At 67.8% G+C, this 57,371-nt stretch carries 50 protein-coding genes and 1 tRNA gene (1 of these 51 running past the window's edge); 25 read left to right on the plus strand and 26 right to left on the minus strand.

The genetic code is table 11. The features are described 5' to 3' along the window. Positions 1-483: 483 nt before the first annotated feature. The 3 genes from U742_RS0109210 to U742_RS0109220 are packed head-to-tail and all read right to left on the minus strand — an operon-like array spanning position 484 to position 2,878. Positions 484-1,503, minus strand: a complete 1,020-nt coding sequence (locus U742_RS0109210; RefSeq protein WP_029352264.1) for an ELM1/GtrOC1 family putative glycosyltransferase — start codon at positions 1,501-1,503, stop codon at positions 484-486. Continuing rightward, on the minus strand, positions 1,500-2,405 hold the full coding sequence (locus U742_RS0109215) for a glycosyltransferase family 8 protein (protein ID WP_029352266.1): 906 nt from the start codon (positions 2,403-2,405) through the stop codon (positions 1,500-1,502). The genes U742_RS0109210 and U742_RS0109215 overlap by 4 nt, the downstream gene beginning before the upstream one ends. Beyond that, positions 2,402-2,878, minus strand: a complete 477-nt coding sequence (locus U742_RS0109220) for an Lrp/AsnC family transcriptional regulator (protein ID WP_029352268.1) — start codon at positions 2,876-2,878, stop codon at positions 2,402-2,404. Before U742_RS0109220 ends, U742_RS0109215 begins: the two co-directional genes overlap by 4 nt. A gap of 288 nt (positions 2,879-3,166) precedes the next feature. On the opposite strand from U742_RS0109220, the gene trxB reads away from it, so the two are divergent. Beyond that, entirely contained in the window at positions 3,167-4,159 is a 993-nt protein-coding gene (gene trxB / locus U742_RS0109225) for a thioredoxin-disulfide reductase (protein ID WP_051660997.1), read from the plus strand. 32 nt (positions 4,160-4,191) lie between these two features. After that, positions 4,192-5,085, plus strand: a complete 894-nt coding sequence (locus U742_RS0109230; protein WP_029352272.1) for a LysR family transcriptional regulator — start codon at positions 4,192-4,194, stop codon at positions 5,083-5,085. A 273-nt stretch (positions 5,086-5,358) separates the two neighbouring features. Here the strand turns inward: U742_RS0109230 and U742_RS0109235 are convergent, their stop codons facing one another. The 6 genes from U742_RS0109235 to U742_RS0109260 form a co-directional block, all read right to left on the minus strand. Then, positions 5,359-5,865 carry a DUF2380 domain-containing protein gene (locus U742_RS0109235; RefSeq protein ID WP_051660998.1) on the minus strand — a complete coding sequence of 169 codons (507 nt, stop codon included), beginning with the start codon at positions 5,863-5,865 and terminating at the stop codon, positions 5,359-5,361. A 404-nt stretch (positions 5,866-6,269) separates the two neighbouring features. Continuing rightward, positions 6,270-7,916, minus strand: coding sequence for a cation:proton antiporter domain-containing protein (ybaL, locus tag U742_RS0109240; RefSeq protein ID WP_029352275.1), 1,647 nt, complete (start codon positions 7,914-7,916; stop codon positions 6,270-6,272). A 215-nt stretch (positions 7,917-8,131) separates the two neighbouring features. Further along, entirely contained in the window at positions 8,132-9,115 is a 984-nt protein-coding gene (gene msrP, locus U742_RS0109245) for a protein-methionine-sulfoxide reductase catalytic subunit MsrP (RefSeq protein WP_029352277.1), read from the minus strand. A gap of 330 nt (positions 9,116-9,445) precedes the next feature. Then, positions 9,446-11,476, minus strand: coding sequence for an elongation factor G (locus tag U742_RS0109250; protein ID WP_029352278.1), 2,031 nt, complete (start codon positions 11,474-11,476; stop codon positions 9,446-9,448). 261 nt (positions 11,477-11,737) lie between these two features. Further along, positions 11,738-12,229, minus strand: a complete 492-nt coding sequence (locus U742_RS0109255; RefSeq protein WP_029352279.1) for a DUF992 domain-containing protein — start codon at positions 12,227-12,229, stop codon at positions 11,738-11,740. Between the two features lie 116 nt (positions 12,230-12,345). After that, the gene (locus U742_RS0109260) at positions 12,346-13,548 is read right to left on the minus strand and encodes a pyridoxal phosphate-dependent aminotransferase (protein ID WP_029352280.1); all 1,203 of its coding nucleotides are present in this window, start codon (positions 13,546-13,548) and stop codon (positions 12,346-12,348) included. A gap of 262 nt (positions 13,549-13,810) precedes the next feature. Between U742_RS0109260 and U742_RS0109265 the strand changes: the two genes are divergently transcribed. The 3 genes from U742_RS0109265 to U742_RS0109275 all read left to right on the plus strand — a co-directional run bounded on the left by U742_RS0109265 (position 13,811) and on the right by U742_RS0109275 (position 16,225). Continuing rightward, complete coding sequence (locus U742_RS0109265; protein WP_051661000.1) at positions 13,811-14,479, plus strand: glutathione S-transferase family protein; 669 nt, start codon at positions 13,811-13,813, stop codon at positions 14,477-14,479. A gap of 134 nt (positions 14,480-14,613) precedes the next feature. Further along, the gene (locus U742_RS0109270; protein WP_051661001.1) at positions 14,614-14,931 is read left to right on the plus strand and encodes a hypothetical protein; all 318 of its coding nucleotides are present in this window, start codon (positions 14,614-14,616) and stop codon (positions 14,929-14,931) included. Positions 14,932-15,073: 142 nt separating this feature from the next. Next, complete coding sequence (locus U742_RS0109275; protein WP_248310317.1) at positions 15,074-16,225, plus strand: PQQ-dependent sugar dehydrogenase; 1,152 nt, start codon at positions 15,074-15,076, stop codon at positions 16,223-16,225. Positions 16,226-16,237: 12 nt separating this feature from the next. On the opposite strand, the gene U742_RS0109280 is transcribed toward U742_RS0109275, so the two are convergent. From U742_RS0109280 to U742_RS0109295, 4 genes are all read right to left on the minus strand, one after another. Continuing rightward, complete coding sequence (locus U742_RS0109280) at positions 16,238-16,594, minus strand: DMT family protein (RefSeq protein WP_029352286.1); 357 nt, start codon at positions 16,592-16,594, stop codon at positions 16,238-16,240. A 22-nt stretch (positions 16,595-16,616) separates the two neighbouring features. Beyond that, complete coding sequence (locus tag U742_RS0109285) at positions 16,617-16,883, minus strand: SemiSWEET family sugar transporter (protein ID WP_029352287.1); 267 nt, start codon at positions 16,881-16,883, stop codon at positions 16,617-16,619. 79 nt (positions 16,884-16,962) lie between these two features. Further along, positions 16,963-17,646 (minus strand): Fe2+-dependent dioxygenase, encoded by a 684-nt coding sequence (locus U742_RS0109290; RefSeq protein ID WP_029352289.1) that lies wholly within the window; start codon positions 17,644-17,646, stop codon positions 16,963-16,965. A gap of 126 nt (positions 17,647-17,772) precedes the next feature. Next, positions 17,773-20,019: a TonB-dependent receptor gene (locus U742_RS0109295; RefSeq protein WP_248310318.1), complete on the minus strand. Its 2,247-nt coding sequence runs from the start codon at positions 20,017-20,019 to the stop codon at positions 17,773-17,775. A 279-nt stretch (positions 20,020-20,298) separates the two neighbouring features. On the opposite strand from U742_RS0109295, the gene U742_RS21980 reads away from it, so the two are divergent. Together U742_RS21980 and U742_RS23540 are read left to right on the plus strand one after the other, a co-directional pair. Further along, positions 20,299-21,270: a tetratricopeptide repeat protein gene (locus tag U742_RS21980; RefSeq protein ID WP_156034178.1), complete on the plus strand. Its 972-nt coding sequence runs from the start codon at positions 20,299-20,301 to the stop codon at positions 21,268-21,270. Between the two features lie 269 nt (positions 21,271-21,539). After that, on the plus strand, positions 21,540-22,796 hold the full coding sequence (locus U742_RS23540) for a hypothetical protein (RefSeq protein WP_051661002.1): 1,257 nt from the start codon (positions 21,540-21,542) through the stop codon (positions 22,794-22,796). Positions 22,797-22,838: 42 nt separating this feature from the next. Here the strand turns inward: U742_RS23540 and U742_RS0109310 are convergent, their stop codons facing one another. After that, positions 22,839-23,267 (minus strand): hypothetical protein, encoded by a 429-nt coding sequence (locus U742_RS0109310; protein ID WP_051661003.1) that lies wholly within the window; start codon positions 23,265-23,267, stop codon positions 22,839-22,841. Between the two features lie 248 nt (positions 23,268-23,515). On the opposite strand from U742_RS0109310, the gene U742_RS0109315 reads away from it, so the two are divergent. Next, positions 23,516-24,415, plus strand: a complete 900-nt coding sequence (locus U742_RS0109315) for a diacylglycerol/lipid kinase family protein (RefSeq protein ID WP_029352301.1) — start codon at positions 23,516-23,518, stop codon at positions 24,413-24,415. Between the two features lie 6 nt (positions 24,416-24,421). On the opposite strand, the gene U742_RS0109320 is transcribed toward U742_RS0109315, so the two are convergent. Beyond that, a complete protein-coding gene (locus tag U742_RS0109320) occupies positions 24,422-25,153 on the minus strand; it encodes an SIMPL domain-containing protein (RefSeq protein ID WP_029352304.1) in 732 nt (243 codons plus the stop codon). A 317-nt stretch (positions 25,154-25,470) separates the two neighbouring features. Here U742_RS0109320 and U742_RS0109325 point away from each other — a divergent pair. Next, a tRNA-Ile gene (locus tag U742_RS0109325) sits at positions 25,471-25,546 on the plus strand. Positions 25,547-25,637: 91 nt separating this feature from the next. Here the strand turns inward: U742_RS0109325 and U742_RS0109330 are convergent. Both U742_RS0109330 and U742_RS0109335 read right to left on the minus strand, forming a co-directional pair. Continuing rightward, on the minus strand, positions 25,638-25,856 hold the full coding sequence (locus tag U742_RS0109330; protein ID WP_156034179.1) for a hypothetical protein: 219 nt from the start codon (positions 25,854-25,856) through the stop codon (positions 25,638-25,640). Positions 25,857-25,860: 4 nt separating this feature from the next. Next, positions 25,861-26,580, minus strand: coding sequence for a hypothetical protein (locus tag U742_RS0109335; RefSeq protein WP_029352306.1), 720 nt, complete (start codon positions 26,578-26,580; stop codon positions 25,861-25,863). A 616-nt stretch (positions 26,581-27,196) separates the two neighbouring features. Here U742_RS0109335 and U742_RS0109340 point away from each other — a divergent pair. Then, complete coding sequence (locus U742_RS0109340; protein ID WP_156034180.1) at positions 27,197-27,805, plus strand: TetR/AcrR family transcriptional regulator; 609 nt, start codon at positions 27,197-27,199, stop codon at positions 27,803-27,805. Positions 27,806-28,407: 602 nt separating this feature from the next. Beyond that, entirely contained in the window at positions 28,408-28,722 is a 315-nt protein-coding gene (locus U742_RS23185) for a hypothetical protein (protein WP_156034181.1), read from the plus strand. A gap of 115 nt (positions 28,723-28,837) precedes the next feature. Here the strand turns inward: U742_RS23185 and U742_RS0109345 are convergent, their stop codons facing one another. From U742_RS0109345 to U742_RS0109375, 7 genes are all read right to left on the minus strand, one after another. Beyond that, positions 28,838-29,350, minus strand: coding sequence for a DUF995 domain-containing protein (locus U742_RS0109345; RefSeq protein ID WP_029352310.1), 513 nt, complete (start codon positions 29,348-29,350; stop codon positions 28,838-28,840). Between the two features lie 38 nt (positions 29,351-29,388). Beyond that, positions 29,389-30,327, minus strand: coding sequence for a glycoside hydrolase family 26 protein (locus U742_RS0109350; RefSeq protein ID WP_051661005.1), 939 nt, complete (start codon positions 30,325-30,327; stop codon positions 29,389-29,391). Continuing rightward, positions 30,324-31,739, minus strand: coding sequence for a UDP-glucose dehydrogenase family protein (locus tag U742_RS0109355; RefSeq protein ID WP_029352313.1), 1,416 nt, complete (start codon positions 31,737-31,739; stop codon positions 30,324-30,326). The genes U742_RS0109350 and U742_RS0109355 overlap by 4 nt, the downstream gene beginning before the upstream one ends. A 58-nt stretch (positions 31,740-31,797) precedes the next feature. Next, positions 31,798-33,627, minus strand: coding sequence for a glycosyltransferase (locus U742_RS0109360; protein WP_051661006.1), 1,830 nt, complete (start codon positions 33,625-33,627; stop codon positions 31,798-31,800). Continuing rightward, a complete protein-coding gene (gene galE, locus U742_RS0109365) occupies positions 33,624-34,610 on the minus strand; it encodes a UDP-glucose 4-epimerase GalE (RefSeq protein ID WP_029352326.1) in 987 nt (328 codons plus the stop codon). The genes U742_RS0109360 and galE overlap by 4 nt, the downstream gene beginning before the upstream one ends. After that, positions 34,607-35,617 (minus strand): UDP-glucuronic acid decarboxylase family protein, encoded by a 1,011-nt coding sequence (locus tag U742_RS0109370; RefSeq protein ID WP_051661007.1) that lies wholly within the window; start codon positions 35,615-35,617, stop codon positions 34,607-34,609. Before U742_RS0109370 ends, galE begins: the two co-directional genes overlap by 4 nt. 654 nt (positions 35,618-36,271) lie before the next feature. Then, positions 36,272-36,772 carry a flavin reductase family protein gene (locus U742_RS0109375; protein WP_029352328.1) on the minus strand — a complete coding sequence of 167 codons (501 nt, stop codon included), beginning with the start codon at positions 36,770-36,772 and terminating at the stop codon, positions 36,272-36,274. A 398-nt stretch (positions 36,773-37,170) separates the two neighbouring features. Between U742_RS0109375 and U742_RS0109380 the strand changes: the two genes are divergently transcribed. Next, complete coding sequence (locus U742_RS0109380) at positions 37,171-38,658, plus strand: aldehyde dehydrogenase family protein (protein ID WP_029352329.1); 1,488 nt, start codon at positions 37,171-37,173, stop codon at positions 38,656-38,658. Here U742_RS0109380 and U742_RS0109385 read toward each other — a convergent pair whose 3' ends face one another. Then, positions 38,659-39,858: an MFS transporter gene (locus tag U742_RS0109385; RefSeq protein WP_029352330.1), complete on the minus strand. Its 1,200-nt coding sequence runs from the start codon at positions 39,856-39,858 to the stop codon at positions 38,659-38,661. Positions 39,859-40,175: 317 nt separating this feature from the next. Between U742_RS0109385 and U742_RS0109390 the strand changes: the two genes are divergently transcribed. The 9 genes from U742_RS0109390 (at position 40,176) to U742_RS0109430 (ending at position 50,508) form a co-directional block, all read left to right on the plus strand. Then, complete coding sequence (locus U742_RS0109390) at positions 40,176-41,771, plus strand: GMC family oxidoreductase (protein ID WP_029352331.1); 1,596 nt, start codon at positions 40,176-40,178, stop codon at positions 41,769-41,771. Between the two features lie 211 nt (positions 41,772-41,982). Next, positions 41,983-43,152, plus strand: coding sequence for an ABC transporter substrate-binding protein (locus tag U742_RS0109395; RefSeq protein ID WP_029352333.1), 1,170 nt, complete (start codon positions 41,983-41,985; stop codon positions 43,150-43,152). A gap of 39 nt (positions 43,153-43,191) precedes the next feature. After that, complete coding sequence (locus U742_RS0109400) at positions 43,192-44,064, plus strand: ABC transporter permease (RefSeq protein WP_051661008.1); 873 nt, start codon at positions 43,192-43,194, stop codon at positions 44,062-44,064. A gap of 24 nt (positions 44,065-44,088) precedes the next feature. Beyond that, positions 44,089-44,883: an ABC transporter permease gene (locus U742_RS0109405; RefSeq protein WP_029352337.1), complete on the plus strand. Its 795-nt coding sequence runs from the start codon at positions 44,089-44,091 to the stop codon at positions 44,881-44,883. Further along, a complete protein-coding gene (locus U742_RS0109410) occupies positions 44,880-45,974 on the plus strand; it encodes an ABC transporter ATP-binding protein (RefSeq protein ID WP_029352339.1) in 1,095 nt (364 codons plus the stop codon). Before U742_RS0109405 ends, U742_RS0109410 begins: the two co-directional genes overlap by 4 nt. Before the next feature lie 262 nt (positions 45,975-46,236). Further along, positions 46,237-47,343: an LLM class flavin-dependent oxidoreductase gene (locus U742_RS0109415; protein ID WP_029352341.1), complete on the plus strand. Its 1,107-nt coding sequence runs from the start codon at positions 46,237-46,239 to the stop codon at positions 47,341-47,343. Positions 47,344-47,402: 59 nt separating this feature from the next. Further along, entirely contained in the window at positions 47,403-47,633 is a 231-nt protein-coding gene (locus U742_RS0109420; protein WP_156034182.1) for a hypothetical protein, read from the plus strand. Between the two features lie 10 nt (positions 47,634-47,643). After that, entirely contained in the window at positions 47,644-49,236 is a 1,593-nt protein-coding gene (locus U742_RS0109425) for a GMC family oxidoreductase (protein WP_029352346.1), read from the plus strand. A gap of 12 nt (positions 49,237-49,248) precedes the next feature. After that, positions 49,249-50,508, plus strand: coding sequence for an NAD(P)/FAD-dependent oxidoreductase (locus U742_RS0109430; RefSeq protein ID WP_029352348.1), 1,260 nt, complete (start codon positions 49,249-49,251; stop codon positions 50,506-50,508). 117 nt (positions 50,509-50,625) lie between these two features. On the opposite strand, the gene U742_RS0109435 is transcribed toward U742_RS0109430, so the two are convergent. Next, positions 50,626-52,548, minus strand: a complete 1,923-nt coding sequence (locus U742_RS0109435) for a sigma-54-dependent Fis family transcriptional regulator (RefSeq protein ID WP_197028223.1) — start codon at positions 52,546-52,548, stop codon at positions 50,626-50,628. Positions 52,549-53,028: 480 nt separating this feature from the next. On the opposite strand from U742_RS0109435, the gene U742_RS0109440 reads away from it, so the two are divergent. The 4 genes from U742_RS0109440 to U742_RS0109455 all read left to right on the plus strand — a co-directional run. Further along, positions 53,029-54,612, plus strand: coding sequence for a GMC family oxidoreductase (locus tag U742_RS0109440; RefSeq protein ID WP_029352351.1), 1,584 nt, complete (start codon positions 53,029-53,031; stop codon positions 54,610-54,612). 3 nt (positions 54,613-54,615) lie between these two features. Further along, complete coding sequence (locus U742_RS0109445) at positions 54,616-55,884, plus strand: NAD(P)/FAD-dependent oxidoreductase (RefSeq protein ID WP_029352352.1); 1,269 nt, start codon at positions 54,616-54,618, stop codon at positions 55,882-55,884. Positions 55,885-56,085: 201 nt separating this feature from the next. Continuing rightward, positions 56,086-57,192: an LLM class flavin-dependent oxidoreductase gene (locus tag U742_RS0109450; RefSeq protein ID WP_029352353.1), complete on the plus strand. Its 1,107-nt coding sequence runs from the start codon at positions 56,086-56,088 to the stop codon at positions 57,190-57,192. Between the two features lie 16 nt (positions 57,193-57,208). Further along, on the plus strand, positions 57,209-57,371 hold the 5' end (the start) of the coding sequence (locus U742_RS0109455) for a D-arabinono-1,4-lactone oxidase (RefSeq protein WP_029352354.1). It continues 1,106 nt past the right edge of the window; the window shows 163 of its 1,269 coding nt (coding positions 1-163); the start codon lies at positions 57,209-57,211; its stop codon lies beyond the right edge, outside the window.

The raw sequence follows: 57,371 nt of genomic DNA on the forward strand, positions 1-57,371 counted from the left end.
CACATAAAGATCAAGGAAAGAATTCCTATGATCGGAGTGCTCGTGGCACTGCGTGGATGCCCGGATCACGTCCGGGCATGACGGCGTGCGGGGTGATGAGCGCGTATGGAGAAGGACGGAATACCCCTGCCACTCCGCCCCTCGTCATCCTGAGGCGCTCGCGAAGCGAGCCTCGAAGGACGCAGACGGCCGATGCAGCCACGATGCCGGCGCAACGGTCGCTGGGTCGGGTAGCAACCCGCTGCGTGCTTCGAGGCCGGCCTGACGGCCGGCACCTCAGCATGACGGCGGTGACTTTGACGCCGCGCGCTCCGGGTCCACGCCTCGCTCTCCGCCGGCGCACGACATGGATGCCCGGCCGGGTCCCCGGATCAAGTTCGGGGGAGAGCATGACGGCGCGTCGGGAGGGACGGCATGTGCGGGAGGACGGAGCGGCGCGGATGAAGAGACGCCCTGCCGGGCCCATCGGGGCCGACCCGCCCCTCACCCCGCGGGCGGCGTCAGGCCCAGCACGGAGGCCACCGCCGCGGTCAGCCGGGCGCGGGGATCGCCCTCGGGGGGCACCAGCCGGGTGAGCGTGGCGGCGAACTGCTCGGCGGTGACGCTGGCGAGCGGCAGGATGGCGAGGCTCGGCCCGGACGCCATTCCGGCGATCGCCTCATTGGCGTAGGCGTCGTGCACCACCGCCGAGCGCAGCCCGATCACCGGCCGCCGCGCGGTGAGACCCTCGGCGAGCATGCTCATCGAATCCTCGGTCACCACCACCGCGTCGGCGCCGAACATGTCGCGCGCCGAGCCGGCGCCGGCGGCGCGGTAGTCGATGAATTCGGCGAGGTGGCCCTGCGCGTTCAGGCCGGCGAACATGTCGACCACCTCGTCCGGCGTGCGCCGCGAGGTGGAAACGCGCCATCTGACGCCGTAGCGCGCCGCCACCTCCGCGACCAGCCGCGCCAGCGCCTGCCATTCATTCGCCGGCCAGGTCTTGCGATAGGCGGTGCCGCCGATCATCAGCGCGATCTCGGCGCCGGCGAGGTCCGCCACGGTGGCGAGCCGCCGCGGCGGCGGATAGGCGTCGGGATCCACCGTCGAGGGGATCAGCGCATAGGCCGAGCGCGGATTGCCGCCCGAGCGCGGCGAGGCGACGACCTGCAGATCGACCTCGCGCGTGTCGTAGCCGCCGATCTGCCCGGAATAGAGGAACGGCACGCCGAAGACGCGCTTCAAAAGGATGCCGGCGGCGACCGTCGGCCGTCCCGAGCCGATCAGCACGTCCGGCCGTTCCAGCGCGGCCACGTCGATGTGGTACATCGCCTTCAGCCACCAGCCGGGATCGCGGCCCCATTTGCGCATGATGATCTTGCGGATGTCGTCATGCGCGAACCAGCTCGGCCGGATGTCGAGGCGCGCGATCTCGGCCGGCGCCAGGCGGGCGACGGCGAGCGCCACCCCTTCCGCCTGGTGGAAATGGCCGGGCTTCTTGTCGCGCAGAACCAGGAGCTTCACGCGCGCGCTCCGGGAACCGACGGCACCAGCCGGCCGAGGAACCTGCGCAGCTTGCCGAGCTTCTTCTTCCACTCGCGGCGCAGCGCGCTGTGGAGCGGCGCGTCCGCCCACGGGGTGAGCCGGCGATATTCGAAATAGATGTCGCGCGCCGGGTGGTTGCAGTCGCTGTGGTTCGGCTTCACCGGGCCCATATAGTGGACGATGCGCGCGCCCCGCCACGCCTCGGGCGGCTCGGCATAGTCGCCCTTCTTGCTGTAGCGGCAATGCATGTTCCAGCACTCGTCGAGCTTCAGCCAGTCGCCGCGCAGCGTGCCGTTGATGGCGTCCTGGTCCATCAGCGGCAGGTCGGGATGCTCGATGCTGAACTGCCGCGCCCGCCCGGTGATGTCGCGCCGGCGCCATTCGGCGACGTCGATCAGCAGCACCCCAGCGTTCAGATAGGGCGTGCCCTCCGGCGCGCCGATCGCCGCGTTGCGGTTGGCGTGGCTCTTCGGGCGGCGCTGCGCGTCGTCGCCGACCGCCGCCAGCACATGGCCCTCAAGCGGCAGGTCGCGCAGTGGCGAAAGCGGGCCGTGCACCACCGCGTCGCAGTCTATGTAGAGCAGCCGCCCGTCGGCGGGGTCCACCTTGTGCGGGATGAACAGCCGCGCATAAGTGATGCGCGACATGTACTGCTTCACCGGCATGCCGCAGAGGAAGGCGAGGTCGGCGTCCGTCACCTCGACAATCTCGATGTCGTCGCGCCCGTAGCTCCTGAGCAGCCTCGCCTTGTCGTCCGCGCTGATGCGGTCGACGAAGACCAGCACCTTCTCGTAGTCGCCATGCGCGTTGCGGGCGAGCGAGGCGAGCATGGCGCCCGTCAGCTCGGCATAGCCGCCGTCGGTGGCGGTGGCGACGATCACGTCGCGCCTCCCTCCATCGGGACGATGGCGGCGTCCTTGGTCTGGCGCAGCGTGATCGTCGTCTTGACGTTGCGCACGTTCGGCGCCCCGGTCAGTTCCAGCACGAAGTTCTGGAAGGTGCGCAGGTCCGGGGCGACGCAGAGCAGCAGGAAGTCGGTCTCGCCCGAGAGCATCCAGCAGGAGCGCACCAGCGGCCAGCGCTCCACCCGGTCGGCGAAGGCGGCGAGATCGGCCTCGGCCTGGCTGACCAGATGCACCATGGCGAAGGCCATCAGGTCGTAGCCGAGCGCCTTCTCGTCGAGCAGCGCGCGGTAGCCCCTGATGATGCCGTCCTCCTCGAGCGCGCGCACGCGCCGCAGGCAGGGCGGCGCCGAGATGCCGACCCGCTTCGACAGCTCCACATTGGTGATGCGGCCGTCGCCCTGGAGTTCACGCAAAATATTCGCATCGATCGCGTCGATCCGGCGCACCACGCGGCCTCTTTTCCGTTGGCGGGTATGGATAGGCCCCGCGGATCGCGGCGAACCCGATGGCGCGCCGCCGCCAGCGTAATAATATTTCGCGGAGGTCGCCGCAATCTTCTCTCTGGACAACTAATGGATTAAGGAACGCAGCCTTGCGGTACTGCGGGCGAGCTCCTACATTTTCGCATGGCTGCCGGCGCGTGATCCCGTCGCGGCTGCATGGAGTTCATAGCTCACGGTCTCTCCGCGCGAGAGACGGGTCGCAAGGGTATTCCAAAGGTCTTCCAAAGGTTCTCCATGTCGTCGGCTGCTGTCCCGGGTTCATCGACCCCATCGACCCACGTGAAGGTGCTGATCGTCGGCTCGGGCCCGGCGGGCTACACCGCCGCCATCTATGCCGCGCGCGCCATGTTGGAGCCGGTGCTGATCCAGGGCATCCAGCCGGGTGGCCAGCTCACCATCACCACCGACGTCGAGAACTATCCAGGGTTCAAAGACCCGATCCAGGGTCCGTGGCTGATGGAGCAGATGCAGGCGCAGGCCGAGCATGTCGGCACCCGCATCGTCACCGACATCGTCACCAAGGCCGACCTCTCCCGCCGTCCGTTCCGGCTGGAGACCGATTCCGGCACGGTCTGGCACGCCGACACGCTGGTCCTCGCCACCGGCGCGCAGGCGCGCTGGCTGGAGCTGCCCTCCGAGCAGGCCTATCGCGGCTTCGGCGTCTCCGCCTGCGCCACCTGCGACGGCTTCTTCTACCGCGGCAAGGAGGTCATCGTGATCGGCGGCGGCAACACCGCGGTCGAGGAGGCGCTGTTCCTCACCAACTTCGCCTCCAAGGTCACGCTGGTGCACCGCCGCGACGAATTGCGCGCCGAGCGCATCCTGCAGGACCGGCTGTTCAAGCACCCGAAGGTCGAGGTGGTGTGGAACGCCGCGCTGCACGAGGTGAAGGGCGAGAGCGAGCCCTCCCGCGTCACCGGCGCCGTTTTGAAGGACACCCGCACCGGCGCCCTCACCGAACTCGCCGCCGACGGCGTGTTCATTGCCATCGGCCACGCGCCAGCGACCGAGCTGGTGCAGGGCCAGCTCCGGCTGAAGCCGAGCGGCTATGTGTGGACCGCCCCCTATTCGACGGCCACCTCGGTGGAAGGCGTGTTCGCCGCGGGCGATGTCGCCGACGACGTGTTCCGCCAGGCGGTGACCGCCGCCGGCATGGGCTGCATGGCGGCGCTGGAGGCCGAGCGCTTCCTCGCCCACCAGCAGCCGCTGGCCAGCGCGGCCGAATGACGATGGACAGTTCGAACGCGCGGGCACGGGGCATGGACTGGGACAAGCTGAAGGTTTTCCACGTCGCGGCGGAGGCGGGATCCTTCACCCATGCCGGCGAGGCGCTGGGCTTGTCGCAATCGGCGGTGAGCCGGCAGGTCTCGGCGCTGGAGCAGGAGCTCAACATCCCGCTGTTCCATCGCCATGCGCGCGGGCTCATCCTGACCGAGCAGGGCGACCTGCTCTACCGCACCGCGCACGAAGTCTTCATGAAGCTGGAGGCTGCGCGCGCCAAGCTGACCGACTCGCGCGAGAAGCCGAACGGCGAGCTGCGCGTTACCACCACCATGGGCCTCGGCACCCACTGGCTGACCGCCCGCATCGGCGAGTTCCTCGAGCTCTATCCCGACATCCGCATCACGCTGATCCTCACCGACGAGGAGCTCGACCTCGCCATGCGCGAGGCCGACGTCGCCATCCGCCTGCGCCAGCCGGTGCAGCCGGACCTCATCCAGCGCAAGCTGTTCACCGTGCATTTCCACGCCTTCGCCTCGGCCGAGTACCTGAAGCGCAACGGCCATCCGCGCACGGTGGAGGAGCTCGACAAGCACCGCATCATCCTGCTCGGCGGCCCGATCCCGAGCTATTTCCAGGGTCTCAACTGGCTGGAGCGCGCCGGCCTGGAGGATGGCCAGGAGGGACGCGTGCCGGCGCTGTCGGTCAACAACGTGCTGGGGCTGAAGCGCGCCGTCGAGCGCGGGGTGGGCATAGGCACCGTGCCGGACTATCTGCTGGAGGATTCGGCGACGCTGGTGCAGCTCTTCCCCGAGCGGCCGACGCCGACGCTGGAGGCCTATTTCGTCTATCCGCAGGAAATGCGCTCGGTCGCTCGCATCCAGGTGTTCCGCGACTTCCTGGTGGCGAAGGCGCAGCGCTGGAGCTTCTGAGAAACCCGCCCCGAACGGCAGGGTGAATCGAGCCGCGCAGCCCCGCTGCGATGGCTTGGTTTCCTCAATAAATCGCCGAAGAGCCTTTGCTGGGTCCCGGATCGGCGCCGCGCGATGCGCGGCTTGTCCGGGACACGAGGTGCAACGCTGTGTTCCGGACAAGTGACGGCGAAGCCGGAACGAAGAGCCGGAACCCAGCGGAAACCCTTCGGCAATTCCCCCTACGAACCGGACCCATCCGGACAGGGCAGCTCTCGCCTGCCTACCCGCGCCTCAGGGCTGCACCCTGCCCTCCGGTGGCGCGCCCTCCTTGGCGAGCGCCTCGGCCACGTCCTTCGCGACGAAGGAGCCGGCGCGCCGCCAGCCCTCGTCATTGTCGCCGCGGAAGCTGAGCAGGCGCTGCAGCACCACCTTGCCGGTGGCGACGTCGATGACGCCGACCTTCATCGACAGCACCAGCGTGCTCATCTTGTGCACTCCGGCGACCAGCATCAGCGAGGCGCCCGCCTTCGCCGCCTCGCCGCGCAGCCGTTCGACGCCGGCCTCGTCGAGCGCGCAGGGCGGGCCGCCGCACGGGATCGCCAGGCTGGCGAGGCGCCCGTCGCGGCCGAGATCGCTCCGCAGCGCCTGCGCCAGCGCCGCCAGCCGGGCATGGTGGGCGGCGTCCTGATTGACCGGCTCGCCTGACGAATCGGTGAAGCCGACATCCGGCACGGCAACGGTCAGCGGAGCCGCCGCCCGGACCTCGCGCGACGTGAGGGGCGCGAAAAACAGCGGCATCGCGGCAACACCCACCAGAAAAGCGCGTGCGGCTGGAGCCCGGACATAACGTCGCAACAGTGTCATGGCGTGTCCCCGGCGTGTCCTCGATCCCGGCCTCTGACGGGCCATAACCCTTATCCTAACGCAATTCCGGCTTGTGTCCCGCTGCGGTGATTGCGCTAATCTGATCAAATCTGCAGCAATTTCCTGCCGATATTCGCCCAATCTGCAGTTATGCATGCCTGCCATGCAGGCAGCTCTCATTGAATTTTGCCTCTACGCTGGGCATATTCGGTTTGCGCTGTAAGCACTCTGTGCTCTCAGCTGTTCCCCTCTGGAAGGTTCGCCGCGCAAGCGGCGAGACTCATCGGGCTCCCGCAAGGGAGCCCTTTTTTTGTCCGCTCGCCGGAAACGCCTGCGCTTCAGCTTCCGAAGACGTGCTCGACCATGCGGTTGGCGATCTCGCGCTCGGCGTACACGACGAGGTCCGCTCCCTGCGCGCGCAGATGCTCGACGCCGTCCTCGCTGTGCGCGCGGGCGACGATGAAGATGTCGCGCCGCCGCTCGCGGGCGGCCTCGATGATGGCGCCGGCCTGCAATTCGTCGGGAACCGTGACCATGAGCATGCGCGCGCCCGGCAGCCCGGCATCGTCCAGCATGTCGTCCGGCGGCCCGACGGCGATGACCCCTCGCCCGCCGCCCTTGCGCCAGGCCTCGATCTTCAGGCGGTCCTGGTCGACCGCGACCACCGGCACCTTGGCCTCGGCGAGCTGGCGCGCCACCGACGAGCCGACCCGGCCGAGCCCCACCACCAGCACCGGCCCGTCGCCATGCGGCCGGTGCGGCCCGATCGCCGTGTCGGCCGCCGGCGCCTCTTCCTCCTCGTCGTCGAGGCCGAAGATCCGATCGGCGAGGACGAACATGAACGGGTTCAGCGCGATCGAGATCAGCGCGCCGGCCACCACCAGGTCGCGCGCCTCGCGCGGCACCATGTCGTTGTCGACGCCGAGGCCGACGAGGATGAAGGAGAACTCGCCGATCTGCGACAGGCTCGCCGCCACCATGGCGGCCATGTTGCGCGGGCGCCGGAGCAGCCGGACGATGGCGATCGCCGCCAGCGACTTGATGAACAGGATGATCAGCAGCGTCGCCGCGACGTCGAGCGGCCGGCGCAGCAATATGCTCGGGTCGAACAGCATGCCGACCGAGACGAAGAACAGCACGGCGAAGGCGTCGCGCAGCGGCAGCGAGCCCTCGGCGGCGCGATGGCTGAGATCGGACTCGGCCAGCACCAGCCCGGCGAAGAAGGCGCCGAGTGCGAAGGAGACGCCGAACAGCAGGGCCGAGCCATAGGCGATGCCGAGCGCGATGCCGAGCACCGAGAGCGTGAACAGCTCGCGCGAGCCGGTCTTCGCCACCTTGCCGAGCATCCACGGCACCATCCGCCGGCCGAACACCAGCATCAGCGCGACGAACAGCGCGACTGCGCCGAGCGTGGTGGCGATCTTGCCGGCGAGGTCGGCATAGTCGGCCTCGCGGCCGGCGGCGAGGCTGCCGAACAGCGGCAGCAGCACCAGCGCCAGCACCATGGCGAGGTCTTCGACGATCAGCCAGCCAACCGCCACATGGCCGTTCTCGGTCTCGATCGCGCGCCGCTCCTCCAGCGCCCGCAGCAGGACGACGGTGGAGGCGACCGACAGCGACAGGCCGAAGACGAGCCCGCCCGCCACGCTCCAGCCCCACCACATGGCGAGCCCGAGGCCGACCGCGGTGGCGACCGCGATCTGCCCGATGGCGCCGGGCACGGCGATGCTCCACACCCGCATCAGGTCGCGCGGGGTAAAGTGCAGGCCGACGCCGAACATCAGGAGGATGACGCCGAGCTCGGCAAGCTGCGGGGCGAGCGAGGTGTCGGCGATGAAGCCCGGCGTGTAGGGGCCGACCAGAAGGCCGGCGACCAGATAGCCGACGATGGGGGAGAGCCGCAGCCGCGTCGCCAGATAGCCGAAGATCGCCGCCAGCACGAAACCGATGCAGACGGTGGCGATCAACGGCACATGATGCGGCATTACGCGGTGTCCTCCTCGCGCCCCGATGGGTGATGTTGGTGGAAGGCCACGCGAACGAGTAGATCGGCGCCTCGAACGTAAAATGCAATCCGAGGCCGCCGAGCGCAAGAGCAGGCCAGTCGAAAAAATGCGCCGCATGGACGAAATATCGTCATGCGGCGCGGATCGACTGAATTATATTGCAGTGCGGTGACGCTATTGCGTTAACGAAGCCGTCACATGAACAGCTTCTCGGTCTTCTCCAGCCCGCTGTAGAGCGAGGCCACCTGCTCACCATAGCCATTATAGATCAGCGTCGGGCGGCGCTCGCCGGTGCCGATGTCGCGCTCGCTCGCCTGACTCCAGCGCCGGTGCGGCACCTGCGGGTTCACATTCGCCCAGAAGCCGTATTCCTGTCCCTGCACCTTTTCCCACAGCCCGACCGGGCGCTCGGCGACGAAGGAGAAGCGTACGATCGACTTCACCGATTTGAATCCGTACTTCCACGGCACCGCGAGCCGCAGCGGCGCGCCGTACTGGTTGGGCGCCGGCTTGCCGTAGATGCCGGTGACGAGGAAGGCGAGATCGTTCGTCGCCTCCGCCATGGTCAGCCCCTCGACATAGGGCCAGGGATAGATGAAGCGGTTCTGCGCCGGCGCCACCTTCGGGTTCACGAAGGTCTCCATCTGCACGTATTTGGCGCCCGACAGCGGCTTGGCGAAGGCGACGAAGTCCTTCATCGGGAAGCCGGTCCACGGCACCGTCATCGACCAGGCCTCGACGCAGCGGTGCCGATAGAGCCGCTCCTCCAGCTTCATGGCGCGGATGATGTCGTCGATGCCGACCTCGCGCGGCTGCTCGACCAGCCCGTCGATCTTCACCGTCCACGGCCGGCGCGGCATGCGCGCGGCGATGCGGGCGATCGAGTAGTTCATCTGGTCGGAGCCGAACTCGTAGAAATTGTTGTAATTGGCGGAAACATCCTCCGGCGTCAGCGGCGTCGACACCGTGAAGGCCGGATTGCGCGCGGCCGGATAAAGGTCGCGGGTCGGGTCGCCCGCCGGGTCGCCGGCGGCCTGCGCTTGCGCGAGGCCGGGGGCTCCGGCGAGGGCCACGAGCCCGGCTGCCCCGCCGAGCAAGGCGCGGCGTGACAGGAAGACGTGCTCGGGCGTGGCGGCGCTCTCCGGCAGTTCCCAGGAACGGCGGCGGCGGATCAGCATCGAAGCCTCCATGATCTCGATGCGGACAATACGTCGCCGCGCGGCGATTTGTTACCGCCGCCGCTTCAACTCGGCGTGCATGGCGTGGCGCCTACGGCGCAATCTCTCCTGGGTCCCGGCTCGGCGCTTCGGCTTCGCCTCCGCTGGGCCGGGACACGAACCCCTCATGCCTTGTCCCGGACAAGCTGCACGCAGTGCAGCGCCGATCCGGGACCCAGGAAAAACGCGCGCAACGCCTATGCCTCGGATCGAAGCGCCTGCGGCAACGTCTCCCCTGGGTCCCGGCTCGGCGCTCCGGCTTCGCCTCCGCTGGGCCGGGACACGAACCCCTCATGCCGCTCGCGTCGCGGCCACCACCGTCTCCGCCTGCCGGCCGGCGAGCTCGGCCATGTGGTCGAAGCGGCGGGTGAAGCAGCCGACGCCGGCGCTCGCCGAGCGCAGCTCGACGATGAGGTCGCCGATCTCCGCCTGCGGCACCAGCGCCCGCACCGTGTCCCAACCCGACCAGCCCTCGCGCGGCTCGAAGCCGAGGATCTGCGCCCGCCGCGCCGAGAGGATCGCGTTGACGCGCGCGGTCGCCTCGCCCGGCACCATCACGGTGACGTCGTCGATCGGCTCCAGCAGCACCGGCGTGCAGTTCGGCAGCGCCTCGGCGATGGCGAGCCGCGCCGCCGCGCGGAACGCCTGATCGGAGGAATCCACCGTGTGGTAGGAGCCGTCCGCCAGCGTCACCGTGAGGTCCACCACCGGGAAGCCGAGCGGCCCCTGTCTCAGGGCCTCCTTCACCCCCTCCTCCACCGAGGAGATGTACTGGCGCGGCACCGCCCCGCCGGTGATGGCATCGACGAAGCGGAAGCCCTCGCCGCGCTCCTGCGGCTTGACGTCGAGCAGAACGTCGCCGAACTGCCCATGGCCGCCGGACTGCTTCTTGTGGCGCCCGCGCTGCACGGTCGGCCGGCGGATCGTCTCGCGATAGCCGACGCGCGGTGGGCGGGTCACGGCCGGCACTCCGAAGCGCTCGGCGAGCCGTTCCAGCGCGACGCGCAGATGCATCTCCCCCTGCCCGCTCAACAGCACCTCGCCCTTCTCGGCGTCGTGGCGCACGATCAGCGAGGGGTCCTCCTCGGCGAGCTTGGTCAGTGCGAGGCCGAGCTTCACGTCGTCCTTGCGCTCGCGGGCGGAGATGGCGAGCGCCATCACCGGCTCGGGCAGCGGCGGCCCGGCCGCGCCCGCCGGGCGGGTCGAGACCAGATCGCCGCTCGCCGCATGTTCGAGCCGCGCGAGGCCGACCACGTCGCCCGTCCGCGCCGGGCCGCGCTTCTCCACCGACGCGCCCTGCACCGCCATCACGCCACCGACCCGGTCGGCGACGCCCTGCCCGCCGATCAGCGGCGCGCCCTCGGCGATCTCGCCGGCCAGCACGCGGGCGAGCGAGAGCTTGCCGCCATGGCCGGTGTGCAGCGTCTTCATCACATAGGCGACCGGCGCCGCGGAGCCGACGCCGAGCCGCGCGCGGGTCTCCGCCACGCCGGGCGCCTCGTGCCGCAGCGCCTTCAAAAGCCGCGTCACGCCGTTGCCGCGCAGCGCCGAGCCGATCAGCACCGGGCACACCTCGCCCTGCCTGAGCTCGCGGGCGAGGTCGTCGAAGACGAGGTCGCGCGGCGGCTCGATGTCCTCGAGGAGCTGCTCCATCAGCGCGTCGTCATGGTCGGCCAGCTTCTCCAGCATGGAGAAGCGGGCATCGCGCTCGCGCGGCAGTTCCTCGCCGTCGAGCGGCACGATCTCGGAGGGCGCGTGCTCGCGATAGACGAAGGCGCGTTCCAGCGCGAGATCGACGAAGCCGACCACGATTCCGTCGCGCCAGATCGGGATCTGCCGCATCAGCAGCGGCACGGAGGAAGCCGGCTGCAGGATCGCCAGCGCTTCCTGGAGATGCTTGTCGGCCTTATCGATCTTGTTGAGGAACAGGAAATGCGGGATGCGCGCCTCCTCGAGCTCGCGCAGGATGAGCTGGAGCTGCGGCACCTTGCGCTCGTCGGCCTCGCACACCACCACCGCGGCATCCACCGCCGGCAGCACGCCGCGCGTTTCCTGCAGAAACTCGACCGAGCCGGGGCAGTCGATGAAGGCGAACTCCTCGCCGAGATAGCGCACGGTCGCGACATTCGCCTCGACGCTCATGCGGTGCGCACGCGCCTGCGGCGAGGCGTCGGCGACGCTGGTGCCGGCATCGACCGAGCCGGCGCGCGCAATGGCGCCGGCATGGACCAGTATTTCCTCGAAAAGCGTGCTCTTGCCGCTCTGGAACGGGCCGACAAGCGCGATGGCGCGTGTGCCGTCGGCCCCGCTTCGGCTACGCACCGGACGGTCTCCGGCAGCGCGTGCTGGATCTTCCATGGGTCGCCTCCTCAAGCCGCACCATGTCCGTCGCCCTCGGGGGCGGCTGGTGCCGTCGGTTGCGGCCGGCGCGGGCAGTCGAAAGAGGCGTCGACCGGACCTCGATGGTCGACCCTTCGGCGCCCGCGCACAAGGAGGCTGTCTCGCGCTGCAGCGAAGCCGGAAACGGCGACGGCCCCCGCCGTTCCCGGCGGGGGCCGTCTCGTCAGAGCGAAGGTGGAAGGATCAGAGCGCGCGCAGGGTCAGGTCGCCGACGCCGACCGCGATGTTCACGCCGGTCTGGCCCTCGACGCTGAAGGGCTGCAGCGCGATCGTGTTGTTCGAGCCGCCGAGCAGGGCGTTGCCGGCGACGCCGAGGCCCACCGCGACGCTGCCGGACACGCCGACATAGGTGCCGCTGAGGTCCTTCTGCGCGATCCGACGGGTCGGCGCCAGCACCGTCCAGACGAGGACGTTGCGCCCGGTCACGCCGAGGTCGAGGCCGAAGCGGCGGATCGAACCCTCATAGGGGTAGCGCACGCCGCGCACCGAATTGAAGACGCAATCGAGCGTACGCCGCGAGCCGACGATGAAGCTTATCGACTTGCTGCCGCGGCATTCGAGCGTGCCGACCTCGACGCGGCGCTGCTGCGCCGCCGCCGGCGTGGCAAGCGCTCCGGCGGCGCCGGCGACAAGCGCGGCACCGAGAGCGGCGCGGACGATCACTTTACGGAACATGATTATTCTCCCTGGGAGCTATCTCCCGCGCCGGATCGAGCCACCAAACCGCGCGGCGTGCAATGGTAAAATCACGCACCGCGCGGGGAGCTGGCAGGGCCTTGCGTGAGCCCCGATCAGCGCAGCGAGCCGCAGAATCGCTGGATGCGCAGGCACGCCTCCTCGAGGTCCTTGGTGGCCGTCGCGTAGGAGATGCGGAAGGCCGGGCCGAGGCCGAACGCCGAGCCGTGCACCACCGCAACGCCCTCGGCTTCCAGAAGTTCGCTCGCGAAGGTCTCGTCGTCCGCGATCTCCTTGCCGGCCGGCGTCTTCTTGCCGATCAGCCCGGCGCAGGAGGGATAGACGTAGAACGCGCCTTCCGGCTTCGGGCACTTGAGGCCGTTCGCCTGGTTCAGCATCGACACCACGAGGTCGCGGCGTTCCTTGAACACCTTGTTGTTGGCCTCGATGAAGTCCTGCGGACCATTGAGCGCCTCGACCGCCGCCCACTGCGCGATCGAGTTCGGGTTGGAGGTCGACTGCGACTGCAGCGTGCCCATCGCCTTGATCAGCTCCTCCGGGCCGCCGGCATAGCCGATGCGCCAGCCGGTCATGCAATAGGCCTTGGAGACGCCGTTCATGGTCAGCGTGCGGTCGTAGAGCGAAGGCTCCACCTGCACCGGCGTCACGAACTCGAACCCGTCATAGACGAGGTGCTCATACATGTCGTCGGTGAGGATCCACACATGCGGGTGCTTCACCAGCACGTCGGTGAGCGCCTTCAGCTCGGCGCGCGAATAGGCGGCGCCCGTCGGGTTCGACGGCGAGTTGAAGATCAGCCACTTGGTCTTCGGCGTGATGGCGGCTTCGAGCGCGGCCGGCTGCAGCTTGAAATTGTCCTCGAGCTTCGTCTCGATCGCCACCGGAGTGCCGCCGGCGAACTGCACGATGTCGGGATAGCTGACCCAATAGGGCGCCGGGATGACCACCTCGTCGCCGGGATCGAGGGTAGCCACCAGCGCGTTGAACAGCACCTGCTTGCCGCCGGTGCCGACCGTGATTTGGCTCGGCTTGTAGGTGAGGCCGTTCTCGCGCTTGAACTTGGCGACGATCGCCGCCTTCAGCTCCGGGATGCCGTCGACCGCGGTGTAGCGGGTCTGGCCGTCGCGGATCGCCTTGATCGCGGCGTCCTTGATGTTGTCCGGCGTCTCGAAGTCCGGCTCTCCGGCGGCGAGCGCGATCACGTCCCGGCCAGCCGCTTTCAGTTCCCGCGCCTTGTTCGAGATGGCGATCGTCTGCGAGGGATTGATGCGCTTCAGGGCGGCGGATATGAGGCTCATGGCCGGGCTCCGTTGGTGTTTTGCGGGGCACAACTAGAGCATGGGCGAAAAAGTGGAAACCGGTTTTTCGCTTGATCCATGCTCTAGAATGCGTGAATCGATCACGCTTTCCGCATTCGGGCGCCGCCCGAACGCGGCGTGATCTAGTCGAGCCCTTGCGCGCGGGCAAGCGATTCCCCACCTGCGGCGGACCGCAAGGCTGCGGTAAGCTGACGCCTTGGGCTCTTTTACGCGGGGGGCCGCGCCGTTCGGGGATGATGACGTGCTCAAGCTCTATGCGATGCAGAGTTCAGGCAACTGCTACAAGGTGCGCCTCCTGCTCGCCAAGCTGGGCCTGCCCTTCACGCTGGTCGACGTCGACCTGCTGCGCGGCGAGAACCGCACGCCCGAATTCCTGATGAAGAATCCGGAAGGCCGGGTGCCGCTCCTGGAGCTGCCCGGCGGGCGCTTCCTCGCCGAATCGGGCGCCATCCTCGCCTATCTGGCCGAGGGCTCGCCCCTCCTGCCGGACGAGCGCTTCGCCCGCGCCGAGGTGCTGCGCTGGATGTTCTTCGAGCAGCACTCGCACGAACCGGCGATCGCCGCCGCGCGCTTCTGGCTGAAGTTGGTGCGCGGCGGGCGCGAGCTGCGCACTCACGACGTCGACCGCTGGCAGGAGGAAGGCTACGCCGCACTCGGCGTGATGGAGCGTCATCTGGCGCGCCGGCCCTTCTTCGTCGACGGGCGGCTGACCATCGCCGACATCGCTCTCTACGCGCACACCCATGTGGCAGAGGAAGGCGAGTTCGATCTCACCGGCTTCCCCGCGGTGCGCGGCTGGCTCGCCCGCGTCGCCGCGGCCCCCGGCCATGTCGGCATGGACTGGCGCCCCGATGCTTCGCTTGGCAGCGATACCGGCGCCGGCGACGCCACATTGGTTAACGCTTCCTAATAATTTATCGCGAAATTGCCGCGATTCCGCATGGCGGTGCCCCAATGCGGACCAAGCCGGGCCGCCTTCACCCGCGAAGGTACTCCCATCGGATCGATGCGATTCGCACCGCCCGCCGGCAAGAGGATTTCGTCATGGCCAACGTCGTCATCGCCCCCATCGAATCGCCCCGCGCGCGGCGCCGGCGCGCCCGCCGCGTCGCGATGCAGGCAGGCGTGGCGCTGACGCTGACCTTCGCCATCCTCGCCCTCATCTTCTCGCTCGGCATCGACCGCGCCGCGGCGGCGCAGATCGACGCCATCGGCCTCGTGGGCGAGGGCAGCCGCTTCACCGTCGGCGCCCTGCTGCTGACCATGTTCGCGGGCCTGTGCGCGCTCACCAGCCTGATGCTGCGCGACATGCTCGGCGAGCAGGACGACGTCTCGGACCGTCCCCGCAACCGCCAGGGCTGACCGCCCGTCCCCGCCCCGCCGGCACGCCGCCGGCGGGCATTCACGACGTTTTCAAGCCACGGTTGCTTGAGCCGGGTGCCGGCGCACGCTTCTTATGTGCGCCAGCGCCGGACAACTTGCGCATGCAACCGCGGACATCATCTTGAAGCTCGCTTTTCCGAACGTCGTCCTGCTCGGCGCCGCCCTCCTCCTCGCTGATGGCGCGCAGGCGCAGGATCGCACGGTCGATTCCTCGGCCGGCAAGCTGGCGGTCGAGCGGATCGCCACCGGTCTCGAGAATCCCTGGGGGCTCGCCTTCCTGCCCGACGGCCGCATGCTGGTCACCGAGCGCCCCGGCCGGCTGCGCATCGTCAGCCCGAACGGCACCGTCTCCGCTCCCGTCGCCGGCGTGCCGCCGGTCTACGCCATGGGACAGGGCGGCCTGCTCGACGTCGCGCTGGCGCCGGACTTCTCCGACAGCCGCATGGTCTATCTGAGCTATGCCGAGCCCCGCGAGGGGATTTCCGGCACCAGCGTCGCCCGCGGCCGCCTCGTCGAGGAGGCCGGCAATGCGCGGCTCGACGGGGTGGAGGTGATCTTCCGCCAGCAGCCCTCGGCCGGCGGGTCGAGCCATTACGGCTCCCGCCTCGTCTTCGGCCGCGACGGCCGGCTCTTCGTCACTCTCGGCGACCGCTATTCGCTGCGCGACAAGGCGCAGGACCTCTCCACCCATCTCGGCAAGATCGTGCGCATCGAGCGCGACGGCGGCGTGCCCTCCGACAATCCCTTCGCGCGCACCGCCAATGCCCGGCCGGAAATCTGGAGCTACGGCCACCGCAACGTGCAGGGCGCCGCGCTCGATCCGGCAACCGGCCGGCTCTGGACCATCGAGCACGGCGCGCGCGGCGGCGACGAGCTGAACCATCCCGAGGCCGGCAGGAACTATGGCTGGCCGGTGATCACCTATGGCCGCGACTATAGCGGGCTGCCCATCGGCGAGGGCACGCAGAAGCCCGGCATGGAGCAGCCGGTGAAATACTGGGACCCGTCATTCGCACCGTCCGGCCTCGCCTTCTACACCGGCAAGCTGATCCCGCAGTGGCAGGGTGACCTGTTCGCCGGCGGCCTCGCCGGCACCCGGCTGGTGCGGCTGCGGCTCGACGCGGCAAAGGAGAAGGTCGTCGAGGAGGAGGTGCTGCTGGAGGACCTCGGCGCGCGCATCCGCGACGTGCAGCAGGGGCCGGACGGCGCGCTCTGGCTGCTCACCGACGACCCCGGCGAGGGCGACGTGCTGCGTCTTTCCCCGGCGGGGTGAGGCCGAGCCGGCTCACGCCCATTTGTGGAAGATGAAATAGGCGCCGAGCGCGATGAAGGCGAAGCCCACGAGGTGGTTCCAGCCGATCGGCTCCTTCAGCCACAGCACCGAGAAGCCGGCGAAGACGAGGAGGGTGATCACCTCCTGCATCGTCTTGAGCTGGGCGGTCGAATAGATCTCCGAGCCGAACCGGTTGGCCGGCACGGCGAGGCAATATTCGAAGAAGGCGATACCCCAGCTCGCCGCGATGGCGATGAGCAGCGGCGACGATTTGTGCTTTAGGTGGCCGTACCAGGCGAACGTCATGAAGACGTTCGAGAGGAACAGCAGCACGATCGGCAACAGGGCCGGCGGAATCAGCGTCGTCATACGGCTTGTTTCCCAAACACGTTCAGCCAAATCGCAGCTTGAGCGAGACGATGCCGAGCACCAGCACGAGGGTGACGGCATTTGCCGCGACCACCGGCACGCTGCCGATCAGCAGGCCGTAGGCCAGCCACAGCGCGATGCCGAGCGCGAAGGCGCCATAGGTGGTCAGCGACAGGTCCCGCGTCTCGCGCGTGCGCAGAACCTTCACGGCCTGCGGCAGCCAGCACAGGGTCGTCAGAACGGCTGCGGTGCCGCCGATGAGTTCGACCGCGAGAGGCGAGAGTGGCATGGAGGGACGTCCGCGCGAGAGCGCGCAGGAGGTGTCATGCGTGCCGTCGGCTGTCAACGCGACCAGCGCGGCGCGTTCCTCACAGTTCGGCCCAGTGCCGCAACAGATTGTGATAGACGTTGGCCAGCGACAGCACGGCCGGGTCGTCGTCCGGCAGCCTGCCGCGCGTGGCGATGATCGCCATGTCGAGGTCGTAGAGCATGGCGCGCTTCTCCTGCTCGCGGATCATCGACTGCGACCAGAAGAACGAGGCCCAGCGCGAGCCGCGGGTGATCTCGGTCACGCTGTGCAGGCTGCTCGCCGGATAGACCACGGCATGGCCGGCCGGCAGCTTCACCTCGTGCAGGCCGTAGGTGTCCTCGATGACGAGCTCGCCGCCGTCATAATCCTCGGGATCGGTGAGGAAGACGGTGGTCGAGACGTCCGCGCGCATCCGCATGCCGGCGCCCGGGACGGCGCGGATCGAGCCGTCGACATGGGCGCCGAACTTCATGCCGACATCGTAGCGGTTGAACATCGGCGGCAGCACGCGCAGCGGCATCACCGCCGAGTTGAAGGTCGGGTTGCGCCCGAGCGCCGAAAGGACCAGGTCGCCGAGCTCGCGCGCCTCGGCCGAATCCACCGGGATCTGCAGGTTGAGCTTGGATTTCGCCGCCTGCTGGCCGGCGGTCACCCGCCCGTCGACCCATTGGGAAGCTTCCAGCACGCGCCGGCAATGGGCCACGTCCTGCGGGGTGAGGAGGTCGGGAATCTCAATCAGCATGGCACGTCCAAAACGCGAAAAGAGGGGAAAGCCGGCGCACCGGCCTTCCCCGAGGAACGGTCGTGAGAAGGTGGGCCCGGACGCGCCCCGTGGAACGCGCCCGGAAAGGCTGCCGCGCTCAGGCGGTCAGAACGTCACGCCCATGGTCAGCGTCACGGTGCGCCCCGGCGCCGGCGTGGCGCGGTTTCCCCAGCCCTGGCTGTAGTTCAGCTCGTCGGTGAGGTTCGTCGCATTGACCGCCACCCGGTACTTGTCCCAGTTGTAGGAGGTCATCGCGTCGAGCGAGAAGGTGGAGGGGACCTCCGCCGTGTTGGCGCTGTTGGTGTAGTAGCTGTCCGCATAGGTGATGCCGCCGCCGACCAGCCACTTTCCGCGCAGCGAGGGGAAGTGCTTGCTGACCTCGTAGGTGGTCCACAGCGTGAAGTTGTTCTTCGAGACGAACGGCACCTCGTTGCCGATATAGGCGGCGGTGGTCGAGGTCAGGATTTCGCTGTCGTAATAGGCGTAGCCGAGCTGCACCGTCCAGGCTTCGGTGATCTGGCCGGTGACGCCGAGCTCGACGCCCTGCACCCGCTGTTCCTCGCCGGTGTCGATGCTGTCGCCGGTCACCGGGTCGGTATAGGAGACGTTCGACTTGTCGACGCGGAACAGCGCGCCGGTGAGGCCGAGCCGTCCGTCGAGCAGCGAGATCTTGGCGCCCGCCTCCCAGGTCTCGTTGTCCTCGGGGTCGAGGTTCGGCTGCGACGGATTGACGACGGTGATGTCGTTGGTCGGGAAGGCGCCCTGCGGGGTGAAGGACTTCGCCCAGGAGACATAATAGGTCTGGAACTGGGTCGGCTCCCAGATGAAGCTGACCTTGGGGCTCCAGAACTGCGTGCTGCTGTCGGTGTTGACCCATCCGGCGGTGTTGCCAGACACCGACCAGTACTTGTAGTCCGCCGAATAGGTGTCCCAGCGGGTGCCGGCGAGCAGCGAGATCTGGTCGGTGAACCACACCCGGTCGCTGACGAACAGGCCGAGGTCGGTCGCCGTCGAGCGCCTGATGCCGTTGTTGCCGGTCGGGTTCTCGTAGAGCCAGTAGCCGGTGGTGTTGCCGTAGATCGGGTTCCAGATGGTCGAGGTGCCCTTCGAGCCGGCGACCGAGACCAGCGTGCGCTCGTCATTCACGAAATACATGTCGAGGCCGGTCACCAGCTCGTGGCGCAGCGCGCCGGTGTCGAACTTGGCGGTGACCGTCGTGATGTTCTGCCCGCTCCAGCTATCCTGGACGAAGCCGGGATTGCCGCCGCCGAAGCTGATGGCGGGATTGCCGCCGGCGAAGAACTGGCCCGTGCAGCTCGCCGCATAGGCGCTCGCCGTGGTGCCGGTGCCGCAGCCCGGCACGGTGGTGGCGAAATCGCGCTCATAGATGCCGATGCGGCTGTCATTGGTCACCGTCAGCCAGTCGTTCACCTCCTTCTTGTAGTTGGCGGTGAGCAAATGCGTGTCGGTGACGTCCTGATCGGTCGTCTTGCCGTAGAAGGTCGAACGCGGCACCCCGAACTCGGTCACCGGCTGGCCGAGCGAGCCGAACCGGGCGACGTCGCCGAAGCCGGGGGTCACGATCGGCACGCCGTAATCCGGCGTGCGGCTGCCATGCTGGTAGAGATAGTTGAGGTGCAGGGTCTGGTCGGTGCCGAGGCCAAAGCCGACATCCGCCATGAAGCCGTAGCGGTTCGATTCGACGTGGTCGCGGTCGACGAATTCCTGCTCGTTGACCATGCCGACGATGCGGATGGCGGTGGTGTCGCCGATCTGCTTGTTGATGTCGAACACCCCGCGATAGAGCGGGCCCATGCCGAGCTGGCCCTCGAAGTCGTATTTGTCACCGAGATGCGCCTTCTTCAGCGTGGTGTTGATGGCGCCGCCCGTGGTGCCGAGGCCGAAGCTCTCCGAGGACGGCCCCTTGAACACCTCGACCGATTCGTAGGCGAAGCTGTCGCGGACATAGACGCCGAAGTCGCGCAGCCCGTTGACGAAGATGTCGCCCTTGGCCTGGAAGCCGCGGATGCGGAACTGGTCGCCGTTCATGCCGCCGCCGCCTTCCCCGATGGCGACGGTGACGCCCGGCACATTGCGCAGCGCCTGGTCGAGCGTGGTGACGCCCTGCTGCTGCATCTGCTCCTGGGTGATGACGGTGATGGTCTGCGGCGTGTCCTGCACGGTGCCAGGCAGGCGCGAGAGGCCGGTGGTGGCCTCGAGCGTATTGGCAGGCGAGCCCTCGCCTTCGACGGTGACGGTCGGCAGCTCCTCGCCCGCCGCCGGCGCCGCTTGCTGAGCCGATGCGTCCATCATCGGAATGGCCGACATCGTCACCGCGAGTCCCGTGGTCAATGCAGCATTCGGCAGAGCCGGACGAAGCGTCTTCAGCTTATTCATTACCCCTAAACCCCGATTTGTCCTTATTTCTCCCTTCCTAATGGTGGTATTACAGAATTTCAAACACTATGTTTTTTATGTGTTCCAACAAAGGAAAGTATAATTCTTCAAAAGAAGGTTGTTTATAATTATTATAACCTAAATCAGCGAGGTGACAGCTTGTCGATATTGCCCGCTGGTCTTATGCCGTGCAGACACGAATACACGCCGCCAACCCGCAGACCGCCTGCAGCCATGCCCGACGAATGGATCTCCTATCCCGCGCTGAAGCGCATGGGAGCGGACGAACTCTCCCGCCGGATCGCCGAAGGACCGCGCGAGGCGGCGCGCTGGGTCGAGGCCGGCGCCCTGAACGGCCTCGTCAACGCGCAGATCGCCTGGGGCCAGATGCTCGCCGACGGCCATGGCGTGGCGCGCGACCGGGCGGCGGCTCTGCGCTGGTTCACGATTGCGTCAACCGCCGGGCACCTCGACGGGACCAACATGGTCGGCCGCTGCCACGAGCTCGGCTGGGGCACGCCGGTCGACAAGGCTGAGGCCGCCCGCCGCTACCGCGCGGCGGCGGAGAAGGGTCATGCCTGGGCGCAGTTCAACCTCGCCACGCTGCTGCTGCACGGCGAGGGCGTCGCGGCCGACCGTCGCGCCGCGCTCCTCTGGTATGCGCGGGCGGCGCGCGGCGGCAACGGCAAGGCGGCCACCATGATCGGCCGCTATCTGGAACAGGGCTGGGACCGCCCCGCCCGCCCCGCCGCGGCACTGCGCTGGTATCGGCGCGGCGCGGCGAGCGGCGACTATCGCGGCCAGTTCGACTATGGCCGCCTGCTCGCCGCCTTCGGCCGGGGCGAGGAGGCACTTGGCTGGCTGCACGATTCCATCGAGAACGGCGTGCCCGATTTCTGCCGGCAGGCGGCCGCCGGCCTGCGCGAGAGCGACGATGCGCGCATAAGGCGGCTGGCGTTGCGCGCGCTGGAGCGCGCCTGCCTGTCCGGCGCGGCATCCGACCTGCGCGCCCATGCGGCGGCGCTGGCGAAAGGGCTCGGCGTCCCGCCCGATCCCGCCGCCGCGGCCGAACGGTTCGCCGAAGCCCGCCGTGTCGAGACGCAGCCTCCCCCCTCCGAACCCGCCATCCGGAGACCCAAGCGGATCTCGCGCCTGCGCCGCCTGCTGGCCGGCATGAGGCCCCACCCCTCACCGGACGAGGCATGACAATAGAGAACAGAACGATTTGAATCGACATTTATTCGTATCTGAACAGTTGTTTCATGTAAATTTCGTCGAACCTCATTCATTTCGTTAATAATTGTTTAGCAAAATAAAACTTCCGTTTGAACTCAACCGCATCCCGCAACGTTCTCGCGTAAGCGGCGGACTCGATCTGTCGCAAGAACACAAGAGGAGACAAGCACATGCGGATGGGTTCTTTGTGCAGATCACACGGACTTCTGCTGAGCACCACGGTCCTCGCAGCATCGCTCATGGCGGCCGCGCCTATCGCGGAAGGATGGGCCGGCCCGGCCGGCGGAGGCGCGCGCGGCGGCGGCGGCGGCCGTCTCGGCGGCGCCCTCGGTGACGCGGTGGGAAGCGTCGGCGATACGGTGAGCCGCGTTGGCGATGCCGTGTCCAGCGTGGGCGACAGCGTGTCCAGCGTCGGCAAGACGGACGGGGCGGTGTCGAATGTCGGCGGCGCCGTCTCGAATGTCGGCGGCACCGTGTCGAGCGTCGGCAATGCGGTTTCCAGCGTCGGCGATTCGGTCTCCGGCACCAGCACGAGCACCACGGGCTCGGGCCTAGCCGGTGCACTGTCTGGGCTCGGCGGAGCGCTGTCCGGCCGCAACCGCGCGGTACAGGATGCCACCGCGGCTTCGGCCGCTCCGGCCTCCACGACCCCGGCCACCGACACCGCCGCCACCAGTAGCGCGACCACCACGAGCGCGGCCTCGCCGAACAAGCCGCTCGCGACCGTGTCGCTGTTCAATCTGCAGCTCGAACTCCTCAAGAAGCGCCAGTTGGCCAAGATCGGCCGCACCGCGCAGCCGACCTCCGCCACCGGCAAGGTGCTCGGCGTCGACGCCCTCGGGCGGCGCCCCAACGGCCTCGCTGCCACCGCGGACGTTACGCTCGGCAACGGCAAGCTGGCCGACGCGAAGGTCCGTGCCAAGGCGCTCGGCGCGCGCGGCGTGAATGCCAAGCTCGACGCGGTGGTGGGCGGCGGCCAGCTCGCCGACGCCCGGCTGCGTGCCGATGCCCTCGGCCCGCGCGGGCTGAGGACCCGGGCCAACGCCTCCGCGCTCAATGGCGAGCAGGTGGCGGATGTGAGCGCCCGGGCCACCCTCGGTGCCAATGACGCCGTGCGCGCCAGGGCCGACGTCGATATCGGCGGCCCGGACGTCGCCTCGATCGATGTCGGGATCGGCATTGGTGGGGGCGGCGATCCCGGCAATGGCGGCGGCAACGGCACCGGCGGCAATAATGGTGGCAATCCCGGCGCCAACAATGGCGGCAATGGCGGCGCCATCGGCAATAACGGCGGCGCCAATGGAGGCGGGAACGGCGGCGGCATCGGCGGCGGGAACGGCGGGGGCAATGGCGGTCTCGCCGGCGGCCGCCAGCGCGAACCCGGCTCCAGCATGTCGACCGCGGCCAAGAAGCAGCGCTGCCTCGGCGTGCTCTCCGAACCGCGCGCCTACGATCCCGGCATCGTCGCGCTGTGCCGCGACCTCGCCCGCCTCTGACCCTCTTCCCGCCCGGGTCACGGCCCGGGCGGCCTTCCGGATCTACGGCTCGTGCTGATGCGCCCAGTCGCGCAGCTCGTGCGTCAGCCGCCAGAAATCCCAGAACGCCGCGCCGAGCAGGAGCACCGGCAGCACGGCCAGCGCCAGCGCGCTGTTCACCGAGAAGTCGATCGGCCCACGCGCGAAATCGTAGGCGGTGTAGGCGGCGATCAGCGTCAGCACGCCGGCGATGATCACATAGGTGAGCCGGTCGAGGCGCGACAGCACGATGCCGAGCAGCACCGCCACCAGAAGGCCGATCAGCGCCGCCCAGCCGGCGCCGAGCGAGAACAGCGTCGCCGCCCAGCGGCCGACCATGCCGGACACGATGACCAGCGCCAGCAATACGAGGAAACCCGCGCGCAGCCTGAAGATCGACGGCCGCGCGGCCAGGCGGACGCGGCCTCCCTGCCCGTTGCTCCCCGTCGTCATTGCGCCGTGCTCCCCGCTTCGCCCATCAACTGCCTCATCCGCAGTCGCCGCGCAATCGCCGAAAGGCCTGAGCATAATCCGATCCGGTCGAAACGACCCGATCGACAGGATCCCGCGCAGGCTCTTGGATCGGGAGCCTGTCCCGATCGGGGTGATTCCGCCGCGTAGGGAAAGGCTTCCGGACGGCATCGCTTGACGTTGGGTCGGCCTGCCGGTCTCCTGACCGCCCTTCTGAACCCTGGATCGCGATGCGGCACGCCCTCGTTCTCGTCAATGCCGAAGCCGGCACGGTGCTCGATCTCGGCGGCGAGCAGGTGCGCGCCATGATCGAGCGCGATCTCGGGGCCGAGGCCCGTCGCATCGACATGCGGCTACTCAAGGGCGCCGAGCTCGGCCGCGCCATCGAGGAGGCCGGCCGCGGCCCGCACGATACCGTCGTCATCGGCGGGGGCGACGGCAGCGTCAGCCTCGCCGCCCGCACGCTCGCGCGTTCGGGCAAGACGCTCGGCATATTGCCGCTCGGCACTATCAACCTGCTGGCCCGCGACATCGGCATGCCGCTCGACCTCGACCGCGCGGTGGCGGCGCTCGCCGTCAGCGAGCCGCGCAAGGTGGACCTCGCGACCATCAATGGCCGGCGGTTCCACACCATCTCCGGCATGGGCTTCTTCAGCCAGATGGCCCGGGCCCGCGAGACCGCGCGGCGCTGGCGGCTCTGGCGCTTCCTCGCCGTCGCCATCGCTGCCGTGCTGGCGCTGCGCCGCACCGGCCGCGTCTCGCTCGACATCGACATCGACGGCGCGCGCCACAGCTTCGAGGCCTTCGCCGCACTCGTAACCGTCAACCGGTTCGACGGCCCCGGCTGGCGGCGCGCCCGGCTCGACGACGGCGTGCTCGAGATCCACATCGCCGAGGATCGCGGCGCCCTCGCCAAGCTGCGGGCGGGCGCCGACATGGTGACCGACAACTGGCGCGGCAATCCCGGCATCATCAGCCTGACCGGCCGTCGGATCATCCTGAACCGGCCGAGCCGCCGGCGCATCTGGATCTCGACCGACGGCGAGCTCTCGCGCGAGGACCTGCCGGTCAGCTACGCGGTCGAGCCCGGCGCGCTCAGCCTGCTGATGCCGCCGGCGGACTTCGCCTGAGCCGGCTCAGCGGGGCTCGATCTCGAAGGTGATGGTGACGCGGGCGCGCGCCTCGCTCTCGCCGGCCTCCACCGGCACCGCTTCCGCCGCCTTCATCATCATCGGCGCCGGCATGGCGCGCGGCATCGGCGGCGAGGCGCCGTCCTCGGCGATGGCGAGCACGCGGGTCAGCCGCACGCCGCCGGCCTCGGCCATCAGCTCGGCCTGGCGGCGCGCGTCGCGCACCGCCGCCACCCGTGCCTGCTCCTCGAGCTTGGCCGGCTCGGCGAGGCCGAAGCTGATGCCGCCGATCTGGTTGGCGCCGCGCGAGACCACCTCGTCGAGCAGGCCGGCCAGCTTGCCGAGCTCGCGCACCCGCACCGAGACGGTGTTGCGCACCTCATAGGCGACGATGCGGCTCTGGTCCTCGCCATCCTTGCGCTGCGCATAGACCGGGCGGACCGAGAAGTTCGAGGTCGCGATGTCCTTCGCCTCGATGCCGACCGCCTTGATCGCCGCGATCATGTCGGACACCGACTTGCTGTTGGCGTCGAGCGCCTCGCGGGCGGTCTTGGCGCTGGAGACGACGCCGGTCGAGAAGGTCGCCATGTCGGGCGTCGCGGTGACGATGCCCTCCCCGCTCGCGGTGAGCGTCGGGCGCCGTGCGGCGGAGAGGTCCTGCGCGACGGCGGGCGTCACGCTGAGGAGGATGGCGGCGAACGCGGCAAGACGCAGGCTGGAAGCGCGCGCAGTAGACATGGGCTCTATCCCTCGAACGGTGCCGCGGCGGATGACGAAGCGGCAGGGGCGCGCAGACGACTGTGCGATCGCGGCGGCAATGGGGCGGCGCGCCGGCGTCGAGGCGCCGGCCACCGGGGACGGGATGGTCCGCGGCGGCCCCAAGGAGCCGGCCGCTGTTGACCACCCGGCCGCGGATCGACCCCGCAGCCGCGGCGGCCCCTTGCGCAAAGGCGTGGACGATGAGCGGGGTCCGTTCCGGAAAGCCTTTCGCCATGGTTGGCGCCGGGGAAGCGGTTTGCTAGGTTCCGCCCGCGCCGGTCGCGCCTCCGGCGTCCGGGCCTGTAGCTCAATGGTTAGAGCCGGCCGCTCATAACGGTCTGGTTGCAGGTTCGAGTCCTGCCGGGCCCACCAATATTTCGACGTTCTGGCGAAGCGGCATCGGCCATCGCCGACGATATCGCCATAGAACTGCGTCGTCAGCGCTTGCAGGCGCGCCCGGCTGTCAGATCGTGCTGTGACCGAGCGCAGCCTCCGCCATCCATATGAACTCACGCCAGTTGGCTTCGGCGTACTGCTCCGGATCGACTTGATAGTAGTCGGAATCCTCAAAGTCGCCTGATGCTAGATATTCATTGTCTCGGGTCGCCTTGGCGAACGCTATGCGGCGTGAGGCGCGCTCCACTTCGCGTGCGGTTGGCGGGATTATCGGGCGGATTTGCATGGCGTCACACCGATGACCTTGCTGCGTCATTACAGGCGTTGTCGATCCTGATGGCCTGGTCTTCCGCACCGGACTCTCTCATGCGCGCAGACAGCCATTTGGCGGCGGAGGGATCGCCACCCTTGTACAAGTTGTGGGCGGAGCCCAGTGCGAACAGCATCATGTCGGCGCTGTTGCCAGCCTTCCGGGCGCACTCGAACATGATGTTGTAGCTGAAGTGCCTGTCTGCGCCGTCGCTGAGCGCTTCTTTGAAGAGGCGCGAGAAGAGCCTCTTGCGGTTAGCCCGATAGGCTCGAGACGACATGTAGAGTTTATAGGTCTGTGATCGCTTCTTGCGCTCCCGCATGAACTGGAACGCCGTGGTCGCGTCGAACGGAAGTGCCAGCATCGACTCGAACGCGCGCGTCTCCGATATGACCGAGACGGTGCTGTGCGACGTGCCGAACACCGGGATGCACTGCACCGCGTCGCCGATCGACTCCTTCAGCCGGTCGACATGCATCCGGTCGACGATCTCGTACGGGTCGTAGAACACCTGGATATCGCCGGCGATGTGCTCCGGCCGAATGCCCATGCCCGAGTGAAACTCGGGCTTGAAGAACGCTTCCGTCCGATAGCGGTCGAACGGCGCCTCGGACGGGTCCACCGAGAACTGCGGAGAGAACACGAAGCCTCGATGCAGGCCGATAAGAGCGGCATACCGCAGCACGGCGTAACCGCCCATGCTACCTCCGTACCCGATCAGAGTACCGGAGAGGTATGGTTTTGCTGACTGCGTCGCATTGTAAACCGACATTTCCGGGAAATAGTTCTTACCCTTCGGCACAAAGCCAATAGAACTGAGTCCAGATTTTTGGATAGGACTCCTCGCCCAGAAGTCTAGATTCCCGAGTGAGTCACCTAGAATCTGACTGAAAGTTATTATCGTGCTAGATGGATTCCCAGTCATAAAGTAGCACGATATAGACTCATCATCATATATCCGCGTTACGGCGGTCGGCATTCTAGACTCTCAATATTCTATCGAGAGTCTTATAATACCGTCACGTAAACTGCATGGCAAGTACGCATCATTGCGGAAATTCCGAGCGCCCTTGCGACCTTGCCGACCCGGGCCTCCCCGACCGATTGCAGAGCCTGAGCGGCCACGCCCGGTCGCTCGATCGCGTCGGATCGCCTGTACCTGCTCGCGCATCCCTCCCCCGAAAACGTCAGCCCCCCCCGCCCGCCACTCCGCCGACCCGGACAAAAACCGACCGGACGGCTTGTGAGGGAGCGGTCTTCCGTCTATTTCAGTGGGCGCCCCTCAAAGCGGGCTGCCAGCTTTGGCGAGATCGATCATGGACAATGTCTCCCGCTCCGAGCGGACGCGCGCCGCCGTCATCCAGGCCGCGCTGGCTATCATCTCCCGCAACGGTCCCGGCGCCCTCACGCTGGACGCCATCGCCCGCGAATGCGGGATCAGCAAGGGCGGGCTGATGCACCAGTTCCGCACCAAGCGGGAGGTGCTGAAGGCGCTGCTCGAACACCAGTGCGAGCATTTCGAGGATTTCTCGCGCCGCTATCTCGAAGAGCACGCGTCGGAAAGCGCGCAGCCGCACCTGGCGGCGGAGGTCGCCACGATGCGCGAGGCGCTGTCGGAATCGCATTCCCTCGCATATGCCATCCTCGGCGTCGTGGCGCAGGACCCGGGACTGCTGGGCACGACGCGCGAGGACGACGAGGCGAAGGTCCAGGCGATCAGGGCGGAGGCGTCCGATCCGGAGCTCGCCTTGCTGCGCTGGGTCGCCGCCCGCGGCCTGCTTTTCTCCGGCCTGCTGGGGCTCTGTCCGCTCACGCGGGCGGAGCGCGAAAGCCTGTTCGATCGGCTGCTCGACGATTCCCGCTGGTCCGCCACCCCAAATGAGACATCCCGACCGAGGAAGCGCACGGCCGCGCGCGCCGGGTGACGGCGGGATGAAGGCGCGGGACGCCGCATCTCGCCATCAAGCAGGGGAGCAAATGAGCATGCCATCAAAAACCGACCAGATGGTTTGTAATTTGCCTTCTCTTGGGTTAGGTTGATTTCGCATTCGGCCGAGCAGGCGGCCTGTGCTGGGAGGTTCGGGACGATCTGAAGCGGCTGCGGCAGCGAAGGGGAATGTGTCGGGCATGGAAACACCCAGAAACATCCGGCAATAAACAGAAATAAATCCGATATATATCGCCCTATTAAAGCAACGTTCTCGCGCTTTAATTGGATATCAAACGAACTGCTTTGCCTTCATGTCGCCATCAATGTCGTCGACGACCTTGCAATGCAATGAATTCGACATTGACCGACTGCCGCGTGCCTCACTTTCTGCAGATTGCGCGGCTAGTCAGCCCTTCTGACGACCGCGCGAAGAGCTCCGTCGCCATGATCCGCATCATTGGGGAACGGCGGAGACCGAGTTGCGGGCGGCGATCTATTCCGCCCCCCAGACGCCGCCCGCAACTCACCTCTCGCAACGCGGCAGACGAGTGGCAGACGACCGGGGGGGCACGCGGGGGGCGTAACCGGAGTCGCGTGATGTTCAGCCTGCAGATTACCGCCCTCCCCCTCGTCTACTGGAGCGCCAGGAATCTTCTGCTGTCGCTTGCCTCGAAACGCCCCTGCCCTTCCCCGTCACGGCGCGACGGCGCATCAGGTCGCCTGTCGGCACGCCCCGCCTACGGTCCCAACGACCAGTGGCGCGGCCATCGACGCCGCGCGGACCGGGCTGGCGCAGACGCCGCCCGCGACGTCCCGGTGAAGACGCTTCATCTCGACCCGATCGTGCCGCCGGCGTCGCTGGCGCGCCAGCCGCCGCTGTCGTCCCGCTGGGTCCCGCCCGCAGCACGCTAGCGTCGCGAAAGTCTCTCGACTTTCGCGGAACCTGCTCCAGGCCGCCGCCGGGCACGAGGAGCGCCGGGCCACCCGCCGCGGCACGCACGGCTTCCCTCGACGGAAGCCGCCTGCGTCACCCGCGTCCGCCGAGGGCCTTGAGCTCCGCCTTGACCCGCGTCACGCCGCCGCTGGCGAGGTCGCCGGGCTTCAGCTTGGCGTATTCGTCATCGCTCTTGGCGCTCGGGCTCTTGAACACGTACCAGACGCCGCCCGGCTCCTTCTGCTGGTAGATCGTGTTGTTCACCGTCCGGTGCCCGAAGCAGTTGGTCGCCTTGGCGTGGCCGCTCGCGCTGCTCCAGACGGCGAAGAAGCACACCCGCCCGGTGGGCGTCACCCGCCACTCGCCCTCGCCATAGTTGATGGCGTTGCCGGTCCCGGTCCAGGCGATGAACTTGCGGTCGGGGGCGAAATAGGCGGCGCCGTCCGACCAGATCCATGTCTTGCCGGAATAGAGCTTGTAGGCCTCGTGCGCGGTGATCACGCTCGAGGCCGGCGGCGCGGCTCCAGTGGTGCCAGCGGCGTCGGCCGCCAGCATGGAGCCAGCGACCAGGGCTGCCGATATCAATGCGACTGCTGACTTGTTCATGATGCTCTCCTCCGCGGGTCGGGCCCGCCAATGAGCGTTCAGTTCACGAGATTGTTCTGGAGCCGCCAGTCGGGCCGGCCATAGGGCTCGGGCCAGGGATAGGGCTCGACTTCGTTGAAGTAGACGACGGCCGTGAGCCCCGGGAATTCCGGGCCGACCGCCAGCATGTCGGCATGCCAGCGCGCCTCGAAGGCGGCGTCGCCCTCATAGCCGAGCTCGGCGACGACGATCGGCTTGCCGTAGGGGGTGACGCGGTCATAGGAGGGCCGCAGGTTCTCCGCCAGCGTCCGGGCGCGGCCGAAATGGTCGACGTCATACTGCTGGAGATCGAACACCGACAGTCCGATGACGTCGACATAATCGCTGCCGGGATAATAGGCCGCAAGGCTCGGCTCGCCGCGCGGCGACCACATGAAATGCGCGCTCGGCGCGTATTTCCGGCACAGCTTCACGAAGTGCCGATAGGCCTTCGCGTAGTCCGCCGGCGCCCAGTTCGACCACAGGTAGCGCCCGTTCGCGAGGTCCATCTCGTGGCCCCAGCGGATCGTCACGTCGCTGTCGAGACCGGCGCAGGCGGTGCAGACGTCGCGGATCGTGCCGTCATAGGCGCCCGCCAGTATCCCCGCGAGCAGCTTCTGGCTCGACGGATTGGTGCCGGGCACCCACGACCAGGGCTCGATGGTGATCAAAAGGTCGCGGTCGCGGGCCTGGGCATATTGGTCGGCCCGCTTGAGCGAGGTGAGATCGGCGTTGAGCCAGGGAATGTAGACGTGCTCCACCCGCACATTGGGATCGTCGCCCAGCGTGCCGTTCGGATCATAGGCGCCGAAGGCCGCGGCCTTGGGGCGCGCGTCGGTGGCGGCCGGAGCCGTCGTCGTCGGCTGGGCGAACACCGGGATCGCCACGGCCGCGATGAGCGCGATGGCAGCGACGCCACTCAGCGCCGCCACGCGCCTGTTGCGCAGTGACTTCGTCATTTGACCAACTCCTCATGCGATCCCCTGCCCCTCTCTCCGCTCGGCAGGGCGCGATACCTCAACAGCTCGAAGACATTCTCGTCGGCCGTGGCCGGCGCGTCGGTGCGGTGCGGCCGGCCAACCCCGACCAGCCGGAAGCCCGCCCGCGCCACCTGCTCGGGCGGATAGATGTTGCGCAGGTCGATCATCACCGGCGCGCGCATGGCTTTGCGCAGCCGGGTGAGGTCGAGCGCGGCGATGACGTCCCATTCGGTCATCAGCACCACCGCGTCGGCTCCGGCCGCCGCCTCGTAGGGTCCGGCGCAGAAGGTCACGTCGGACAATTGGTCGGCGGCCTGCCGGTGGCCCTGCGGGTCGAACACCGCGATCGACGCGCCGGCGCGCTGCAGATGGCGGATCAGCGGCACGGCGGGGGATTCCCGCATGTCGTCGGTGTTCGGCTTGAAGGTGAGCCCGAGCACCGCGATCTTCAGCCCGTCGACCGAGCCGCCCGTCGCCTCGATGACCTTGAGCGCCATGCGGTGCTTGCGGGCGTTGTTCGCGGCAACCGTGCTCTCGACGATGCGCAGCGGCACGCCATATTCCTGCGCGGTATGCAGCAGCGCGCAGGTGTCCTTCGGGAAGCACGAGCCGCCATAGCCGGGTCCGGCTTTGAGGAAGGCGGCGCCGATCCGCGCGTCGAGGCCGATGGCCGACGCCAGCTCGGTGACGTCGGCGTCGACCTTCTCGCAGAGATCGGCCATCTCGTTGATGAAGCCGATCTTGGTCGCGAGGAACGCGTTCGACGCATGCTTGATGAGCTCGGAGGTGCGCCGCCGCGTGACGATCAGCGGCACGCCGTCCTCGGTGAGCGGCGCGTAGAGCCCGCGCAGCGCCTGCTCGGCCTGCGCGTCCTCGACGCCGATCACGATGCGGTCGGGATGCTGGAAGTCGTCGATCGCCGACCCCTCGCGCAGGAATTCCGGGTTGGAGGCGACCGAGACGGCGACGTCGCGGCGGGTCCGGCAGATGATCTGCTCCACCGCGTCGCCGGTGCCGACCGGAACCGTCGACTTCACCACCACGGTCAGCCTTCCGGTCATGCCGTGGGCGATGTCCTTGGCCACCGCATAGATGAGCGAGAGATCGGGTTCGCCGTCGCGGTCGCGGGGCGGCGTGCCGACGCAGATGAAGGCGACATCGGCGCCGGCGAGCGCATCCTGCGCCTGCAGCGTGAAGGACAGGCGCTTGCGCACGAGATTGCGCGCGATCAGCTTCTCGATGCCGGGTTCGAAGATCGGGCTCTCGCCTCGTCGCAACTTGTCGACCGTCGCGGCATTCTTGTCGACGCAGGTCACCTGATGACCCATTTCGGCGAAGCACGCGCCCGCCACGAGGCCGACATAGCCCGTTCCGATGACGGCGACTTTCATCTTCCTGCCTCCCAGTTCCGGCCCAGGCCGCTCCCGCTCACGCGGGAACCGGCCGGGCTTATTGCGCCTTCGGCGCCGCCCAGGGCGGCGTGAAGACGAGCTTGTAGTGTCCGCGCCCCATGCCTGCGCCGGAGGCGGAGAACACGACCTGCGCCACCGAAGGCGGTGCGAGGCCCCATGCCAGCGCACCGAGCCCCTCGGGCCCGCGCTCGGCGGCGGCCGCCACCGGCAGCCCGAACAGGGCGACGACCAGCGTCGCCTGCGCCAGTCCGCGCAGGCCGAGCACGTGCTGGCGCCCGCCATTCTCGGCGGCGTGCCGCGCCAGGATGACGAGGACGAGCAGCGCGTAGAGCGCCGCATTGACGATCGCGAAGATGTAGAAGCCGCTCGCCGAGCCGGCGTCGCCGAACATCAGCACCGCACCGGCCGAGAACGCCGAGATCGCGATATAGGGCGCCAGGACGCGCAGCGGCACGGCGTCGACCGCACCCCCGCCCTTCGGCGTGACGCGGAAATCGACAAAGGAGCCGGTGAAGTAGTCGCGCAGCGCCACGATCGAGCCGATCAGCGACCACGGCCATTTGGCGAGCACGAAGAGGATCTCCTCCCAGCTCAGCAGGCGGGAGTTGACCGGCCGCAGCCACCCGCTCGCCCGCCACCGGTACATCATGAAGAGCAGGACGACCGACATCGGCACGTAGTGAATGACGAAGTCGGCATAGGTGACGTTGGCGAAATGCGTCCCGCCCGCCAGCGCGATCAGCGGCATTAGGAACAGCAGCAGCCACATGCTCGAATAGAGCGGATACCAGAACTGGCAGAACAGGAACTGGAAGCGCAGCCGGGCCGGCAGGCGTGGCACCAGCGCCGGCGAATAGCGCAGCAGGATGGTCACCAGGCTGCGCGACCACTGGAATTCCTGCGTCGCGAGGTCTGCGAAGGTGCGCGGCCCGTCGCCATGGGCGATGGCGTCCATGGCGTGGACGCCCCGCCAGCCATGGGCGTTCATCATCAGCGTGGTCGAATGGTCCTCGGCGAGTTCGGGGCCAAGCCCGCCGATCGCCTTCAGCGCCGCCGTGCGCACCGCGTAATGGGAACCGATGCACAGGGGCGCCCAGCCGCCGGTGTAGCCGGCCTGCAGCGGGCCGTGCATCGAGGCCTCGGCGAAGAGGCGCGCCCGCGCCGCCCAGCTCTCGCCGGCATTCTTGTCGCAGATGCTGGGCGCCGAGACGTAGCCGACGGCCGGATCGCGGAACGGCGCCAGCATGCGTTCGAGATAGTCCGGCGCCGGCACGTGGTCGGCATCCATCTGCGCGACGAAGTCGTACAGCTCGTAGCCGTAATGGTCGTAGAAGAATGCGAGATTGCCTTCCTTGCAGCGCATCCGCCGCGGCCAGTCGGCCCGCTGATAGGCGTCGACGCCCTTGCGGGTCGAGACGCGCACGCCGCGCGCCGCGCACCAGGCGAGCGTCTGCGGCGCCGGGTCCTCGTCGGCAAGCCAGGTGTCGTGCGGCCAGGTCTGGGCGAGCATCGCTTCGAGCGTCTGCGCCACCACCTCGAAGGGCTCCGAGGGCGCCTTGGTGACCACCATCGCGACCCGGCTCCCCTGCGGCAGCAGCACCGCGCCGACAGGCTTCCGGCTGCCGTAGAAGACGGTGAAGAAATAGACCGGCATCAGCGTGAGCCAGGCGAAGGGCAGGCTCGCCAGCACGAAGCGTCCGACGCCGTCGACGTGCTCGGGCCGCAGCCACCATCCCCAGAAGGTGACGAAGGCGACCGCCCAGGCACCTACAGCGAGCGTGAGCTCGACGCGCTGCGCCAGCGTCAGCAGCGGTACCAGATCGGACGCCGGCGCATCGGTTCCGGCTCGCCGCACCCCGTCCGTCATGACGCGGCCTCCAGGGCATGGAACCGCGCCGCCGTGGCGACGATGGTCTCGATGTCGGAGAGCTCCGGCACGAAGCCGATGCTTGCGCGCGCCTGCGCGATGTCGGCATAGAGCGCCGGCGGATCGCCGGGGCGACGGGGATGGATCTCGACCGGCACCGGGCGGTTGAGCACCCGGCGGATGGTCGACATCACGTCCAGGATCGAGGCGCCGTGCCCGGAGCCGAGATTGAGCGCCAGGCTGCCGCCGCCGTCGAGCAGATGCCGCAGCGCCAGCACATGCGCGCGGGCGAGATCGCTCACATGGATGTAGTCCCGCACGCAGGTGCCGTCCGCCGTATCGTAATCGTCGCCGAACACGGTCAGCGTCCTGTTGAAGCCCATGGCGGCGAGGATCGCCAGCGGCACCAGATGGGTCTCGGGATCGTGCCGCTCGCCGAGCTCGCGGTCCGGATCGGCGCCGGCGGCGTTGAAATAGCGCAGCGCGACGTAGCGGAGGCCATAGGCCGCCGCCTCGTCCGCCAGCATCGCCTCGGCGAACAGCTTGGTGCGCCCATAGGGGCTGATCGGACGCTGCGCCGTCGTCTCGGCGATCGGCAGGGTGTCGGGGATGCCGTAGGTCGCGCAGGAGCTGGAGAACACGATGCGGCGCATATTGGTCTGCCGGCAGGCGTCCAGCAGCGAGAGCGTGCCGGCGACATTGGTGCGGTAGTAGTTCGCGGGTTCAGCGACGGATTCACCGACATAGGCGCGTGCCGCGAAATGGATGACCGCCTCGACGCCGTGCGCGGTCAGGGCCGCGGCCACCGCCCGGCTGTCGAGGATGTCGCCATGGACGAACGGCCCCCAGCGCACCGCGTCGCGATGGCCGGTGGACAGGTTGTCGAAGGTAACGGGCTCGAAGCCGCCGGCCGCCAGCGCCTTGCAGGTGTGGCTGCCGATATAGCCGGCCCCGCCGGTGACGAGGATCCTCGGCGCGCTCATGCCACCGCCTCGCGCACCGAGGGTTCGCGGACGATCTCCTCCCGGAAGTAGTCGATCATCCGGGCCAGCCCCTCCTCGAGCGGGACGGTCGGCTCCCACCCCAGAAGCTGCCGAGCCAGCGCGATGTCGGGGCGGCGGCGGCGCGGATCGTCCACCGGGAGCGGACGGTGGACGATGTCCGACCGCGAGCCGGTCAGCGCGCGCACCACCAGGGCGAAGTCGCCAATCGTGCGCTCGTCGGGATTGCCGATATTCACCGGCCCCTCGATGCCGTCCGGCGTCGCCATGAGCCGGATCAGCCCCTCGACGGTGTCGTCGACGTAGCAAAAGGAGCGCGTCTGCGTGCCGTCGCCATAGACCGTCATGTCGGCGCCCCGCAGCGCCTCGATGATCAGATTGGAGGTGACGCGCCCGTCGTCGCCGCGCATGCGCGGGCCATAGGTGTTGAAGATGCGCGCGACCTTGATGCGCGTGCCGTGGCGCCGCGCGAAGTCGAAGAACAGCGCCTCGGCGCAGCGCTTGCCCTCGTCGTAGCAGGCACGCGGCCCGGTGGGATCGACATGGCCCCAATAGCTTTCCGGCTGCGGATTGACGAGCGGGTCGCCATAGATCTCCGAGGTCGAGGCCTGGAGTATCTTGCAGTTCCGATCGGTCGCCAGTTGAAGAAGGTTGAGCGCGCCGAGCACGCTGGTCTTCGTCGTGTGGATCGGGTCCGCGGCATAGGCTGTCGGCGAAGCCGGGCAGGCAAGATTGTAGATTTCATCGACATCGACCAGCAGTGGATCGACGACATCGTGATTGACCAGCGAGAAGTTCGGCCGGCCGATCAGATGTTCGACGTTTCGGTGGCGTCCGGTCGAGAAATTGTCGAGGCATATGACTTGCTGTCCGCTTTCGACCAGTCGGTCGCAGAGATGCGACCCGAGAAAGCCGGCACCGCCTGTCACAAGCGCGCGATGCGTCCGATGGTATGATTTTACGGAATAAGGTGCGAACACATGCGTCATTGCTTTTTGCATGATGCAACTACCTCAACCTCGGGATGATGTATTGATTTGCGCGCGCGGGTCGTGTCGCACGTCAGCAAGGGAAAGGATCAGCGGTCCCGATTTCAAGTATTCGGGGAACCGACGCAGCTTCCTATTCCCGCCCGGACCGGGCATATCTTACTCGGCGAGACCCGTTCAGAGACCTGCCACAAACTCCAACTGAGCCGATGGGCTCCACCCAACAAGCGCCCTAGAGTTAGGTTTAGTTTTTAATTTGAAATTGTCAAGAAATTAAAAGCAATCAGTATGTATTGTTTACCTTATTTAGTTTCAAAACGCTCGTATTGGGATCATACATGCGGCATGCCAGGTCCGAAGACTCGCTCCGAAGGGGTATGCGCTGCTGAAATTATGCATTTATTTTCAATATCTTATCATAGATCAAAGTAACTGCGGCGCGCTGGCGCAGCCGCCAGCCTGCTTGGTCGCGCAAAAACTACCCTAGCCCATATACCCGAGGCGGCGCATGGTGAGATCGGGCAGCCGACATCGGCCATTTTTCCACAGACATTAGCCGAATACCGGCGAACGCCCGCCTCTCGGCGCTCTTGACCGGGCTTTACGCACACATCCGGGTGATGTGCTGCCGGACGGGGCGCGAAGGCCGAACCGTCAGAGCGCGCGGCTGCGCGAGCCCAGCGTGTCGAACTGGCCGCCCGCATAGATCAGCGGATGCAGCGGCCCTTCCGACAGCACGAGGTCGATCACCTTGCCGAGGAAGATGCTGTGGGTGTGCACGCTCACCTTCTCGGTCAGCTCGCAGTCGAAGCTCGCCAGCGCGCCGACCAGCGCCGGCGCGCCCGTGGCGAGCGGGCGCCATTCATGGGTGCTGAACCGCAGATGCCGGTTCTCTGTCGAGCTGAAGGCCCGCGCGAGCTCGACCTCCGGCTCGGCCAGCAGGTTGACGCAGAAGGAGCGCGTCCTGTCGATGAGGTCGTGGCACGACACGTTGCGGTTCACGCAGACGAGCAGCGTCGGCGTCGGATCGGCCGCGACCGACGTCACCGAGGTGGCGACGAAGCCGTGCGGCTGCTCGCCGTCGATGGTGGTGATGACGGACACGCCGGCGGCGAGCCGCCGCATGCCCTGCTTGAACTGAACCGGATCGACCATGCCAGACCTCATATCGCGGCCTTTGCCGGCCGCGTGAAGGGCCGGTGCGCAAGTCACGTGCCAAGCGGCGCCGGCGATGGACAGGCTTGGAATTCAGCGGTTTTTCGCCCTCCCCGTCTCGGCCCGGCATGCGACAAGTGTCGCTGATCTGAGACGGATTCCGGCCGTAAGCGCCGCCGGTGCGGCAGCCCCGAGGCACACCCCGGCACGCGCAAAGCAAGGCGCTGCGCGGCGTTCGGTACGGATGCGGACGCGCCGGCGCGCGCGGGGGCGCACCCATGGCATGGCTCTTGCCGAACATATGTCATCACGTCGGGCGACGCTGTCCGCCGCGCGCCGACAGTCCTTCGACCCGACAGTCCTACGACCATCGCAAGTCCTGCATCGAAAGTCCTGCCATGACCATCAACATGAACGTCCATGCCGAGATCGTCCGTGGGCTCCCCAAGCAGATCCTGATCGACGGCAAGTTCGTCCCCGCCCTTTCGGGCCGGACCTTCCAGACCTTCAACCCGGCGACCGGCGAGGCGATCGCCGACATCGCGGAAGGCGACGCCGCCGACATCGATCTGGCGGTCGCCGCTGCCCGCCGCGCCTTCACCGGGCCGTGGAGCCGCTTCACCCCGTTCCAGCGCCAGCAGTGCCTGCTGCGCTTCGCCGACCTGATCGAGACGCATTTCGACGAGCTGTGCGTGATCGATGTGCTCGACATGGGCGTGCCGATCTCGATGATGCGCGCCCGCAAGCAGCGCGCCCTCGGCCTCGCCCGTTTCTATGCCGGCCTCGTCACCACCATCCATGGCGGCACGCTGCCGAACTCTTTCCCCGGCGAGGTGTTCAGCTACACGCTGAAGGAGCCGGTCGGCGTGGTCGGCGCCATCACCCCGTGGAATGCGCCGCTCACCTCGACCATCTGGAAGATGGCGCCGGTCATCGCCACCGGATGCACCATGGTGCTGAAGCCGGCCGAGGACGCCCCGCTGACCGCGCTCCGGCTTGGCGAATTGCTGCTCGAGGCCGGCGTGCCGGAAGGCGTCGTCAACATCGTGCCGGGCTTCGGCCATACCGCGGGCGCGGCGCTGGCCTCGCACATGGATGTCGACAAGGTGGCGTTCACCGGTTCCGACTTCACCGGCCGCAAGATCATCGAAGCCTCGAAGGGCAACATCAAGCGCGTGACGCTGGAGCTCGGCGGCAAGTCGCCGGACGTGATCTTCGCCGATTGCGACATGGACGCCGCGGTGGCAGGCGCCGGCATGGGCGTGTTCGCCAATTCCGGCCAGATCTGCTGCGCCGGCACCCGGCTGCTGGTGCAGCGGCCGATCTATGACGAGTTCATCGAGCGCGTCTCCGCTTATGCGAAATCGCTGAAGGTCGGCAACGGCCTCGATCCCGAGACGCAGATCGGCCCGGTGGTGAACGCCAAGCAGCTCGACCGCGTCGCCGGCTATATCGATGTCGGGCTCGGCGAGGGGGCGCAGGCCACCGTCGGCGGCAAGCGCCTGACCGAGGGCGCGCTCAAGAACGGCTATTTCTTCGAGCCGACCGTGCTGAGCTGCGTCACCAACGACATGCGCGTCGCCCAGGAGGAGATCTTCGGCCCGGTCGCCGCGGCCATCCCCTTCGACACGCTGGAGGAGGCCGCCGCCATCGCCAACGACACGGTGTTCGGCCTCGGCGGCGGCGTGTGGACGACCAACGTCTCCACCGCCCACCGCATGGCGAAGGCGATCCGCGCCGGCACGGTGTGGGTCAACACCTATGGCGGCCTCGACCCGGTGGTGCCGTTCGGCGGCTACAAGACCAGCGGCTACGGGCGCGAGTCCGGCGTCGAGCACATCGAGGCCTATCTCGAGACCAAGTCGGTCATCATGAAGCTGGGCTGATCATGTCCCGGCGGCGCGGCGCTGACGTCGCGCCGCATGGGGGATGATCGCGCCAACCATCGCCGCGATGATCAGCACCGCGGCGGCGATCAGCAGGAAAGCCGCGCGCATGCCGTGCGCATGCGCGACGAAGCCGATGAGCGGCGGGCCGAACAAGCCGCCGCCATAGGCCATGGTGACGGCCATGGCGATGCCGGCCGCCGGCAGGATTCCCGGCACCCGCCCGCTCACCGAGAACAGCACCGGCACCAGATTTGAGATGCCGAGCCCGGCGATCGCGAAGCCGGGCAGCGCCAGCAGCAGCGTCGGCGCCAGAGCGACCAGGACGACGCCGACGCCGGCGCACAGGGCAGAAAGGCGGACCGTCGGCACGTCGCCGAGCCATTGCACGATCCGGTCCCCTGAAAACCGGCCGACCGTCATCGCCAGCGAGAAGGCCGCGAGCCCGTAGGCGGCGTTCGCCGGGCTCGCCGACACCGCCTGCACCAGGAACAGCGCACCCCAGTCGAGCACGCCCAGCTCGACCACGAAGGCGAGGACGGTCATCGCGCCGATGCCCAGCATGGTGCGGTTCGGAAGCTGGAACACCGAGGTGCCGGTCGCCTCGCGCACATGCGCCTCGGGCAGCCACAGCCAGGGCGCGGCCAGCGCGGCGATCACGATCAGCACGAGGCTGGCGATCGCCAGCCCGTGGACGATGTCGAGGCCGGCGCCGATCAGCGCGCCGGCGATGAGCGCGCCGGCGACATTGCCCATGCTGAAGAAGCCGTGGATCGACGACAATATGGGGCGGCCGAACTCCCGCTCGACCGCCGTCGCGTGCGAATTCAGGCAGACATCGAAGAAGCCGAAGCTCACCCCGATCGCGAACGCCGCCACCGCCAGCGTCGGCATCGACCAGCCCAGGGCGGGCGTGAACACCACCGCCGCGAAAACGATGCCGGCAATGGCACTGGCCCGCACCGGGCCGAGCCGGGGACGCAGCAGGCCGGCGGTCGGCATGCCGCACAGGCAGCCGATGGACACGCAGAGCAGGACGAGGCCCATCTGGGCGTCGTCGAGGGTGGCCCGTGCCTTGAGGAGGGGAATATAGGTCGCCCATACCGTCAGTCCGGCGCCGCCGGCGAAGAAGATGATGCTGACGGCGACACGCGAGGCGGCCAGCGCGCGCTGCTCGCGCGCGGCGGTAAGTTCAGTCATGCAACTGTCCCAACAACTCGGTTCCGGCGGCCCGGAGATCGGATCTCCCGGCATGATGCATGCCATCCGACGCGCACGGCGCCCCAATGGACCGTGAGGTGCTGCAACGCAAGCGCCGATGCGCGTTCCCCCGTCCACCTCCCAAGCGCACGAGTGCTCGCCGCGCGAGCGGCCCGTCTCGCCGCTGAGATGCGATCGCCCGAATCTCAGCCCGACCGTTGAGAAGGTGGCACTAAACGAGGCCGGAGCGCCGTTTCGAAGGGCGGACCGGAACTTGCTCACCCGTCCGCGCAGCAGTGCCTTGCGAGGAGATGAGGATGTACGACTACGTCATCGTCGGCGGTGGCTCCGCCGGCTGCGTGCTGGCCGCCCGACTGTCGGAAGACCCAGACATTTCGGTGCTGCTTCTAGAGGAAGGGCCGCGCGATCTCTCGCCCTACATCCACCTCCCCGCGATGGTCTACAAGACGGCGACCGGCAATCTCCTGCAGCGCATCGCCTGGGAGCCGGCGAACGGCGCGAGCGGCGGCGTCGAGGCGCCCACCATGGTGCAGGCTCGCGTGCTCGGCGGCGGCAGCTCGGTCAACGGCATGGTCTATGTGCGCGGGATTCCGAGCGATTTCGACGGCTGGGCAGCGCAGGGCGCCGAGGGTTGGGACTATGAGGGTGTGCTGCCCTATTTCCGGCGCGCCGAGAGCAACGACACCTTCTCCGGCGCCGCGCACGGCACCGACGGCCCGCTCTGGGTGTCGAGCCAGCCCTCCCCGCATCCGCTGACCAAGGCATGGCTGAGGGCCTGCCAGGAATACGGCATCCCGCCGACGAGCGACTTCAACGCCGGGGTCCAGACCGGATGCGGCCTCTACCAGATCACCGCGCGCGACGGCCGCCGCGCCTCGACCGCCGTCACCTATCTGCGGCCGGCGCGCCGGCGCCGCAACCTGACGGTCCGGACCGGCTGCCGCGCCACACGGGTCCTCGTCGAGCAGGGCCGCGCGGTCGGCGTCGGCTATGTCGGGCGCGGCGGAAGAGAGACGATCGAGCGCGCCGCCCGCGAGGTGATCCTCTCGGCCGGCGCCATCCAGTCGCCGCGCCTGCTGCTGCAGTCCGGCATTGGTCCAGGCGAGCATCTGCGCCGCGTCGGCGTGCCGGTGGTGCACGACGTGCCCGGCGTCGGGCGCGGCCTCCAGGACCATATGGACGTTTATCTGGTGCATGAGCTCGACGGCGCCGAGAGCTACGACGTCTACCGGCGCTTCCATCGCAAGCTCGGCGCCGGGCTGGACTGGCTGCTGTTCCGGCGCGGGCCGCTCTGCTCCAACCTGATCGAGGGCGGCGCCTTCTGGTGGGGCGACGGCGAGAGCGCCGAGCCCAACATCCAGTACCACTTCCTGCCCGGCACCGGCGTCGAGGAAGGCGTGGCCCCGGCGGCGGGCAGCGGCTGCACATTGAACGTGTGCCTCACCCGCCCGCGCTCGCGCGGCGTGGTCGAGCTCACCTCGGCCGAGCCCGGTGCGCGCCTGCGCGTCGCCCCGAACTATTTCGGCGAAGCCTACGACCTCGACTGCATGGCCGAGGGCGTGCGCATCGGCCAGGAGATTCTGGCGCAACCCTCCATGGCGCGGCTTCTCGGCCGCAAGGTGATCCCGACGCAGCGGCTTGGCACCCCGGACGAGCTGCGCGCCTATGTGAAGGCGCGCGCGCAGGGCGCGCTCCACCCGGTCGGCACCTGCCGGATCGGCAGGGACGCGGACGCGGTGGTCGATCCGGCGCTGCGGGTGCACGGCATCGCCGGGCTGCGCGTGGCCGACGCCTCGGTGATGCCGTCAACCCCTTCGGGCAACACCAATGCCTGCGCCATCATGATCGGCGAGAAGGCCGCCGACCTGATCCGGCACGGCAATGGGAGGTGAGGATGAGACCGGTCGCGCACGCGTCCGCGACGCGTGTAGCCGGTTTGAGACTCCTGCGACGGCAATCTCAATTCCACGCGCGTCACCTTCAACAATCCGTTGATTTATTTTAGTATTTTTTGGTACGAAGGTGGTGGCATGCCTCTTGCTGTCCCCTTCTCCCGGATGTCGCGGCTTTCATCGGCACGTCTCAAAAAACGAGGGGAACAGCATGGCCGACACGCCTAACGGGCGCCCGTTCGGGAGCGCCAACATTTTCCGCAACGACGTACTGTCCCGTCGCAATTTCCTCGGGACGAGCCTTGCGCTCGGCGCGGGCGCGACGCTGGGCAGTTGGCCGGGCTCCATGCCGGCGCAGGCCGCCACGGGCGGCGACCTGATGACGCTCGCCTGGGAGGGCTTCACGCTCGAGAACGAGCTGAAGGACTGGCTGGCGACGAACAAGGTGAAGCTCAACGCCTCGATCATCAGCACCCAGGACGACGTGCACGGCAAGCTGATCGGCAGCAATCCGGTCCGGCTCGACGTGACCGAATATTCGCAGGGCTTCGAGCGCTTCTACGTCGACGAGCTGAAGATCGTGAAGCCGCTCGACATCGCCAAGGTGCCGAACTTCACGGCGGCGAATATCCAGCCGCAGTTCTACCAGGCGCCGACCTGGTACTGGGACAACACCTACTACGCCATTCCGTGGGTGTGGGGCCTCAACGCGCTGGTCTACAACCCGGCGATGACCAAGCCGATCAAGTCCTATAAGGACCTGCTGGCGCCGGAGATGAAGGGCAAGCTCACCTTCTGCGACGACACCATCGCCACCTGGCCGATGATCGCCCGCCTCGCCGGCTACGGTCCGAAATTCCCCAACCTCACCAAGGAGGAATTCAAGACCGCCTTCAACGGCCTGGCGCCCTATCGCGACCAGTGCCGCGTGTTCGCCTCCTCGAACGGCGACACCATCTCGCTGTTCGCCTCCGGCGAGATCGCGGCCTGCTTCTCGGTGTGGAGCGGCACGCCGGTCGAGACCGCCAAGCGCGGCGTCAAGACCGTCTACACCGTGCCGGAGGAAGGCGCGGTGATGTGGTGCGACGCCTGGTTCATGCCGATCAGCGCGGTGAACATCGACACCGCCTATGCCTTCATGAACGAGGCGGTTTCTGCGAAGGCGCAGGCCGAGGTCTGCAAGGCGGTCAATGGCGGCGCGGTCAACAAGCACGCGCCGGCGCTGATGGACAAGGACACGCTGGCGCTGTTCGACTACAGCAACCTTGCGGAGGTCTTCAAGAAGTCGCCTCTGCAGGGTCAGCCGCCGCGGGTCTCGGACAAATACGCGACCTATGACGAGTGGACCCAGGCCTGGACCGACTTCAAGTCCTCGTTCTGATCGACGACCAACGACAACCCAACGGAGAGCCTGCCGGGCATGATGAACGGTAATCGGCGTGAGGCAACGGGGCTGGCGCTCGTCGCTCCTTCCTTCCTGTTCCTCCTGGTGTTCTTCATCATCCCGGCGGTGCTTCTGTTCGTCTGCAGTTTCTGGCTGGCTCAGGCCTTCCGCCTGATCCCGACCTTCACCTTCGACAATTACAGCCGCGCGCTCTCTGCGGGCGGCTTCTACCTGCTCACCCTGAATGCGCTGAAGAACGGCCTGTGGACCGCCGTCATCTCGGTGCTGCTCAGCTTTCCGGCGGCCTATTTCATCGTCTACCGCACCCGCGGGAACCTGCTCTTCTACCTGATCCTGGTGTCGTGGTTCGCGAGCTATCTGGTGCGCATCTATGCGTGGCGCACCATCCTCGGCTCGAACGGCCTCATCAACACCACGCTGATGCAGCTCGGCCTGATCGACCAGCCGCTCGAGGTGCTGCTCTTCAGCCCCTTCGCGACCATCCTCACCCTCGTCCACATCATGGTGCCCTTCGCGCTTCTGCTGCTCGTCTCGGCGCTGCGCGACGTCCGGAAGGAATATATCGAGGCCGCCCGCGACCTCGGCGCCGGCGGCTTCGAGGTACTGACGCGGGTCATCCTGCCGATGAGCTACAAGGGCGTGGTCGGCGCCTTCATGTTCACCTTCGTCATCTCCGCCGGCGACTTCGTGACCCCGCAACTGCTCGGCGGGCGCGACGGCATGACCACCGGCATCCTCATCGCCAACCAGTTCCGCACCGCCGGCAACTGGCCGTTCGGCGCCGCCATGGCCTTCATTTTGCTGGCCACCTTCCTGATGACCTATTTCATGTTCGTCCGGCTGCTGGACGTCCTGCGGCTGGCGCCGGGCCGCCGCTTCCATGACTGATCACGAGCCACGCACGGAGGTCTCATGCTGAGAATCTATGTCTGGCTCTTCGTGGCGTTCCTCTATGCCCCGATCGCCATCATCACGCTGTTCAGCTTCCACGCCTCGCCGAGCCTGACCTTCCCGTTCGAGGGCTTCAGCCTGCGCTGGTACAGCCAGATCTTCGCCAATCCGACCTTCGTGGATTCGCTGCGCAACAGCCTCATCGTTGGCGCCAGCACGGCGGTGATAACGACCATCCTCGGCTCGCTGACCGCGCTCGGCCTCGCCCGGCTGAAGGGGCGCGTGCAGACGATGTTCGGCCTGCTCGCTTTCGGTCCGGTGGCGCTGCCGGGCCTGTTCCTCGGCATCGCCCTCGTCATGCTGTTCGCGCAGATCAGCCTGCAGCGCTCGCTGGTGACGGTGACCATCGCGCATGTGCTCTTCACCCTGCCCTTCTTCATCGAGGCGGTGCGCTCGCGCATCGAATATTTCGACCTCTCGCTGGAGGAGGCGGCGCGCGATCTCGGGGCGACGCCGCTGCAGACCTTCCGCCTCGTCACGCTGCCGATCATCGGCCCGACCATCGGCGGCGCCGCCATCCTGTCCTTCGCGCTCTCCTTCGACGAGTTCATCATCACCGTCTTCGTCAGCGGCAACGACACCACCCTGCCGCTGATGATCTGGTCGATGATGCGCCGCGCCGTGAGCCCGGACATCAACGCGGCGTCCGTCCTCTCCCTCGCCATGTCGATCGGGCTGATCCTGATCGGCGGTCTTCTCGTCTGGTACCAGCGCAGGCTGGCCCTGAGCGCGCGCGCAAAGGACACGGAAGCATGAGCACGTCGAAAATCGTCGAACTGTACGGGGTGAGCAAGGCGTTCGGTGCGCTCACCGTGCTGCACGACATCGACCTCGCCATCCAGGAAGGCGAGATCCTGACGCTGCTCGGCCCCAGCGGATGCGGCAAGACCACGCTGATGCGCATCATCGCCGGCTTCGAGGCGACCACCCACGGGCGCGTCATCATCAAGGGCGCCAACGTGTCGAACCTGCCGCCCGACCGGCGGCCGGTGAACATGGTGTTCCAGCGCTACGCGCTGTTCCCGCATCTCGACGTGTTCGACAACGTCGCCTTCGGCCTCAGGCTGAAGAAATGGCCGAAGGCGAAGATCCAGGAGGCGGTGCAGCACATGCTGCATCTCGTGCAGCTCGGCGACTACGGCAACCGCTGGATCCACGAGCTCTCCGGCGGCCAGGCCCAGCGCGTGGCGCTGGCCCGCGCGCTGGTGAACTCGCCCTCGGTACTGCTGCTCGACGAGCCGCTCGCCGCGCTCGACCTGAAGATCCGCCACCACATGCTGGCGGAGCTGAAGCGCATCCACCGCGAGACCGGCACCACCTTCATCTACGTCACCCATGATCAGGACGAGGCGACCATCCTGTCGGACCGCATCGTGCTGATGAACCGGGGACGGATCGAGCAGATCGGCACGCCCGAGGACATGTACGCCAAGCCGCGCTCGCTGTTCTGCGCGCGCTTCCTCGGCGAGACGAACATCCTCAGCGGTTCGGTGCGCTCCTCCGAGAGCGGCGTCACCTATGTCGATGTCGGCCCCGGCACGATGAAGGTGATGACCAACGGCACGGCGCTCTCAGCCGGCCAGAACGTCTCGCTCGCCATCCGCCCCGAGGCGCTGCGGGTGGCGCGCAAGGCCGAATTTCCCGGTGGCGCCGACGACCACAACGCGCTCGAGGGAACCGTCGAGGAGGTCGTCTTCATGGGCAGCCGGGTCGTCTATTCGATCCGTACCCCCATCGAGACCATCAAATACCAGGAAACCTCCACCATGGGCCACGCCATGCTCACGCAGGGCGACGAGGTCCGCGCCACCTGGCGCCCCGAGGCCGCGGTGCTGCTGACGCACTGAGCGCCGCCGCGACAGCCCGCTTTCGCCGCGACGGTCTCATCCGCGTGACACGTCTCACCGCCCGGATGTCTCACCGGCCCGCGCCCGGCACAAACAAAAGATCGTTGATTCCAAACAGCTTTTTTCTCTGGCACGGCGATTGCGCAAGGACAGGTCAGGCCCCCAGGGGCTTTGGGAGGGCCGCCGCGAGCGGCCATGGGTGAAACAGGAGCGCGGTGCCGCGGAGATTTCCCGCAAGGCGCCGCGCCAGGGAGAGAGATAGATGGATCTCGGGCTTTTCATGCAGCCGCTTCACAACCCGGAGCGCAGCATCACCGAAATGCTGGATGAAGACCGCGAGGCGGCGATCCTCGCCGACAAGCTCGGCTTCAACGAGTTGTGGGTGGGCGAGCACTATTCGTCCTGCATCGAGCCGATCGTCAATCCGCTCCAGTTCTTCGCCTCGCTGATCGACCGTACCTCGAACATCAAGTTCGCCACCGGCGTGCTCGCTTTGCCGCAGCACCATCCCGCTAAGATCGCCGGCGACGCGGCCCAGTTCGACCACCTGAGCAAGGGCCGCTTTATCATGGGCATCGGCCCGGGCGGCCTCGCCACCGACTTCGAACTCTTCGACGTGATGGAAAAGAACCGCGGCGAGATGCTCGCCGAATGCCTCGACACTATCCACGCCATCTGGTCGTCGGACCCGCCCTACAACATCAAGGGCAAATACTGGACGGTGAAGATCGAGGACACGATCCTCCCGAAGCTCGGCTTCGGGCCGATGCCCAAGCCCTATCAGAAACCCTTCCCCGAAGTCGCCATCTCGGCGATGTCGCCCAATTCCGGCAGCGCCCGGCAGGCCGGCGCGCGCGGCTGGGGCATGGCGTCGGCGAACTTCATCCAGGCCTGCTGGGTCAAGTCGCACTGGGAGCAATATGCCATCGGCGCCGAGAAAGCGGGTGTCCGCCCCGACCGCAGCAAGTGGCGCATCGCCCGCTCGATCCTCGTCACCGACACCGACGCCGAGGCGGCCGACTACCTCGCCGATCACAAGAGCGCCTATGGCTGGTACTACGACTTCGTGATCGACGACATGCGCACCTACAACATCATGCCGGTACTGAAGCACGATCCGGCGATGTCGGATGACGAGGTGACGCTGCAATATTGCCTCGACACCATGGTCATCTCCGGCTCGCCGCAGACGGTGCTCGACAAGCTGGTCGACCTCGTCGACTACGTCGGCGGTCCCTTCGGCGGCCTGCTGATGGGCTTCAAGGAGTGGGACAAGCCGGCGCTGCAGCAGAAGTCGATGAAGCTGCTCGCCGAGGAGGTCATGCCGAAGCTGCGCGCCTATTGCGCCTCCAAGGCCGTCGCCGCATGACGGCCGACGGGGCCGGCGGGAGCGAAGCGTTCCGGGGGGCGTCGCCCGACGCGTCCGCGGTGCGGCTCCGCCCGCTGCCGGCTCCCGCGGCGATCCGCTGGGCTGCCGCCGCGCCCTCGGCCGGCGGCGCGCTCGGCATCTGGCCGGACGAGACCCGCCATCCGCACGCCGTCGGCCCCGGCGACCCGCCACGCCCGGACAACGGCCGGCGCCGGTGGCCGGAGGAGGCCGTCGACCGCATCATCGCCGCTCTGACGAAACTCATAATACGTGCGACCGGCCTGCGCTGACGGAGTTCAGATGACCACTAAGAGTTGCGACTACATCGTCGTCGGCGGCGGATCGGCGGGCTGCACCATCGCCTCGCGCCTCTCCGAAGACCCTGGCTCCTCGGTACTGCTGTTCGAGTCCGGTCCCTCGGACAGCAGCCCGTTCATCCACATGCCGGTCACCTACTACAAGACGCAGCGCATGCTCCGGCGCATCCAGCTCGAACCGCTCACCCACCAGTTCGACATGGCGCCGACCACCGGCCAGGCGAAAGTCCTCGGCGGCGGCTCGTCGGTGAACGCCATGGTCTATATCCGCGGCAACCCGGAGGATTACGACCGCTGGTCGGACTCCGGCGCCGACGGGTGGTCCTACCGGGAGGTCCTGCCCTATTTCAAAAAGGCCGAGTCCAACGAGAGCCTGTCGGGCGAGGCGCACGGCACCAATGGGCCACTGTCGGTCTCCGACCAGCGCTACACCAGCCCGCTGACCAAGGAATGGCTGAAGGCCTGCCAGGAGGCCGGCCTGCCCTATAATCCGGACTTCAATTCCGGCAAGCAGGCCGGCTGCGGCCTCTATCAGGTGACGATGCGCGACGGGCGGCGCTGCAGCGCGGCGGTCGCCTATCTGAAGCCCGCGCGCGGCCGCAAGAACCTCACCGTGCTCACCGGCAAGCCGGTGGTCCGCATCCTCATCGAGAACGGCCGCGCCGTCGGCGTCGAATATCGCGACGGCAATGAGCACAGGACCGTGCGCGCCGAGCGCGAGGTGGTGGTCAGCGCCGGCGCCATCGGCTCACCGCGCCTGCTGCTACTCTCCGGCATCGGCCCGGCCGACGACCTGCGCAGCGTCGGGGTCGAGGTGAAGCACGATCTGCCGGGCGTCGGGCAGAACCTGCAGGACCACACCGACTGCTTCCTGATCTACGATTTGAACGGTCCCTACAGCTACGACAAGTACAAGAAGCTGCACTGGCAGGCGGCGGCGGGGCTCGAATATGTGCTGTTCCGCTCCGGGCCGGTGGCCTCGAATGTCTGCGAGGGCGGCGCCTTCTGGTGGGGCGACCGCTCCGATCCGCTGCCCGACCTGCAATATCACTTCCTCGCCGGCGCGGGGGTCGAGGTCGGCGTCGACGGCACGCCGAGCGGCAATGGCTGCACGCTCAACGTCTATGGCTGCCGCCCGCGTTCCCGCGGCTATGTCAGCCTGCGCTCGGCCGACCCCTCCGTCCCCGTCAAGCTCGACCCCCGCTACCTCTCCGACCAGCACGACGTCGACGTGCTGGTCGAGGGCGTGAAGGTCGGCGAGGAAATCATGTCGCAGCCCTCCATCGCCAAATACATCAAGGCCTCGCACAAGCCGGACAAGCCGCTGAGGACCCGCGCCGACTACGACGAATATGTGCGGCGCGAGACGCAGGGCGCGCTGCACCTTTCCGGGGCGTGCAAGATGGGCACCGACGACATGGCGGTCGTCGATCCGCGGTTGCGCGTGCGCGGCGTGGACGGCCTGCGCGTCGCCGACTCCTCCGTCATGCCCTATGTCGTCTCGGGCAACCTCAACGGGCCGACCATCATGATCGGCGAACGGGCGGCGGATTTTATCCGCGGCAACATGCGCTGACGGAAGGCCGCTATGAGCTCCTCGGAACACGCCGATATCGTCGTCGTCGGTGCCGGCATTGTCGGGCTGTGCGCAGCCCTCTATCTCCAGCGCGCCGGACGGTCGGTGACGATCGTCGACCCGCTGCCGCCGGGCCACAGCACGTCCTTCGGCAATGCCGGCTTCATCAGCGCCGGCACCATCATGCCGATCGCCCTGCCGGGCATCTGGCGCAATGTCCCGAAATGGCTGCTCGATCCCAAGAGCCCGCTCTCGGTGAGCTACCGCTATCTGCCGACGGCCGCCCCCTGGCTACTGAAATGGATCGCCGCCAGCAAGCTCGACACCGTCCACGCCGCCTCGAATGCGCTGAAGGCGCTGCACGGCGACACCATGGCGCGGTTTCGCGAGCTGCTCGGGCCGGAGCATTTCCCCGACCTGATCCGCACCGAAGGCAGCGTCAACGTCTTCTACGGCGACGCGCCGAGCAAGAGCGAGGGGTTCATCCGCGACCTGCTCACCCGACAGGGCGTCGTCACCACGCCGATGGGCGCGGCCGAGCTGAAGGAGATGTACCCGGAGATCAGCCCGGCCATTAAGCGCGCGCTGTATTTCCCCAACAACGGCTACACGGTCAGCCCAGCCCGCCTCACCGCCACGCTGGCACGCCTGTTCGAGGAGGCCGGCGGCACCCTGCTGTCGCGGCGCATCCTGCGCGTGACCCCGGTCGAGGGTGGCATCGAGCTGTTCACCAATATCGGTGACTTCCGTGCGAAGGCCGTCGTGCTGGCGGCCGGCGCCTGGACGGGGCGGCTGCTGGAGCCGCTCGGCGTGAAGCTCCCGATGGAGACCGAGCGCGGCTACCACCTGATGCTCAAGGGCGCGAACATCACGCCCCGCCTGCCGCTGCTGCTGCGCGACGGCGGCATGGCGATCACGCCGATGGAGGACGGGCTGCGCCTCGCCGGCACGGTCGAGATCGCCGGGCTGGATGCGCCGCCGAACGAGGAGCGCGCGCTGCAGCTCTTGGACCGCGCGCGGATAGTGTTCCCGACGCTGCGCGCCGACGGCTACCAGAAATGGCTCGGCTTCCGCCCCTCGCTGCCGGACAGCGTGGCGGCGATCGGCCCGGCGCCGGGTATTCCCGGCCTGTTTGTCGCGGCCGGCCACGGTCATACCGGTATGGTGGGCTCGAGCGAGACCGGAAGGCTGGTGCGCGACCTCGTGCTCGGCGCGCCGCCGGCGATCGATCCGGCGCCCTACAGCCTCGCCCGGTTCAATCGCGCAGCTTAGTTCCTGTCGTTCGGACGTGTATGTCCGAACGACAGGAAAGTGACTCGAATTCAATCGGCTGCAATATTTTCCTCATCAATCGGATGACTTCATCCGATCGGGGGGATGCTTCAGAGATCAGCGCCGGCTGATGCCGTGCGCCTTGAGCCGGCGGTACAGGGTCGCCCGGCTCATGCCGAGATTCCGGGCGGCGGCGGCAATGTCGCCGCGGCAGGCCGCGATATTGTCGAGAATGGCCGCCCGTTCGACCTCGTCGACCCGCGCCCGCACGCTGGTCGGCCTTCGCTCGGCGGACACCGGCGCCAGCCCCATCGCATAGGGCGCCTCCGGCTGCGCGGCCGGCACGGAGAGCAGGAGGTCGTGCGGCTCGATCACCTTGCCGTCGGCCAGCGAGGTGGCTCGGCTCACCACGAGATAGAGCTCGCGCAGGTTCCCCGGCCAGCGATAGTCGAGCAGCATACGCCGCGCCGCCGGGGCGACGCGCATGCCGAGCGGCTCCACCGTGCGGGCGATGCAGGCATCGACCACGGTCTCCATGTCGGACCGCTCGCGCAGCGAGGGCACCTCGATCACCACGCCGGCGAGCCGGTAATAGAGATCGGCCCGGAACGCGCCCTGGGCGATGCGCTGCTCCAGCTTCTGGTTGGTGGCGGCGATGACCTGGACGTCCACCCGCTGGATCTTGCCCGAGCCGAGCGGCGCCACCTCGCCGGATTCCAGCACGCGCAGCAGGCGGGTCTGCAGATGCGGCGGCATGTCGCCGATCTCGTCGAGGAACAGCGTGCCGCCATGGGCCTGCACGAAGCGCCCGGCCGAGCCCTCCTTGCGCGCGCCGGTGAAGGCGCCGCCGGCATAGCCGAACAGCTCGCTCTCGATGAGCGTCTCGGGCATGGCGGCGCAGTTGAGCGCGACGAAGGGCTGCGCGGCGCGCGGGGATTCGCCGTGATAGGCACGCGCCAGCGTGTCCTTGCCCACCCCGGTCTCGCCGAGCACGAGCACCGGCAGGCCAGTGCGCTTCAGGCGGCGCAAGATGTCGACGCTGCGCTTCATGCGGGGTTCGGCGCCGGCCCACTGGTCGAGCGTGACGTTGTCCGCCGCGCCGGCAGCCGGGCGCCCTGCCGGCACCGGCCTTATCCGTGCCGGGCCGCGATCCTCAAGCGGCGCATAGACATAGCCGCGCAGCGGCGAGCCGTCGTGCCGGCGCAGTTCCAGCGGCCGCGCGTGGCTGGCCTGCTCGCGGATCGCGCCGGGATCGCGGTTGAACAGGCGCCAGAGCGAGAAGGGCGAGAAATCGCATTTCGGCAGGCTCAGCAACTGCCGCGCGGCGACGTCGGCCCCGACCACCGCGTGGTCGGCATCGATCGCCAGCAGACAGGCCGAGCCGTCGTGCCGCAGCAGCTTAAGGATGGTGCGGTCCCGGAAACTGCGGCGGAAGATCGCCTCGGAGAGCCGCTCGGCGGATTTGCGGACCACCTCGATGGCGATCTCGTGCGTCTCCCGCTGCAGCTTCGGATTGCGGACGGTGATGTTGAGCGCGCCCCAGATCGAGCAGTCCGGCGCGAACAGCGGCACGCCGGCGCAGGACATCTCGATGAAGTCCTGGAAGAAATGCTCGTCCTTGTAGACCGAGGTGACCGCGGCGTCGCGCAGGCAGGTGCCGACGCCGTTGGTCCCGGCCAGCCGCTCGCTCCACACCGAGCCCGGCCGCTCGGTGTCGGAATAGTAGCGCGACGAACGGTCGGCGCGCTCGGAGACGGTGACGCCCTCCGCGTTGGTCAGCGTCACGCAATAGCCGATGCGCCCGACGATCGAGTAGAGGAAGTCGACCTCGTCATAGGCGAAGTTGAGCTTCTCCTCGAGCGCGGCGCGGGCGTCGTTGATCTCCCGGTGGCTGACCTGGGGAATCACGCTGCAGGGGCCCGGCTCGAGGCCGTATTCCTCGATGCAGCGGGACCAGGAGCGGTAGGGAAAGCTATCGGCGACCGGCAGCACGCTCGGTCCCGAACGGACCGCCGCGAGCACTTTCCGACCATGATCCATCATAGCGTTCGATCCTGTTCTTCATGCTGGGCATGCAGAGCGTGGAAACAGCGTCATGTGCAACGATGGCGGGGCACCGCAGTGCCGAAGCCGGCCAAAGAAGATTTTGAAAGATATTATGAAGTTGTAAAGCGCCGCGATCGGAAAGCTGCCGATTTCCTATGCCGCCACGCGCTCAATTTGACAGCATAACGCCACGAAGTGGCGCTTTCCTGTCCACAGGCAGCCTATGACGCTCGGCAACCGTCTGGCGCCCCGCTTCAAGCCGGTGACATATTGCACCGCACCGACGCACCGCTGGCCATCGACGAACGAAATAGGCTATAGGCACGGCAATGCATTCTCAGTCGTGAGAATAGAATGTCTCAACTCTGAGATTTCGGAAGCTATTCACTTCATACTATACTTCACATAATTATTGTCATATGCGTTGACCTAAGCCAAGGGAAGTCCCCTTGCCTCGTGAAAAGCCTGTGTTCCATGGAATTTGATTACATCGTCATTGGTTCCGGCTCGGGCGGCAGCGCCGTGGCCGGACGGCTTGCCGAGGACGGACGGGCTCGCGTTCTGGTGCTGGAAGCCGGCGGCTCAGACCGCCGCCTCGCCGTGCTGATGCCGGCGGCGAGCTATCTCTACGCCATCGGCAATCCGAACTATGACTGGCGCCTGACCTCGCAGCCCGACCCCTCGCGTGGCGGGCGCACCGACTACATGCCGCGCGGCAAGGTGCTCGGCGGGTCGAGCTCGATCAACGGCATGCTCTATGTGCGCGGCCAGCCCGAGGATTTCGACGACTGGGCGGCCGCCGGCTGCAAGGGCTGGGACGCCACCAGCGTGCTTCCCTATTTCAAGCGCGCCGAGGACAACGAGAACGGCGCCAACGACATCCACGGCGCGGGCGGCCCGCTCTCGGTGCAGAACCTGCGCACCTCGCACCCGCTGTCCGACGCCTTCCTCCATGCCAGCCTGGAGGCCGGCCTGCCGCTGACCTCGGACCTCAACCGCCCGCCGCAGGGCGGCGTCGGCTATGTGCAGGCGACGCAGAAGCGCGGCTGGCGGTGCAATTCCGCGCGCGCCTATATCTGGAAGCGTCGCCCCAACCTGACGGTGCTGACCGGCGCCCATGTGCGGCGCATCACCTTCGAGGGCAAGCAGGCGAACGGCGTCGAGTTCCAACGGGGCGGCGAGACGGTCAACGCCCGCGCCGCGCGCGGTGTCGTGCTGGCCGCCGGCGCCTTCGGCTCGCCGCAGATCCTCCAGCTCTCCGGCGTCGGCCCGCAGGCGCATCTGCGCGAGAAGGGCGTCGCCGTGGTGCATGATCTGCCGGGTGTCGGCGAGAACTTCCACGACCATGCCGGCACCAGCCACATCGCCTGGGTCAACCAGCCGACCTACAATGTGCAGCACAATCTGTGGAACGCGCTGCTGTTCGGTGCACTCTGGCTGTTCGCCGGGCGCGGGCCCGGCACCACGCCGGACACCCATGTGCTGGCCTTCACCCGCTCGCGGCCGGACCTGCCGCGCTGCGACACCCAGTATCACTTCACCCCGGCTGGCTACGACCTCACCGACACCGGGCCGATCCTGTTCGACCGGCCGGCGGTGACCGCGCTGAACAACGTGCATCGCCCCTGGTCGCGCGGCACGGTGCGCCTCGCCTCCGCCGATCCCTTCGCCCCGCCCGCCATCCAGCCCAACCTGCTGGGCGACGAGCGCGACATCGACACGCTGATCGCCGGGGCGAAGCAGTTGCGCGCCATCTTCGAGGCGCCCTCCATGGCCCGCCACGTCATCGGCGAGTTCAAGCCGGGGCCGGAAGTGAGAAGCGACGACGAATGGGCGGACTATGTCCGCTCCACCGCCATCGGCATCTACCACCCCTCCGGCACCTGCAAGATGGGCAGCGATCCCATGGCCGTGGTCGACGAGACGCTGAAGGTGCGTGGCCTGTCGAACCTCTATGTCGCCGACGCCTCGATCATGCCGGTGATCGTCAGCGGCAACCTCAACGCCAACTGCATCATGATCGGCGAACGCTGCGCCGACTTCGTCAAGGCGGCCTGAACCATGGCGGACACTGGGATTTCGCGGCGCACCGTGGCGGTCATCGGCGGCGGCGCCATCGGCGTCGCGGCGGCGAGCTTCCTGCTGCGCGACGGGCACGACGTCGTCCTGATCGAGCGCGGCGGCATCGGCGAAGGCGCCTCCTTCGGCAATGCCGGCTGCCTCAATCCCTCCTCGATCGTGCCGATGTCGACGCCCGGCACGCTCGCCAAGGTGCCGGGCTATCTGCTCGACCCGCTCGGGCCCCTGTCGATCAAATGGAGCTATCTGCCGACGCTGGCGCCGTGGCTGATCCGCTTCGTGCAAGCCGGCCGGCTCGACAAGGTGGAGGCGCAGGCACGCGCGCTGCGGCCCATGCTCGACGATTCCTACGGCGCCTGGCTGCCGCTGGTTCGCAATGCCGGCGCCGACGATCTCATCCACCGGCACGGCCATCTCGCCGTCTACCGCTCGCAGGCGGATTTCGACGGCGATGCGCTCGGCTACCGGCTGCGCCGCGACAACGGCATCGCCTATGAGGTGCTGCGCGACGACGAGCTCTGGCAGTTCGAGCCGAGCATCTCGCACGACTACAAGATCGGCGTGCTGTTCCAGCAGAACGGCCACACCGTCAATCCGAACCGGCTGGTGCGCACGCTCGCCGAGGCCTTCGAGCGCGACGGCGGGCGGCTCCTGCGCGCGGAGGTGCGCGGCTTCGTCCGCGAGGGCGCGACGCTCAAGGGCATCGAGACCGATGGCGGGCTTGTGGCGGCCGACGCGGCCGTTGTCGCTGCCGGCGCGCATTCGAAGAAATTCGCCGCCAGCCTCGGCGACAACGTCCCGCTCGACACCGAGCGCGGCTATCACGTGCTGATCCGCGATCCCGAGACGCTGCCGCGGCTTCCGATCCTCGACGCCAGCGCCAAATTCGTCTCGACGCCGATGGAGACCGGCCTGCGCATGGCCGGCACGGTCGAGTTCGCCGGCCTCGACGCCCCGCCGAACTGGCAGCGCGCCGACTACCTGCTCACCCTCGGCCGCCGGCTGTTCCCCGGGCTCGCGGCGAACTATCCGCAGGAGCGCTATACGCGCTGGATGGGCTTCCGCCCCAGCATGCCGGATTCGCTGCCCGTCATCGGCCGCGCCAGCCTCTGCCCGCACGTCGCCTATGCCTTCGGCCACGGCCATGTCGGCCTCGCCGCCGCCGCCCGCACCGGGCAGGCGGTCGCCGATCTCATCGCCGGCCGCCCGCCGGCCTTCGACCTCGCGCCCTTCGCGCCGACGCGCTTCTGAGCGATCGCGCGCCTCAGCCGTGAGCGCACTGCTTCGCACGCCTGTCGCCACTTTCTCTGGGATGAGACGCGTCGCGCGCCGGATGCCGCCGCGCACGCCCATACGCCAGCAAAATCAACGGATTGACCATCTGGCATGCGGCTTGCCGAAGGGAAGCCATGGGCCGGCGCCACGCCGGCGAGCCTTCAAGGGAGTCCGGTCGTGCAGCTTTCCTTCTTCATGATGCCGCTTCATTCCGTCGGCCGGGATTACCCGACCGCGCTCGACGAGGACATCGAGGCGTTCAAGCTGGCCGACGAGCTCGGCTTCGCGGAGGGCTTCGTCGGGGAGCATTATTCGGCAGAAATCGAGCAGATCTCCTCGCCGCTGATGTTCCTCGCGCACATGGCGTCGCAGACCAAGCGCATCAAGCTCGGCACCGGCGTCATCACCCTGCCGCTCTACCATCCGGTGATGGCGGCCGCCCATATCGCGCTGGCCGATCACCTCACGCGCGGCCGGCTGATCCTCGGCATCGGCACTGGCGGCCTCGGCTCGGATTTCGAAGTGTTCAACATGGAGAACGCCGACCGCACCGCGATGATGCTGGACTCCATCGACATCATCAAAAAGATCTGGACGTCCGATCCGCCCTACGACATCCCCGGCAAGTTCTGGGACATCAAGCTGAGCAAGATGTACTGGCCCGACCTCGGGGTGGGCATCATGCCCAAGCCCCTCACCAAGCCGCATCCCCCGCTCGCCGTCTCGGTGTCGAGCCCCTATTCGAGCTCGATGCGGATGGCCGCGCGGCACGACTTCATGCCGATCTCGGCGAACTTCGTCGCCTCCTGGGTGGTGAAGACCCATTGGGAGACCTATTGCGACGAGATGGCCAAGCTCGGAAAGACACCCGACGGCTCGAAATGGCGTGTCGCCCGCTCGATCTTCGTCGCCGACACCGACGAGGCCGCCGCCCGCCATGTGAAGACCCCCGGCGGCGCCTTCAGTTGGTATTACGACTACATGTACCAGGTCTATGAGCGCATGGGCGCCGGTGCGCTGCTCGCCCCGTTCCGCGACACTGACCCGGCGACCATCACCCCGGAGCTGGTGCGCGACAACTTCGTGATCTATGGCAGCCCGGAGACGGTCGCCCGCAAGATCCTCGAATTGCGCGAGGAGGTCGGCCCCTTCGGGACGCTGATGATGACCTCGCATGAATGGGACGACAAGCCGGCCATGCGCCGCTCCATGGAACTGCTGGCGCGGCGCGTGATGCCCGCCGTCAATGCGGAGCTCGGCGACGTGCCGGCGATCGCGGTCTGAAGGCGGGGTTGGCGGGATGTTGAGCGTTGACACCGCCGGGGTGCTGAAGCCCGGCAAGCTGTGGTGGAACTGGTTCGGGGAGCAGTATTTCGTCCCCCGCTACACCGCGCGGCCGACCTCCGAGGAGGAGGTCTGCGCCGTGGTGCGCGAGGCGCGCAAGCTCGGCCTGCCGATCCGCG

Origin of the sequence: Allobosea sp. 117, assembly GCF_000702305.1 — a bacterium.
In the GTDB taxonomy this organism is placed as follows: Bacteria; Pseudomonadota; Alphaproteobacteria; order Rhizobiales; family Xanthobacteraceae; genus Ancylobacter.

Bases quoted from the DNA above. Each gene is read 5' to 3' on its own strand.
- galE (WP_029352326.1), bottom strand. From the start codon at position 34,610: ATGAGCGCGCCGAGGATCCTCGTCACCGGCGGGGCCGGCTATATCGGC.
- U742_RS0109400 (WP_051661008.1), top strand. From the start codon at position 43,192: ATGATGAACGGTAATCGGCGTGAGGCAACGGGGCTGGCGCTCGTCGCT.
- U742_RS0109375 (WP_029352328.1), bottom strand. From the start codon at position 36,772: ATGGTCGATCCGGTTCAGTTCAAGCAGGGCATGCGGCGGCTCGCCGCC.
- U742_RS0109395 (WP_029352333.1), top strand. From the start codon at position 41,983: ATGGCCGACACGCCTAACGGGCGCCCGTTCGGGAGCGCCAACATTTTC.
- U742_RS0109315 (WP_029352301.1), top strand. From the start codon at position 23,516: ATGCGGCACGCCCTCGTTCTCGTCAATGCCGAAGCCGGCACGGTGCTC.
- U742_RS0109360 (WP_051661006.1), bottom strand. From the start codon at position 33,627: ATGACGGACGGGGTGCGGCGAGCCGGAACCGATGCGCCGGCGTCCGAT.
- U742_RS0109370 (WP_051661007.1), bottom strand. From the start codon at position 35,617: ATGACGCATGTGTTCGCACCTTATTCCGTAAAATCATACCATCGGACG.
- U742_RS0109415 (WP_029352341.1), top strand. From the start codon at position 46,237: ATGGATCTCGGGCTTTTCATGCAGCCGCTTCACAACCCGGAGCGCAGC.
- U742_RS21980 (WP_156034178.1), top strand. From the start codon at position 20,299: ATGCCCGACGAATGGATCTCCTATCCCGCGCTGAAGCGCATGGGAGCG.
- U742_RS0109350 (WP_051661005.1), bottom strand. From the start codon at position 30,327: ATGACGAAGTCACTGCGCAACAGGCGCGTGGCGGCGCTGAGTGGCGTC.
- U742_RS0109255 (WP_029352279.1), bottom strand. From the start codon at position 12,229: ATGTTCCGTAAAGTGATCGTCCGCGCCGCTCTCGGTGCCGCGCTTGTC.
- U742_RS0109260 (WP_029352280.1), bottom strand. From the start codon at position 13,548: ATGAGCCTCATATCCGCCGCCCTGAAGCGCATCAATCCCTCGCAGACG.
- U742_RS0109290 (WP_029352289.1), bottom strand. From the start codon at position 17,646: ATGCTGATTGAGATTCCCGACCTCCTCACCCCGCAGGACGTGGCCCAT.
- U742_RS0109390 (WP_029352331.1), top strand. From the start codon at position 40,176: ATGTACGACTACGTCATCGTCGGCGGTGGCTCCGCCGGCTGCGTGCTG.
- msrP (WP_029352277.1), bottom strand. From the start codon at position 9,115: ATGCTGATCCGCCGCCGCCGTTCCTGGGAACTGCCGGAGAGCGCCGCC.
- U742_RS0109355 (WP_029352313.1), bottom strand. From the start codon at position 31,739: ATGAAAGTCGCCGTCATCGGAACGGGCTATGTCGGCCTCGTGGCGGGC.
- U742_RS23540 (WP_051661002.1), top strand. From the start codon at position 21,540: ATGGCGGCCGCGCCTATCGCGGAAGGATGGGCCGGCCCGGCCGGCGGA.
- U742_RS0109410 (WP_029352339.1), top strand. From the start codon at position 44,880: ATGAGCACGTCGAAAATCGTCGAACTGTACGGGGTGAGCAAGGCGTTC.
- U742_RS0109440 (WP_029352351.1), top strand. From the start codon at position 53,029: ATGGAATTTGATTACATCGTCATTGGTTCCGGCTCGGGCGGCAGCGCC.
- ybaL (WP_029352275.1), bottom strand. From the start codon at position 7,916: ATGCCGCATCATGTGCCGTTGATCGCCACCGTCTGCATCGGTTTCGTG.
- U742_RS0109435 (WP_197028223.1), bottom strand. From the start codon at position 52,548: ATGGATCATGGTCGGAAAGTGCTCGCGGCGGTCCGTTCGGGACCGAGC.
- U742_RS0109235 (WP_051660998.1), bottom strand. From the start codon at position 5,865: ATGCCGCTGTTTTTCGCGCCCCTCACGTCGCGCGAGGTCCGGGCGGCG.
- U742_RS0109330 (WP_156034179.1), bottom strand. From the start codon at position 25,856: ATGCAAATCCGCCCGATAATCCCGCCAACCGCACGCGAAGTGGAGCGC.
- U742_RS0109230 (WP_029352272.1), top strand. From the start codon at position 4,192: ATGGACTGGGACAAGCTGAAGGTTTTCCACGTCGCGGCGGAGGCGGGA.
- U742_RS0109270 (WP_051661001.1), top strand. From the start codon at position 14,614: ATGGCCAACGTCGTCATCGCCCCCATCGAATCGCCCCGCGCGCGGCGC.
- U742_RS0109445 (WP_029352352.1), top strand. From the start codon at position 54,616: ATGGCGGACACTGGGATTTCGCGGCGCACCGTGGCGGTCATCGGCGGC.
- U742_RS23185 (WP_156034181.1), top strand. From the start codon at position 28,408: ATGTTCAGCCTGCAGATTACCGCCCTCCCCCTCGTCTACTGGAGCGCC.
- U742_RS0109335 (WP_029352306.1), bottom strand. From the start codon at position 26,580: ATGGGCGGTTACGCCGTGCTGCGGTATGCCGCTCTTATCGGCCTGCAT.
- U742_RS0109385 (WP_029352330.1), bottom strand. From the start codon at position 39,858: ATGACTGAACTTACCGCCGCGCGCGAGCAGCGCGCGCTGGCCGCCTCG.
- U742_RS0109425 (WP_029352346.1), top strand. From the start codon at position 47,644: ATGACCACTAAGAGTTGCGACTACATCGTCGTCGGCGGCGGATCGGCG.
- U742_RS0109340 (WP_156034180.1), top strand. From the start codon at position 27,197: ATGGACAATGTCTCCCGCTCCGAGCGGACGCGCGCCGCCGTCATCCAG.
- U742_RS0109405 (WP_029352337.1), top strand. From the start codon at position 44,089: ATGCTGAGAATCTATGTCTGGCTCTTCGTGGCGTTCCTCTATGCCCCG.
- U742_RS0109320 (WP_029352304.1), bottom strand. From the start codon at position 25,153: ATGTCTACTGCGCGCGCTTCCAGCCTGCGTCTTGCCGCGTTCGCCGCC.
- U742_RS0109430 (WP_029352348.1), top strand. From the start codon at position 49,249: ATGAGCTCCTCGGAACACGCCGATATCGTCGTCGTCGGTGCCGGCATT.
- trxB (WP_051660997.1), top strand. From the start codon at position 3,167: ATGTCGTCGGCTGCTGTCCCGGGTTCATCGACCCCATCGACCCACGTG.
- U742_RS0109285 (WP_029352287.1), bottom strand. From the start codon at position 16,883: ATGCCACTCTCGCCTCTCGCGGTCGAACTCATCGGCGGCACCGCAGCC.
- U742_RS0109280 (WP_029352286.1), bottom strand. From the start codon at position 16,594: ATGACGACGCTGATTCCGCCGGCCCTGTTGCCGATCGTGCTGCTGTTC.
- U742_RS0109310 (WP_051661003.1), bottom strand. From the start codon at position 23,267: ATGACGACGGGGAGCAACGGGCAGGGAGGCCGCGTCCGCCTGGCCGCG.
- U742_RS0109345 (WP_029352310.1), bottom strand. From the start codon at position 29,350: ATGAACAAGTCAGCAGTCGCATTGATATCGGCAGCCCTGGTCGCTGGC.
- U742_RS0109380 (WP_029352329.1), top strand. From the start codon at position 37,171: ATGACCATCAACATGAACGTCCATGCCGAGATCGTCCGTGGGCTCCCC.